This is a genomic window from Shinella sp. (assembly GCF_035998705.1).
Classification (GTDB): Bacteria; Pseudomonadota; Alphaproteobacteria; order Rhizobiales; family Rhizobiaceae; genus Shinella.
In genome coordinates this window covers 167,132-224,269 of record NZ_DASYHH010000021.1, presented here as the reverse complement: position 1 = coordinate 224,269, position 57,138 = coordinate 167,132, and the positions used below count along the sequence as shown (strand labels likewise).

Annotated in this window: 48 protein-coding genes and 1 other RNA gene (2 of these 49 only partly in view); 27 read left to right on the top strand and 22 right to left on the bottom strand. The window is 64.8% G+C overall.

Annotated elements, in window-relative coordinates; genetic code table 11:
- The 5 genes from VGN93_RS16550 to VGN93_RS16530 all read right to left on the bottom strand — a co-directional run.
- A protein-coding gene (locus VGN93_RS16550) for a dipeptidase (protein WP_327508299.1) crosses the window boundary here: on the bottom strand, positions 1–433 show its start. 623 nt of this gene lie to the left of the window's left edge; the window shows 433 of its 1,056 coding nt (coding positions 1–433); it begins with the start codon at positions 431–433; its stop codon lies off the left edge, out of view.
- A gap of 82 nt (positions 434–515) precedes the next feature.
- The gene (nagA, locus tag VGN93_RS16545) at positions 516–1,676 is read right to left on the bottom strand and encodes an N-acetylglucosamine-6-phosphate deacetylase (protein WP_327508298.1); all 1,161 of its coding nucleotides are present in this window, start codon (positions 1,674–1,676) and stop codon (positions 516–518) included.
- Positions 1,673–2,695 carry an SIS domain-containing protein gene (locus tag VGN93_RS16540; RefSeq protein ID WP_327508297.1) on the bottom strand — a complete coding sequence of 341 codons (1,023 nt, stop codon included), beginning with the start codon at positions 2,693–2,695 and terminating at the stop codon, positions 1,673–1,675. The genes nagA and VGN93_RS16540 overlap by 4 nt, the downstream gene beginning before the upstream one ends.
- Before the next feature lie 26 nt (positions 2,696–2,721).
- Positions 2,722–3,486, bottom strand: coding sequence for a GntR family transcriptional regulator (locus VGN93_RS16535; protein WP_256117102.1), 765 nt, complete (start codon positions 3,484–3,486; stop codon positions 2,722–2,724).
- Positions 3,483–4,370 carry an N-acetylglucosamine kinase gene (locus VGN93_RS16530; protein WP_327508296.1) on the bottom strand — a complete coding sequence of 296 codons (888 nt, stop codon included), beginning with the start codon at positions 4,368–4,370 and terminating at the stop codon, positions 3,483–3,485. The genes VGN93_RS16535 and VGN93_RS16530 overlap by 4 nt, the downstream gene beginning before the upstream one ends.
- Before the next feature lie 197 nt (positions 4,371–4,567).
- On the opposite strand from VGN93_RS16530, the gene VGN93_RS16525 reads away from it, so the two are divergent.
- From VGN93_RS16525 to VGN93_RS16485, 9 genes are all read left to right on the top strand, one after another.
- Positions 4,568–5,461, top strand: coding sequence for an N-acetylmuramic acid 6-phosphate etherase (locus VGN93_RS16525; RefSeq protein ID WP_327508295.1), 894 nt, complete (start codon positions 4,568–4,570; stop codon positions 5,459–5,461).
- A gap of 44 nt (positions 5,462–5,505) precedes the next feature.
- On the top strand, positions 5,506–6,765 hold the full coding sequence (locus VGN93_RS16520) for an ABC transporter substrate-binding protein (protein WP_327508294.1): 1,260 nt from the start codon (positions 5,506–5,508) through the stop codon (positions 6,763–6,765).
- Positions 6,766–7,051: 286 nt separating this feature from the next.
- The gene (locus VGN93_RS16515) at positions 7,052–8,002 is read left to right on the top strand and encodes a sugar ABC transporter permease (RefSeq protein ID WP_319317555.1); all 951 of its coding nucleotides are present in this window, start codon (positions 7,052–7,054) and stop codon (positions 8,000–8,002) included.
- Between the two features lie 15 nt (positions 8,003–8,017).
- Entirely contained in the window at positions 8,018–8,857 is an 840-nt protein-coding gene (locus VGN93_RS16510; RefSeq protein WP_327508293.1) for a carbohydrate ABC transporter permease, read from the top strand.
- Positions 8,854–9,909 (top strand): Gfo/Idh/MocA family oxidoreductase, encoded by a 1,056-nt coding sequence (locus tag VGN93_RS16505; protein ID WP_319317561.1) that lies wholly within the window; start codon positions 8,854–8,856, stop codon positions 9,907–9,909. Before VGN93_RS16510 ends, VGN93_RS16505 begins: the two co-directional genes overlap by 4 nt.
- A 104-nt stretch (positions 9,910–10,013) precedes the next feature.
- The gene (locus VGN93_RS16500) at positions 10,014–11,015 is read left to right on the top strand and encodes an ABC transporter ATP-binding protein (RefSeq protein ID WP_327508292.1); all 1,002 of its coding nucleotides are present in this window, start codon (positions 10,014–10,016) and stop codon (positions 11,013–11,015) included.
- Between the two features lie 178 nt (positions 11,016–11,193).
- On the top strand, positions 11,194–12,492 hold the full coding sequence (locus tag VGN93_RS16495; protein ID WP_327508291.1) for an efflux RND transporter periplasmic adaptor subunit: 1,299 nt from the start codon (positions 11,194–11,196) through the stop codon (positions 12,490–12,492).
- A gap of 11 nt (positions 12,493–12,503) precedes the next feature.
- Positions 12,504–15,644: an efflux RND transporter permease subunit gene (locus VGN93_RS16490; protein WP_327508290.1), complete on the top strand. Its 3,141-nt coding sequence runs from the start codon at positions 12,504–12,506 to the stop codon at positions 15,642–15,644.
- Positions 15,645–15,650: 6 nt separating this feature from the next.
- Entirely contained in the window at positions 15,651–16,277 is a 627-nt protein-coding gene (locus VGN93_RS16485) for a TetR family transcriptional regulator (protein ID WP_327508289.1), read from the top strand.
- On the opposite strand, the gene VGN93_RS16480 is transcribed toward VGN93_RS16485, so the two are convergent.
- Genes VGN93_RS16480 through VGN93_RS16465 form a run of 4 tightly spaced genes read right to left on the bottom strand, consistent with a single transcriptional unit; the run spans position 16,247 to position 20,897 of the window.
- Positions 16,247–16,504, bottom strand: coding sequence for a hypothetical protein (locus VGN93_RS16480; RefSeq protein ID WP_327508288.1), 258 nt, complete (start codon positions 16,502–16,504; stop codon positions 16,247–16,249). The two genes, VGN93_RS16485 and VGN93_RS16480, sit on opposite strands and share 31 nt — an antisense overlap.
- A gap of 1 nt (position 16,505) precedes the next feature.
- The gene (locus VGN93_RS16475) at positions 16,506–17,729 is read right to left on the bottom strand and encodes an aminomethyltransferase family protein (RefSeq protein ID WP_327508320.1); all 1,224 of its coding nucleotides are present in this window, start codon (positions 17,727–17,729) and stop codon (positions 16,506–16,508) included.
- A gap of 5 nt (positions 17,730–17,734) precedes the next feature.
- Entirely contained in the window at positions 17,735–19,291 is a 1,557-nt protein-coding gene (locus VGN93_RS16470) for an NAD(P)/FAD-dependent oxidoreductase (RefSeq protein ID WP_327508287.1), read from the bottom strand.
- Complete coding sequence (locus tag VGN93_RS16465; RefSeq protein ID WP_327508286.1) at positions 19,278–20,897, bottom strand: NAD(P)/FAD-dependent oxidoreductase; 1,620 nt, start codon at positions 20,895–20,897, stop codon at positions 19,278–19,280. Before VGN93_RS16465 ends, VGN93_RS16470 begins: the two co-directional genes overlap by 14 nt.
- A 168-nt stretch (positions 20,898–21,065) precedes the next feature.
- On the opposite strand from VGN93_RS16465, the gene VGN93_RS16460 reads away from it, so the two are divergent.
- Genes VGN93_RS16460 through VGN93_RS16450 form a run of 3 tightly spaced genes read left to right on the top strand, consistent with a single transcriptional unit; the run spans position 21,066 to position 23,703 of the window.
- Positions 21,066–21,884: a methyltransferase domain-containing protein gene (locus VGN93_RS16460; protein WP_327508285.1), complete on the top strand. Its 819-nt coding sequence runs from the start codon at positions 21,066–21,068 to the stop codon at positions 21,882–21,884.
- Positions 21,885–21,925: 41 nt separating this feature from the next.
- Positions 21,926–22,591 (top strand): TetR family transcriptional regulator C-terminal domain-containing protein, encoded by a 666-nt coding sequence (locus tag VGN93_RS16455; protein WP_327508319.1) that lies wholly within the window; start codon positions 21,926–21,928, stop codon positions 22,589–22,591.
- A gap of 29 nt (positions 22,592–22,620) precedes the next feature.
- Positions 22,621–23,703, top strand: a complete 1,083-nt coding sequence (locus VGN93_RS16450) for an extracellular solute-binding protein (RefSeq protein WP_327508284.1) — start codon at positions 22,621–22,623, stop codon at positions 23,701–23,703.
- Positions 23,704–23,771: 68 nt separating this feature from the next.
- Here VGN93_RS16450 and VGN93_RS16445 read toward each other — a convergent pair whose 3' ends face one another.
- From VGN93_RS16445 to VGN93_RS16435, 3 genes are read right to left on the bottom strand one after another with little or no spacing between them, the layout of a single operon-like run.
- A complete protein-coding gene (locus VGN93_RS16445; protein ID WP_327508318.1) occupies positions 23,772–24,866 on the bottom strand; it encodes an ABC transporter ATP-binding protein in 1,095 nt (364 codons plus the stop codon).
- A 25-nt stretch (positions 24,867–24,891) separates the two neighbouring features.
- Positions 24,892–25,716 (bottom strand): ABC transporter permease, encoded by an 825-nt coding sequence (locus VGN93_RS16440; RefSeq protein ID WP_327508283.1) that lies wholly within the window; start codon positions 25,714–25,716, stop codon positions 24,892–24,894.
- Complete coding sequence (locus VGN93_RS16435; protein WP_327508282.1) at positions 25,713–26,630, bottom strand: ABC transporter permease; 918 nt, start codon at positions 26,628–26,630, stop codon at positions 25,713–25,715. Before VGN93_RS16435 ends, VGN93_RS16440 begins: the two co-directional genes overlap by 4 nt.
- 258 nt (positions 26,631–26,888) lie before the next feature.
- Here VGN93_RS16435 and VGN93_RS16430 point away from each other — a divergent pair, with 258 nt between their 5' ends.
- Positions 26,889–28,313, top strand: coding sequence for an aminotransferase (locus tag VGN93_RS16430; RefSeq protein ID WP_327508281.1), 1,425 nt, complete (start codon positions 26,889–26,891; stop codon positions 28,311–28,313).
- 91 nt (positions 28,314–28,404) lie between these two features.
- Here the strand turns inward: VGN93_RS16430 and VGN93_RS16425 are convergent, their stop codons facing one another.
- Together VGN93_RS16425 and VGN93_RS16420 are read right to left on the bottom strand one after the other, a co-directional pair.
- Positions 28,405–29,604 (bottom strand): aromatic ring-hydroxylating dioxygenase subunit alpha, encoded by a 1,200-nt coding sequence (locus tag VGN93_RS16425; RefSeq protein ID WP_327508280.1) that lies wholly within the window; start codon positions 29,602–29,604, stop codon positions 28,405–28,407.
- Positions 29,605–29,789: 185 nt separating this feature from the next.
- Entirely contained in the window at positions 29,790–30,581 is a 792-nt protein-coding gene (locus tag VGN93_RS16420; protein ID WP_319317596.1) for a DUF1194 domain-containing protein, read from the bottom strand.
- A 187-nt stretch (positions 30,582–30,768) separates the two neighbouring features.
- On the opposite strand from VGN93_RS16420, the gene VGN93_RS16415 reads away from it, so the two are divergent.
- A complete protein-coding gene (locus VGN93_RS16415; RefSeq protein ID WP_327508279.1) occupies positions 30,769–31,866 on the top strand; it encodes a hypothetical protein in 1,098 nt (365 codons plus the stop codon).
- A 4-nt stretch (positions 31,867–31,870) separates the two neighbouring features.
- Here the strand turns inward: VGN93_RS16415 and VGN93_RS16410 are convergent, their stop codons facing one another.
- Positions 31,871–32,491, bottom strand: coding sequence for a TetR/AcrR family transcriptional regulator (locus tag VGN93_RS16410; RefSeq protein ID WP_414714098.1), 621 nt, complete (start codon positions 32,489–32,491; stop codon positions 31,871–31,873).
- A 98-nt stretch (positions 32,492–32,589) separates the two neighbouring features.
- Between VGN93_RS16410 and VGN93_RS16405 the strand changes: the two genes are divergently transcribed.
- The 5 genes from VGN93_RS16405 to VGN93_RS16385 all read left to right on the top strand — a co-directional run bounded on the left by VGN93_RS16405 (position 32,590) and on the right by VGN93_RS16385 (position 38,778).
- A complete protein-coding gene (locus VGN93_RS16405; RefSeq protein ID WP_327508278.1) occupies positions 32,590–33,414 on the top strand; it encodes an NmrA family transcriptional regulator in 825 nt (274 codons plus the stop codon).
- A gap of 2 nt (positions 33,415–33,416) precedes the next feature.
- Positions 33,417–33,908: a DUF1772 domain-containing protein gene (locus tag VGN93_RS16400; RefSeq protein WP_327508277.1), complete on the top strand. Its 492-nt coding sequence runs from the start codon at positions 33,417–33,419 to the stop codon at positions 33,906–33,908.
- A 64-nt stretch (positions 33,909–33,972) separates the two neighbouring features.
- Positions 33,973–35,391: an amidase gene (locus VGN93_RS16395; RefSeq protein ID WP_327508276.1), complete on the top strand. Its 1,419-nt coding sequence runs from the start codon at positions 33,973–33,975 to the stop codon at positions 35,389–35,391.
- A gap of 253 nt (positions 35,392–35,644) precedes the next feature.
- Positions 35,645–36,853 (top strand): DUF2778 domain-containing protein, encoded by a 1,209-nt coding sequence (locus tag VGN93_RS16390; protein WP_327508275.1) that lies wholly within the window; start codon positions 35,645–35,647, stop codon positions 36,851–36,853.
- Between the two features lie 245 nt (positions 36,854–37,098).
- Positions 37,099–38,778 (top strand): PAS domain-containing methyl-accepting chemotaxis protein, encoded by a 1,680-nt coding sequence (locus VGN93_RS16385; protein WP_327508316.1) that lies wholly within the window; start codon positions 37,099–37,101, stop codon positions 38,776–38,778.
- A 32-nt stretch (positions 38,779–38,810) separates the two neighbouring features.
- Here VGN93_RS16385 and VGN93_RS16380 read toward each other — a convergent pair whose 3' ends face one another.
- The 3 genes from VGN93_RS16380 to VGN93_RS16370 all read right to left on the bottom strand — a co-directional run bounded on the left by VGN93_RS16380 (position 38,811) and on the right by VGN93_RS16370 (position 42,657).
- The gene (locus tag VGN93_RS16380) at positions 38,811–41,270 is read right to left on the bottom strand and encodes an ATP-dependent helicase (RefSeq protein WP_327508315.1); all 2,460 of its coding nucleotides are present in this window, start codon (positions 41,268–41,270) and stop codon (positions 38,811–38,813) included.
- A 102-nt stretch (positions 41,271–41,372) separates the two neighbouring features.
- A complete protein-coding gene (locus tag VGN93_RS16375) occupies positions 41,373–41,786 on the bottom strand; it encodes a carboxymuconolactone decarboxylase family protein (RefSeq protein ID WP_327508274.1) in 414 nt (137 codons plus the stop codon).
- A 49-nt stretch (positions 41,787–41,835) separates the two neighbouring features.
- A complete protein-coding gene (locus tag VGN93_RS16370) occupies positions 41,836–42,657 on the bottom strand; it encodes a cyclase family protein (RefSeq protein ID WP_327508273.1) in 822 nt (273 codons plus the stop codon).
- Positions 42,658–42,955: 298 nt separating this feature from the next.
- On the opposite strand from VGN93_RS16370, the gene VGN93_RS16365 reads away from it, so the two are divergent.
- From VGN93_RS16365 to VGN93_RS16350, 4 genes are all read left to right on the top strand, one after another.
- Entirely contained in the window at positions 42,956–44,113 is a 1,158-nt protein-coding gene (locus tag VGN93_RS16365; RefSeq protein ID WP_327508272.1) for an efflux RND transporter periplasmic adaptor subunit, read from the top strand.
- Entirely contained in the window at positions 44,113–47,268 is a 3,156-nt protein-coding gene (locus tag VGN93_RS16360) for an efflux RND transporter permease subunit (protein WP_327508271.1), read from the top strand. Before VGN93_RS16365 ends, VGN93_RS16360 begins: the two co-directional genes overlap by 1 nt.
- A gap of 87 nt (positions 47,269–47,355) precedes the next feature.
- On the top strand, positions 47,356–48,768 hold the full coding sequence (locus VGN93_RS16355; protein WP_327508270.1) for an FAD-binding oxidoreductase: 1,413 nt from the start codon (positions 47,356–47,358) through the stop codon (positions 48,766–48,768).
- Between the two features lie 65 nt (positions 48,769–48,833).
- Entirely contained in the window at positions 48,834–52,619 is a 3,786-nt protein-coding gene (locus VGN93_RS16350; RefSeq protein ID WP_327508269.1) for an AsmA family protein, read from the top strand.
- Here VGN93_RS16350 and VGN93_RS16345 read toward each other — a convergent pair.
- From VGN93_RS16345 to ssrA, 4 genes are all read right to left on the bottom strand, one after another.
- On the bottom strand, positions 52,612–52,842 hold the full coding sequence (locus VGN93_RS16345; protein ID WP_319317631.1) for a ribbon-helix-helix domain-containing protein: 231 nt from the start codon (positions 52,840–52,842) through the stop codon (positions 52,612–52,614). The genes VGN93_RS16350 and VGN93_RS16345 overlap by 8 nt on opposite strands.
- A 70-nt stretch (positions 52,843–52,912) precedes the next feature.
- Positions 52,913–53,110 (bottom strand): DUF4169 family protein, encoded by a 198-nt coding sequence (locus tag VGN93_RS16340; protein ID WP_327508268.1) that lies wholly within the window; start codon positions 53,108–53,110, stop codon positions 52,913–52,915.
- A gap of 9 nt (positions 53,111–53,119) precedes the next feature.
- Positions 53,120–53,644 carry an SspB family protein gene (locus tag VGN93_RS16335; protein ID WP_319317637.1) on the bottom strand — a complete coding sequence of 175 codons (525 nt, stop codon included), beginning with the start codon at positions 53,642–53,644 and terminating at the stop codon, positions 53,120–53,122.
- 110 nt (positions 53,645–53,754) lie between these two features.
- Positions 53,755–54,115, bottom strand: a transfer-messenger RNA (tmRNA) gene (gene ssrA, locus VGN93_RS16330).
- A 259-nt stretch (positions 54,116–54,374) separates the two neighbouring features.
- On the opposite strand from ssrA, the gene VGN93_RS16325 reads away from it, so the two are divergent.
- The 4 genes from VGN93_RS16325 to hflK all read left to right on the top strand — a co-directional run.
- Positions 54,375–54,686: a DUF2853 family protein gene (locus VGN93_RS16325; protein ID WP_327508267.1), complete on the top strand. Its 312-nt coding sequence runs from the start codon at positions 54,375–54,377 to the stop codon at positions 54,684–54,686.
- A gap of 87 nt (positions 54,687–54,773) precedes the next feature.
- Positions 54,774–55,568 (top strand): thymidylate synthase, encoded by a 795-nt coding sequence (locus VGN93_RS16320; RefSeq protein ID WP_327508266.1) that lies wholly within the window; start codon positions 54,774–54,776, stop codon positions 55,566–55,568.
- 14 nt (positions 55,569–55,582) lie between these two features.
- Positions 55,583–56,104 carry a dihydrofolate reductase gene (locus VGN93_RS16315; RefSeq protein WP_327508265.1) on the top strand — a complete coding sequence of 174 codons (522 nt, stop codon included), beginning with the start codon at positions 55,583–55,585 and terminating at the stop codon, positions 56,102–56,104.
- Between the two features lie 268 nt (positions 56,105–56,372).
- On the top strand, positions 56,373–57,138 hold the 5' portion of the coding sequence (gene hflK / locus VGN93_RS16310) for an FtsH protease activity modulator HflK (protein ID WP_319317650.1). The gene runs 368 nt beyond the window's last position; the window shows 766 of its 1,134 coding nt (coding positions 1–766); it begins with the start codon at positions 56,373–56,375; the stop codon falls past the right edge of the window.

Here is a 57,138-nt window from a genome sequence, read left to right as displayed (position 1 = left end):
CGAGGTTCGAGAGGTCCTCGGCAATCGGCTCGCAGCCCTCGATATGCAGGACGGCGGCGAAGCGGCCGCTGTCCATCGCTGCGCGGATGTCTCCCGTGGAGCGGCAGATCGCGAGGCCGTCGGCCTGCTCCAGCCTTGAGGCGATGTCCGTCATGTCGAGCGCGATCTTCAGCGCCTCGGCCTGCTCGCGCGGGCCGACCATGCGGACAGAGTAATGGCCGTTCTGGTCCACCTCGCGCGGCGGATAATCTTCGATCGGCGGGATGAACATGGCGCAGAAGCCGCCGGCAAGGCCGCCCTTCCTGGCGCGCGGGGCGTCGATATGGCCCTTGTCCGTGCCGCCGACGAATTCGGCGACCGGGTCGGCGCCCTTTTGCGCATTCTCCCACAGGCGCAGGAGAACATCGTTATGGCCGTCGAAGATCAGTTGCATGTGCCGCTCCAAAAAAGAAACGCATCCTGTCGGCTGGATAGAACCGATTCCGCCGATGCCTGCAAGGCGCCGGCGGTCGCGCTCAGGCGGCGAAGACCGGCGTGCCGGCAATCCAGGTGGAGACGACGTTGACGTCACCGTCGATGATGGCGAAGTCCGCGTCGTGGCCGTGGGTGAGGCGGCCCTTGCGGCCGGTCATGCCGATGGCTTCCGCCGGGTAGAGCGAGGCCATGCGCAACGCCTCCTCCAGGTCGATGCCGGCGTGGTCGCGCATGAAGCGGATGCAGGAGGCCATGTCGATATCGGCGCCGGCGAGCGTGCCGTCGGCAAGCGTAAGCCGCCCGCCCTCGCGAAAGATTTCGCGGCCGTTGAGGAAGAAGCTCGTCATGTCGGTGCCGATGGTCGACATGGCGTCGGTGACGAGGAAGATGCGGCCGGGACCGCGTTTCGCCCGCAATGCGACGCCGATCGAGGCGGGATCGACGTGGAAGCCGTCGGCGATCAGGCCGGCATTCAGGTGGCCGAGGTCGAGCGCGGCGCCGACCATGCCGGGCTCGCGGTGGCCGAGCGGGCTCATGGCGTTGAAGAGGTGGGTCATCATGCTGGCACCCGCCTCGACGGCGGCGGCCGCGGTCTTGTAGCCGCAGTCCGAATGGCCGAGGCTGACGGTGACGCCGGCGGTATGTAGCGCCGCGATCTGCTCGTTGCTGGCGTTTTCCGGCGCGAGCGTCATCAAGAGCGCTTCGAGGCTCTGGCGCGCCGCGATGGTGCGGTCGAGATCGGCCTGTTCCATCGGGCGGATCAGTTGCGGATCGTGCGCACCCTTGCGCGCGACGGAGAGATGCGGGCCTTCGAGATGCAGGCCGAGGAAGCCGGGCACGTTCGCCTTGCGGGCCGCGAGGCCGGCCTCGATGGTCCTGGCGGTGACCTCGCGGTTGTCGGTGATCAGCGTCGGCAGCAGCGCGGTCGTGCCGAAGCGGGCGTGCGCTGCGCAGATGGTGCGGATGCCTTCGAGGTCCGGGCGCTCGTTCAGGAGCACGCCGCCGCCGCCATTGACCTGGAGGTCGATGAAGCCGGGGACGAGCGACAGCCCGTCCATCGGCACGATGCGGGCATCGCTCGGCACCTCTCTCAGCGCGACGATGCCTGCGATCTTGCCGCCGTCGATCAACAACGTGCCGTGGTCGTGCCACCGATCGCCGTCGAAAATCCGGGCGCCGGTAATGGCGGTGAGCGCAGTCATCGGGTTTCCGTCACTTTCTTGAGGTTGACCGGCTTGTCGGGATCGAGGCCGCGGCCGCGCGACCAGGCTTCGATGAAGCCGTAGAACGGCACGATGAGGGCCAGCGCATCGGTGATCGGGTGGCCGGTCGCGACGAAGGGCAGTTTTCGCGCGCTCTTTGCAGCGGCGGCCGTCACGCCGGCATAGGCGCCGCGATCGGCGAGGCTGTCGGCCATGCCGGTGACGGAGGCTTCCGCCGCGTCGCGCGCCGCAAGCGCGATGACCGGGAAGGACGGGCCGACGAGGGCGACGGGACCGTGCACCACTTCGGCGGAGGAATAGGCCTCGGCGTGCATGCCGGAGGTCTCCTTGAACTTCAGCGCCGCCTCGCTGGCGATCGCCAGGCCCGGGCCGCGGCCGAGCACGTAGAGCGACTGGGCGTCCTTGAGGTCGCCGGCAAGCTCGCTCCAGTCGAGCGCCACGGCCTTGGCGAACTGTTCCGGCAGGTTCTTGACGGCGCGGTCGAGGTCCGTGTCGCCCGTCCAATCGGCGAGCACGGCAAGGCCTGCGACGATGGAGTTCACATAGGATTTCGTGGCGGCGACGCTGATTTCCGGGCCGGCCGAGAGGTCGAGCGAATGCAGGCAGGCGTCCGCCAGCGGCGAGGGCAGCGTGTTGGTGAGCGCAATGGAGATCGCGCCGCCCTTGGTAGCGCCTTGTGCCATCGCGACGATGTCCGGGCTCTTGCCGGACTGGGAGATGGCGATGGCGGCGCCGCCGCCGAGCTTCAGCTGGGCGCCGTAGATCGAGGCGAGCGACGGGCCGAGGGAGGCGACCGGGCGGCCGGCGGTGAGTTCGATCGCATATTTCAGGAAGAGGGCGGCGTGGTCGGACGAGCCGCGGGCGACGGTGACGAAGAACTGCGGGTCGCGTTCGCGCAACGCCTTGCCGGCGGCCGTGATGGCGTCGGCGGAATTGGCCAGCAGGCGGGCCGCCGCTTCCGGGATCTCGTTGATTTCTTTCCGCATGTTGGTCTGCATGGTATTCCCTTTGTCGGTTTGGACGCTCACGTCTCGGAGAGCGTCAGTTCGGCGACGAAATCGTAGGCGTCGCCGCGATAGATCGACCGGGTGAATTCGACGACCCGGCCGGAACGAAGATAGGAGACCCGCTCGATGGAAAGCCCCGCCGATCCGGCGGGCACGCCGAGCATGGCGGCATCGGGGTCCTTCATATTGTAGGCGGAGATGCGCTGCACCGCGCGCACCGGGCGGCAGCCGCGCTTTTCCAGCGCCGCATAGAGCGAACCCTGCACCTGCAACGGATCCGGCAGGAATTCGGCCGAAATGCAGGCGCGCTCGATGGCGAGCGGCATATCGTCCGCCACACGAAGGCGCCCGAGGCGGGCGACCAGCGCATCGGCGGGCAGGCCGAGCATCATCATCTCGTCGGGCGAGGGGTGGAACAGGCCGCGGTCGAGCCATTCGGCTTTCGTCGTCAGGCCGCGCCGGGCCATGTCCTCGGTAAAGGAGGTGAGGCGGGAGAGCGACTGCTGCACCTTGGCGACGGGTTTGGCGACGAAGGTGCCGGAGCCGTGGCGGCGCACCAGCAGGCCATCCTTGACGAGGTCGTCGACGGCCTTGCGCACCGTAACGCGGCTGACATTGGCGTGGTCGGCGAGGTCGCGTTCGGCCGGCAGCGCATCGCCATGGTTCAGCTTGCCGGAGGTGATGGCGTCTTCCAGCGTCTGGCGCAGTTTCAGGTAGAGCGGACCGGGCACGCCCGATTGCAGGCTTTCCGGGGTGAGGATCGCGGCAAGCGGCGTGCTCATGCGGCGGCTCCCGTTCGCTGTCTGTACCGGTTGGCGGCGAGCGCCACGGCGCCCGTCAGCGCATCCGCTTCGGCTTCCACCAGGATCGACCGGTGCCGCTCGGACAGCCATTCCGGATAGAGCGGTGCGAGGCCGCCGAGCAGGCAGAGGCGCGGCGCGCCGGCAAGCGCCATGATGGCGTCGAGGGAGGCGTTCACCGATGCGGCTCCTGCCTTGACGATGGCGATCGCCTGCGGGTCGCCCTGGCGCGCATGGTCGAAGACCAGAGGCGCGTAGCGGCCGAAATCACCGGGCTTGGAGAGGCGGGCGAATTCGACGATGCCGCGCGGATCGTGTTTGAACTCGTCCAGCACGGCCTCCGTGGCACCCGAGCGGGGAATAACGCCGTCATGGGCGAGCAGCGCTTCCTGCAACAGTGCATGGCCGACGCGCGCGCCGCCGCCGAGATCGCCGACGATAAAGCCCCAGCCGCCGATGTAGCGGACCACATTGTTCTTGCGCCCCATATAGATGGAGCCGGTGCCGAGGATCGCCACCGCGCCGTCCTCGTCGCCGATCGCGCCCTGGAGGGCGATCAGGCCGTCGGAATCGATGTCGGTGTGACGGAAGGGTAAGCGGTCGTGCACATAACGGGTGAGATCGCCGACATTGGTGCCGGCAAGGCCGAGAAAAGCGGAGGCGCCGGTGACGCCGGCTTCATCGAACCCGGCGTCGCGATAGGCGGCCTTGGCGGCTTCGGTGATGGAAATGATCGCATTGTTGGGGTCGGTCAGGATATTGGCCGCGCCGCTCTTGCCGCGGCCGAGAACGACGCCGTCGGGGCTCGCGACCGCCGCACGGCAACTCGTTCCTCCCCCGTCGATACCGAGAATGTAATCCGTCATGGGCACCTCCGAGGACAACGATACCAAAAAAATACCATTAACCAAGGGGTATGGTGGTATCGAAAATAAGCTTTCTTTCAAGTTATTGATTTAAAAATATAAAAATATTGAAGACCAAAAAAGTGGTCTCAAAAATTAATTTCCTATGGACAATTGGTATTTTTTTGGCATTAATTTCGATCAGAGGAGACGTGACGATGGCTGCAGGCAAGACTGAAGGCAGGCATGAGCAGGCGAGCGGATTGGATGAACTCCAGCCCGTCGACGTGCTGAGCGTGCTTGCGGATGGACAGAAGGCCGCGGCTGCCGTGGTCGATGCCGCGCTTGCCGATATCGCGGCTGCGGCGCGCCTTGCCGCCGATGCGATTCTGGCCGGCCGGCGCCTCGTCTATGTGGGCGCCGGCAGCTCCGGCCTGATGGCCATGGCCGATGCGCTCGAACTTCCCGGCACCTACGGCATTGCCCGCGACCGCATCGTCATCCTGCTGGCCGGAGGCGCTGCGAGCCTGGAAGATCTCGCCGGCGGTTATGAAGACGACCGTGATCTTGCCGTCAACGATGCCTCGGCTGCTTCGATTGGCGCTGGCGACTGCGTGGTCGCCGTTTCGGCAAGCGGCAGCACGCCCTATGCGCTGGCCATTGCCGATTATGCGCGGGAGAAGGGCGCGTCCGTCGTGGCGCTTGCCAACAATCCGGGTGCCGCCCTTTTCGAGGGTGCGGACGTTTCGATCCTGTTGCAGACGCCGCCGGAGGTGATTTCCGGCTCGACGCGCATGGGCGCGGGCACGGCCCAGAAGATCGCCTTCAACCTGTTTTCCACGCTGGTCGGCGTGCATCTCGGCCATGTGCATGATGGCCACATGGTCAATCTCAAGGCCGACAATATCAAACTGAAGGGGCGGGCCTGCCGCATCGTGTCCGACATTTCCGGTGTCGGGCTCGACGAGGCCGAACGCCTGCTTGCGCGCTCCGAAGGCTCGGTCAAGACGGCCGTCCTGCTTGCCGCGGGGGTAGAGGACGCCAGCGTCGCCGCGGCGGTGCTGGAGCGGTCGGGGCAAAGCCTCCGGCGCGCCCTCAAGGCTCTCGGATAAAACAGTCTCAAAACGCGCTGCGGCGCATAAAAGGGGAGAATGAAATGACACGCAACGCAATCAAGGGTCTGCTGCTCGCGACCAGCATCCTCGGCACGGCCGGGCTCGCGCAGGCGCAGGACGTGACGCTCACCATCGAAAGCTGGCGCAACGACGACCTGTCGATCTGGCAGGAAAAGATCATCCCGGCCTTCGAAGCGAAGAACCCCGGCATCAAGGTCGTCTTCTCGCCGACCGCGCCGACCGAATACAACGCCGCGCTGAACGCCAAGCTCGATGCCGGTTCGGCAGGCGACCTCATCACCTGCCGTCCGTTCGACGCCTCGCTCGAACTCTTCAACAAGGGCCACCTTGCCAGCCTGAACGACCTGCCGGGCATGGAGAACTTCTCCGACGTCGCCAAGTCCGCCTGGACGACGGACGATGGCGCGACGTCGTTCTGCGTGCCGATGGCCTCGGTCATCCACGGCTTCATCTACAACAAGGATGCCTTCGACCAGCTCGGCATCGCGGTTCCGACGACGGAAGCCGAGTTCTTCGCCGCCCTCGACAAGATCAAGGCCGACGGCAACTTCATTCCGCTCGCCATGGGCACGAAGGACCTCTGGGAAGCCGCGACCATGGGCTACCAGAACATCGGCCCGACCTACTGGAAGGGCGAGGAAGGCCGCAAGGCGCTGATCGCCGGTACGCAGAAGCTGACCGACGAAGGCTGGGTCGAGCCCTACCGCGTGCTGGCCAAGTGGAAGGATTATCTCGGCGACGGCTTCGAAGCCCAGACCTATCCGGACAGCCAGAACCTGTTCACGCTCGGCCGCGCTGCCATCTATCCGGCCGGCTCGTGGGAAATCGGCCTGTTCAACACCCAGGCACAGTTCAAGATGGGCGCCTTCCCGCCGCCGGTGAAAAATGCCGGCGACACCTGCTACATCTCCGACCACAACGACATCGGCGTCGGCCTCAATGTCAAGAGCGCGAATTCCGAAGCCGCCAAGAAGCTCCTGACCTTCATCGCGTCCCCCGAATTCGCCGACATCTATGCCAACTCGCTGCCGGGCTTCTTCAGCCTGAATTCGACAGCGGTGAAGATGGCCGATCCGCTTGCCCAGGAATTCGTCTCCTGGCGTGAAAAGTGCCAGCCGTCGATCCGCTCGACCTACCAGATCCTGTCGCGCGGCACGCCGAACCTCGAAAACGAGACCTGGACGGAATCCGCCAACGTCATCAACGGCACGGATACGCCGGAAGTGGCTGGCGAGAAGCTCCAGAAGGGCCTCGACAGCTGGTACAAGCCGGCCAAGTAAGCCTCAGTTTCGGCTGCTGAATTCTGCTTGAGGCGCAGGCGATGCCTGCGCTGGCCCTCTCCCCATAGATCCTGGGGGGAGGGATTTGAGGCAGTGCTGCTCGAAGCGACCGGCGCATGCCATATCCCTCTTCGTCCCGGTGGACAGAGGGTGCCGACGGGCAAATTCGGGGAGCGACCCCGGCACTATCGTGTATGCTGAAATTGTCATGTGCGGCACAACCGCCGCGCTCGGCGTCCGTGCATGCGGACGTCAACGAAAAAGAACCGGAGGGGCGAGCTGGGCCATGACCGACATACCTTCTTCCCATGATGCAACAGGGCTGATCAAGCGGCCGAAGCGCTGGCATATCGGCGTTTTCCTGCTGCCGGCCTTCATCGTCTATTCGGCGGTGATGATCCTGCCGCTCATCGAGACGCTGCGCCTCTCGCTGTTCAACACGGTGGACGGCCAGTCGACCTTCGTGGGGCTCGGCAACTTCAAGGTGCTGTTCGGCGACGAGCGCTGGTCGGAGAGTTTCTGGAATGCGCTGAAGAACAACGTTGTCTTCTTCATCATCCACATGCTGGTGCAGAACCCGATCGGGGTGGCGCTCGCCGCCATGCTGTCGATCCCGAAACTGCGCTTCGCGGCCTTCTACCGCACGGCGATCTTCCTGCCGACGCTTTTGTCCTTCGTCATCGTCGGCTTCATCTGGAAGCTGATCCTCTCGCCGATCTGGGGCGTGTCGCCCTACCTGATGGACCTCGTCGGGCTCAAGTCGTTCTTCGCGCCGTGGCTCGGAAGGCCGAACTCGGCGCTGGTCGCCGTGTCGCTGATCTCGGTCTGGCAATATGTCGGCATCCCGATGATGCTGATCTATGCGGCGCTGCTCAACATCCCCGAAGAGGTGATCGAGGCGGCTGAATGCGACGGCGTGACGGGCTGGAGCCAGTTCTGGAAGATCAAGCTGCCGCTGATCCTGCCCGCCATCGGCATCATCTCGATCCTCACCTTCGTCGGCAACTTCAACGCCTTCGACCTGGTCTATACCGTGCAGGGCGCGCTTGCCGGGCCTGACGGGGCGACGGACATCCTCGGCACGCTGCTCTACCGCACCTTCTTCGGGTTCCAGCTCCAGCTCGGCGACCGCTCGATGGGGGCGACGATCGCGACCGTCATGTTCCTCATCATCCTCGCCGGCGTCTCGCTGTATCTCTTCGTCATCCAGCGGCGCATCCGCCGCTACCAGTTCTGATCGGGAGGGCCGGACATGTCCAAGGCACGCCATTCGCTGACCCGTACCGGGCTCGTCCATCTGGCGCTGATCGGCTACGCGGTGATCTCCATCTTCCCCGTGTTCCTGACGATCATCAACTCGATGAAGGATCGCAACGCGATCTTCCGCAATCCGATGCAGGTGCCGACGCTGGAGACCTTCGACCTCGTGGGCTACACGACGGTGCTGGGGCAGGGTGATTTCGCGACCTACTTCCAGAACAGCTTCATCGTGACGGTGGCCTCCATCGCGCTCGTGCTGCTGTTCGGCGCCATGGCAGCCTTCGCGCTGTCGGAATACCGCTTCCGCGGCAACATGCTGATGGGGCTCTACCTCGCCATCGGCATCATGATCCCGATCCGCCTCGGCACGGTGGCGATCCTCCAGGGCATGGTGGCGACGGGGCTGGTCAACACGCTGACGGCACTGGTTCTCGTCTATACCGCGCAGGGCATTCCGCTTGCCGTCTTCATCCTGTCGGAGTTCATGCGGACCGTCTCCGACGACCTGAAGAATGCCGGGCGCATCGACGGGCTTTCGGAATATTCGATCTTCTTCCGCCTCGTCCTGCCGCTCGTCAGGCCCGCCATGGCGACGGTCGCGGTCTTCACGATGATCCCGATCTGGAACGACCTGTGGTTCCCGCTGATCCTGGCGCCGAGCGAGGCGACCAAGACGGTGACGCTCGGCTCGCAGATCTTCATCGGCCAGTTCGTCACCAACTGGAATGCGGTGCTCGCGGCGCTGTCGCTCGCGATCCTGCCCGTCCTCGTCCTCTATTTCATCTTCTCGCGGCAGCTGATCCGCGGCATCACCTCGGGAGCAGTCAAGTGAGTTCTGCCATTCGCGTTCTTTCCGCCGGCCTCGGCAATATGGGCCGCAGCCATGCGCTCGCCTATCATGAAAATCCGGGCTTCGAGATCGTCGGGCTGGTCAACCGCTCGAAGGTTCCGGTTCCGGCCGGCCTCGAAGGCTACGAGATCCTGCCGTCCTTCCATGAGGCGCTGACGGAGCTGAAGCCGGAACTCTGCTCGGTCAACACCTATTCGGACAGCCATGCCGAATATGCGATCGCAGCGATGGAAGCCGGCGCCCACGTCTTCGTCGAAAAGCCGCTGGCGACGACGACGGCGGATGCGGAGCGGGTCGTGGCCTGCGCCCGGGCGAACGGCCGCAAGCTGATCGTCGGTTACATCCTGCGCCATCATCCGTCCTGGATGCGGCTCATCGAGGAGGCCCGCAAGCTCGGCGGCCCCTATGTGTTCCGCATGAACCTGAACCAGCAGTCGAGCGGGCCGACCTGGGCGACCCACAAGGCGCTGATGCAGACGACGCCGCCGATCGTCGACTGCGGCGTGCACTATCTCGACGTGATGTGCCAGATCACCGATGCCAAACCCGTCGAGGTGCGCGGCATGGGGCTTCGCCTCTCCAACGAGATCGCGCCGGACATGTACAATTACGGCCATCTCCAGGTGTTTTTCGACGACGGTTCGCTCGGCTGGTACGAGGCGGGCTGGGGGCCGATGATCTCGGAGACGGCGTTCTTCGTGAAGGACGTCATGTCGCCGAACGGTTCTGTCTCGATCGTCATGGACCCGAACGCCAAGTCCGACGACATCGACACGCATACAAAGACGGCGGTCATCCGCCTGCACAATGCGGCCACCGGCCCGGACGGCAAGTTCCTGTCGCCGGACGAGGATCTGCGCATGGCGGGCGAGCCCGGTCACCAGGAACTCTGCGACCGCGAACAGGCCTTCGTGCTGAAGGCGATCCGTGAGGACATCGATCTCTCGCGCCACATGGACGATGCGGTGCAGTCGCTGAAAATCTGCCTTGCGGCCGATGAAAGTGTCAGAACCGGTCAACCGGTCAAGCTCTAGAGCATTTACGCCAAAAGCGAAAACGCTCTAACTCTTTGTTTTCACGCAATTCCGGACGCAAAATCGCTACGCACTTTTGCTGGAATTGCTTTAAGGGGATATCAGTGGGCTCTCTTCAACTTAAATCCGTGCGCAAGTCCTTCGGCAATGTCGATGTCATCAAGGGCATCGATCTCGACGTGCAGGATGGCGAATTCGTCATCTTCGTCGGCCCCTCCGGCTGCGGGAAATCGACGCTTCTGCGCATCATCGCCGGCCTCGAGGATGCCACCTCCGGCTCGATCAGCATCGACGGGACGGAAGTGGCGACCGTGCCGCCGGCCAAGCGCGGCATCGCCATGGTGTTCCAGTCCTACGCGCTCTATCCGCACCTGACGGTGAAGGACAATATGGGCCTCGGCCTCAAGCAGGCGGGCACGCCGAAGGCGGAGATCGAAAGCCGCGTCGACAAGGCGTCGAACATGCTGTCGCTCGAAAAATACCTGGCCCGCCGCCCGGCCGAACTGTCCGGCGGCCAGCGCCAGCGCGTCGCCATCGGCCGCGCCATCGTGCGTGAACCGAAGCTGTTCCTGTTCGACGAGCCGCTCTCCAACCTCGACGCGGCGCTGCGCGTCAACACGCGCCTTGAGATCGCGCGGTTGCACCGCGAACTGAAGGCCACCATGATCTACGTCACGCACGACCAGGTCGAGGCGATGACGCTGGCGGACAAGATCGTGGTGCTGGATGCCGGCGTCATCCAGCAGATCGGCTCGCCGATGGAACTCTACAACCGGCCGGCCAACCTCTTCGTCGCCGGTTTCATCGGGTCGCCGGCGATGAACTTCATCGATGCGGGTCGTCTCGGTATTGCGGATGCGAAGACCATCGGCATCCGGCCGGAGCACCTCGCCCTGTCGCGCGACAGCGGCGAGTGGCAGGCAAAAGCCGTGCATGTCGAACATCTTGGCGCCGATACGATCGTCTATCTCGAATCGGAGAAAGTGGGCTTCTTCACCGTCCGCCTGTTCGGGGAACATCACTATGCCGTTGATGATGTGGTCTTTGCCACGCCGGGCGCCGGCCAGCTGCATCGTTTCGATGCCAATGGCCAGGCGATACGTTGAGGCCCCTCATCACGATCCCGTGATGATGGAGGATTGCGGTCGATCGCGCCGTACTCTACGATTGTCAAACGTCAGAAACTAACATACAGCCTTGTTTGTATGTTGCGGTGCGGTGGTCTTGCGATCACCGCACCTTCACGTTTTCAGCACCCTGCCGCCATTCCGGCCGGCACTGCCTATGGAAGAACCCATGCGTTTCACGAAACCGATTTCGATTGTGACCTTTGGCGCCCTCATGATTCTCGCCGGCTGCCAGGAAGAACAGGCACAGCAGGGAGGCGCTGCATTTCCGCCGCCGCAGGTGGCCGTCGTCACCGTGAAGGCCGAGGACGTGCCGATCACCAACGACCTGCCGGGCCGCATTGCCGCGACCCGCACGGCGGAAGTCCGCCCGCGCGCGACCGGCATCGTCATCGAACGCATCTTCGAGCAGGGCTCGCAGGTCAAGGAAGGCGACGTGCTCTACCGCATCGACCCGGCCCCGTTTCAGGTGCAGGTCACCAGCGCCGAGGCGACGCTGCGCCGCGCCAAGGCCGTGCAGGCCCAGGCGAACAACACCGCCGCGCGCCAGGAGCAGTTGCGCAAGTCGAACGTCGCCTCCGCGCAGACCTATGACGACGCCGTCGCCCAGTTGGCGCAGGCGGATGCCGATGTCGCGATCGCCGAGGCGAGCCTGGCGACCGCAAAACTCAATCTCGAATATACCGACGTCAAGGCGCCGATCAGCGGCCGCATCGGCCGTGCGCTGATCACCGAGGGCGCGCTGGTTTCGGCCAACGGCACGGAAAACCTCGCGACGATCCAGCAGCTCGACCCGGTCTATGCCGACTTCACCCAGTCGGCGACGGACCTCATCCGGCTGCGCAAGGCGCTGCAGGACGGCGCGCTGATGGCCGACAACAATTCCGCCAAGGTCAACCTGGTGCTCGACGACGGCTCGGCCTATGCGCATCCGGGCAAGCTCTTGTTCTCCGAAGCCGCCGTCGACGAGACGACCGGCCAGGTGACGCTGCGCGGCGAATTCCCCAACCCGGACGGCGACCTGCTGCCGGGCATGTATGTGCGCGTGCAGATCGAGCAGGGCATCGAGAAGAACGCCGTCATCGTGCCGCAGCAGGCCGTGCAGCGCGATGCCTCGGGCAGCGCGCTCGTCTACGTCGTTTCCGCCGACAACAAGGCCGGCACCCGCAGCGTGCGCGTCGGCCGCGCCGCCGGCACGAACTGGGTCATCACCGACGGCCTGAAGAACGGCGAGAAGATCATCGTCGAGGGCTTCCAGAAGGTTCAGCCGGGCGGCGAAGTCGTGCCGGCCGAGTGGGACCCGAATGCGGTTGCAAGGGATTCGCAGCCGGCCGCAGAAGGTGAAGCCGCCAAGACCGGTGAAGCCGGCAAGGCGGAAGACGGCGCTGCAAAGACCGACGAGGCTGGCAAGGCGGAAAGTGGCGAGGATGCCGCCAAGACCGAGCCGGCGAAGTGAGGACCTGAACGATGCCCAGTTTTTTCATCGACAGGCCGATTTTCGCCTGGGTCGTCGCGATCTTCATCATGATCGCCGGCGCCATCTCCATCCCGCTTCTACCGATCGCGCAATATCCGGACGTCGCCCCGCCGCAGATCACGGTGTCGACGACCTATTCCGGCGCGTCCTCGCAGGATACCTACCAGAGCGTCACCAAGCTCATCGAGGATGAGCTGAACGGCGTCGAGGGCATGCTCTATTTCGAATCGACCTCGAGTGCCTCGGGTTCGGCCGAAATCAACATCACCTTCGCGCCCGGCACCGATCCGAGCCAGGCCTCGGTCGACGTGCAGAACCGCGTCAGCCGCGTCGAGCCGCGCCTGCCCGATTCCGTGCGCCGCCAGGGCGTGCAGGTCGAAGAAGCCGGTTCCGGCTTCCTGCTCATCGTTGCGCTGACCTCCACCGATGGCTCGATGGACGCCATCAGCCTCGGCGATTACGTCAACCGCAACGTCCTTGCCGAAATCCAGCGCGTGCCCGGCGTCGGCCGTGCGCAGCTTTTCGCCACGCAGCGCTCCATGCGCATCTGGCTCGATCCCGCCAAGATGCTCGGCCTCAACCTGACGGCCGCCGACGTCACCGCCGCCGTCGAGGCGCAGAACGCCCAGATCGCGGCCGGCAGCATCGGCGCGCAGCCGAACCCGATCACCCAGCAGATCGCGGCCCCCGTCAACATCAAGGGCCAGCTGACGACGCCGGAAGAGTTCGGCGCCATCGTGCTTCGCGCCAATGCGGACGGCTCCGCCGTGCGGCTTCGCGACGTCGCGCGCATCGAAATGGGCGGCGAGACCTATTCGTTCTCGACGCGCCTCAACGGCCAGCCGTCGGCCGCCGTCGCCGTGCAGCTTTCGCCGACCGGCAACGCCATGGCGACGTCGGAGGCGATCAAGGCCCGCATGGACGAGCTGGCGGAATTCTTCCCGCCGGGCATCGAATATTCGACGCCCTATGACACCTCGCCCTTCGTCAAGGTGTCGATCGAGAAGGTCCTGCACACGCTGCTCGAAGCCGTCGGCCTCGTCTTCCTCGTGATGTTCCTGTTCCTCCAGAACATCCGCTACACGATCATCCCGACGCTCGTCGTTCCAGTGGCGCTGCTCGGCACCTGTGCCGTCATGCTCGCCATGGGCTTCTCGATCAACGTGCTCACCATGTTCGCCATGGTGCTCGCCATCGGCATTCTCGTCGACGATGCGATCATCGTCGTGGAGAACGTCGAGCGCATCATGTCGGAGGAGGGCCTGCCGCCGAAGGAGGCGACCCGCAAGGCGATGAAGCAGATCACCGGCGCCGTCATCGGCATTACGCTGGTGCTCGCCTCGGTGTTCATCCCGATGGGCTTCTTCCCCGGTGCCGTCGGCGTCATCTACCAGCAGTTCTCGCTGACGATGGTCGTCTCGATCCTGTTCTCCGCCTTCCTCGCGCTCTCGCTGACGCCGGCGCTGGCGGGCAGTTTCCTCAAGCAGGTTCCCAAGGGGCACCATCAGGTCAAGCGTGGCTTCTTCGGCTGGTTCAACCGCGGCTTCGACAAGACGTCGCGCAAATATAGCGGCAGCGTCAGCTGGCTGATCCGCCGCACCGGCCGGTTCATGGTGATCTACCTCGCCATCCTCGCCGGCCTCGGCTACCTGTTCCTCAAGCTGCCGTCGTCGTTCCTGCCGGACGAAGACCAGGGCTTTGCCATCGTCATGATGCAGCTTCCCTCGGAAGCGACGGGCCACCGGACCGACGAAGTGCTGAGCCAGGTCGAGACGATCTTCGGCAAGGAGCCCGCGGTCGAGACGATCGTCGGCATCAACGGCTTCTCCTTCTTCGGTTCGGGGCAGAACGCGGGCCTCGCCTTCGTGACGCTGAAGGACTGGAGCGAGCGCGGGCCGGAGAATTCGGCGCAGGCGATTGCCGGGCGCGCCAGCATGGCGATGAGCCAGATCAAGGATGCGATCAGCTTCGCGCTGTCGCCGCCGCCGATCCAGGGTCTCGGCACGACGGGCGGCTTCTCGTTCCGTCTTCAGGACCGCGGCGGTCTCGGCCAGCAGGCGCTGTCGGCCGCAAGCGGCCAGCTGCTCGGTCTCGCAGCCGAGAGCAACGTGGTTGCGGGCGTGCGTGTCGAGGGCATGCCGGAGGCGGCCCAGGTCAATGTCGTCATCGACCGCGAGAAGGCCAACACCTTCGGCGTGACCTTCGCCGACATCAACTCGACGATCTCGACCAATCTCGGCTCGACCTATGTCAACGACTTCCCGAATGCCGGGCGCATGCAGCGCGTGACGGTCCAGGCGGACCAGAACGAACGCATGCAGGTGGCCGATCTCTTGAAGCTCAACGTGCGCAACTCCTCGGGCGGCATGGTGCCGATCTCGGCCTTTGCGACCGCGGAGTGGACGATGGCGCCGACGCAGACGGTCGGCTACAACGGCTACCCGTCCGTGCGCTTCAGCGGCGATACCAAGCCGGGCTTCTCGTCGGGTGATGCGATTGCCGAAATGCAGCGGCTTGCCGCCCAGTTACCGCCGGGCTTCGGCTACGAGTGGACGGGCCAGTCGTTGCAGGAAATCCAGTCGGGTTCGCAGGCGCCGATCCTCGTCGGCCTGTCGATCCTGCTGGTGTTCCTGTGCCTGGCCGCGCTCTATGAAAGCTGGTCGATCCCGTTTGCGGTCATCCTCGTCGTGCCGCTCGGCGTCATCGGCGCGGTCCTTGCGGTGACGTTGCGCGACATGTCGAACGATGTGTATTTCAAGGTGGGCCTGATCGCGATCATCGGCCTGTCGGCGAAGAACGCGATCCTGATCATCGAGTTCGCCAAGGAACTGATGGAGCAGGAGGGCAAGTCGCTGATCGATGCGACCATCGAGGCCTGCCACCTGCGCTTCCGCCCGATCCTGATGACCTCGCTTGCCTTCACGCTCGGCGTTCTGCCGCTCGCGATCGCCACGGGCGCAAGCTCGGGCAGCCAGCGCGCCATCGGCACCGGTGTGATGGGCGGCATGATCACCGCCACGGTGCTCGCCATCTTCTTCGTGCCGATCTTCTTCGTCTTCGTGATGAAGCTGTTCGGCTACGGCAAGAAGAAAAAAGAGGAGCCGGCTCCGGTCGCAAGCCCGGCGGAGTAGGCCGCCATGCGCCGGACCAAGGCAGAGGCCAAGGAAACCCGCCAGCAGATCCTGCTGGCGGCTGAAAAGGTCTTCTACGAAAAGGGTGTCGCCCACGCCTCCATGGAGGATGTGGCGCGCGCCGCGGGGGTCACCCGCGGCGCCATCTACTGGCACTTCGCCAACCGGGCGGACCTCGTGCTGGAACTCTACAATTCACTGCCCATGCCGCAGGAAGACCTCATCGCCCGCGAGCTGGAGGCGGAGAATGCCGATGTCTTCGGCGTGCTCGAAAGGGTGGGCCGGGAATGGCTCGAACTGCTCGCGACCGACGAGCACCGCCAGCGCATCCTTTCTATCCTGCTGCGATGCGATACCAGCGGCGAATTCGCCGCCATTTCCGAACGCCAGAACGACCTCGACGACGAGCACATGCAGGCGCTGGAAGCGGCCTTCGCCAAGGCGGAGGGCCAGGGGAAGCTCGACCGCGCCTGGACGCCACGCTCTGCTGCCTCCATGCTGCGCTGGGTCATCAAGGGCCTGTGCTCGGAATGGCTGCTGTTCGGCCGCCGGTTCGACATCGCCAGCGAAGGCAAGGACGCGCTTCACCGGCTGTTTGCGACCTATGCCTCGCACGCGCCGTCAGCGCGATAGGCCTCCAGCCGCTCGATCCAGTCGGCGCCGGTCTTCCAGCGCCGGAGCACCGAGACGGGATCCTCCGCATCGAGCCGCGAACAGATGCGGTAGATCTCAAGCACGTCCGGCGCCATGTCGCCGCGCTGGCAGAAATACATCGCCGCCGCATAACGCGCCCGCCCGGACCATTCGGCGCCGGGCGGTGTCGCGATGATCTCCCAGTTGCGGCGGGTTTCCTCGTCCACGTTATTTGAGGCCCGGCGGGGTCACCGTGCGGCGGGCGAGCTTCACGAAGGGCCGCGGTACGATCTTTGCCCGCTTCATCATCTTCTGGTACTTCAGTTCCCGCATCGCATAAATCTCGACCCAGAGGTCGTCCGTGAACTTCGAACCGTACGGCCGTTCGAGGCTGGCGATGGCGATGTTGCGCTTTGCCGTCGGCGACCAGATCGCGGCGGTGACGAGGCCGGCCTCGTGCTTCCGGCGATGATAGACGATGGCGTGCTCGGCGGGAATATTTCCTTCGATTTCAAGGCCGACGAGGATGTGTTTGAGAGTTTGATTCCGCCGCGCATCGAGGATCGCGCGCCGCCCGTTGAAGTTCGGCTTGTCCGGGTCGACCAACCACTCGAGGCCGATTTCGTCCGGCATGCGCACCCGGTGGGCACGCAGCGACCCCTCCGCCGTGACGAAGTCGCCGTTGGCGACGATGAAGCCGGCCTCGATGCGCGTCTGGTTCAGGGCGCCGTAGCCGATGGCGCGGATGGTGTGTTCCCGACCGGCAGTCCACAGGCGATCCCACAGCGAGAGCGCCTTGGCGCGGGGCACGAAGAGTTCGTAGCCGAGATCGCCGGTGAAGCCGGTGCGCGAGATCGTCACCGCGCCGTCCTCATGCGGGAAGGTGGCGATGTCGAAGGGTTTCAGCCTTTCCGTGCCGATGAAGCCGGCGTCGCGCAGCACCGCATGGCTTGTAGGCCCTTGCAGGGCGAGGCCGGCGATCTCCTCCGTCTCCTCGCGGATATCGACCGAAAAACCGATGGTGCTGTCGAGAAGCCAGGGCAGGTGGCGTTCCTGGCAGCAGAGGCGGAATTCCTGGTCGCCGAGGCGGAAGAGCGTGCCGTCGTCCAGCACATGGCCGTGGTCGTCGCACCAGGCGGTGTAATGCACGCGGTTGACGCCGAGTTTTCTGACATCGCGCAGCGTCAGGCGGTTGAGATAGCGTTCGGCATCCGTGCCAGCGATGCGGTATTTCACCATGGGCGAGATGTCGAAGAGGGCGGCGGTGGAGCGGATGGCGAAATATTCGAGTTCGCTGTCGAACAGCGAATGCGGCGCCTTGTAGCCCGCCCAGTTGTACCAGTCGTTGACTTCGCTCAGCGCCATCAGCCGGTCGTGGAACGGTGTTTCGAGGCGCGGGGCGAGGATATGGGCGCGCGCGGCGCGGCGCAGTTCGGCGGCCGATTTCGTCATGGCGTTCATGATGTCGCTCCCGAAAGGATGTGGCGCGCCGCGTTCCAGCCCGGCAGGCCGGAAATGCCGCCGCCCGGATGCGCGCCGGCGCTCGCAAGATAGAGCCCCTCGATCGGCGTCCTGTAGCCGGAGGCAGCGCTGGTCGGCCGGTTGATGAGCAACTGGTCGGCCTGCAACTCGCCGTGATGCCAGTGGCCGCCGGGCAGATTGTACTCCGCCTCGATATCGACCGGCGTCATCAGGCTGGCGGCGACGACGGATTTTTCGATGCCCGGCGCGTGACGCTTCAGCGTCTCCAGCATGATCTTCAGGAAAGCCGGCTTGCCGGTCTCCCAGCCTGCCTTGAGGCGATAGGGGGCGTATTGCACGAGGGCCGAGAGCGTGCAGCCGCCGGCGGGCGCCAGCGACGGATCGGTGAGGCTTGGAAGTGTGATCTCCATCACCGGATCGGGGGAGAACTCGCCGTATTTCGCCGGGTTGAACGCCCTCTCGACCTGCTGCATCGAGTGCACCAGCACGATGCGGCCATTGCGGGCGTCCGTCGGCAGGCCTTGGAAATCCGGGATGCGGTCGAGCGCGAGGTCCAGTTTCGCGACGTTGCCGTAGCTTCGCACATTCTTCACCGAGCGCACGAAGCCGGTGCCGCTTTCGGCGGGATCGACGAGGTTGAGGAAAGTCGTCTGCGGATGGATCGCCGAGACGACGATCGGGGCGGTGATCTCCGTGCCGTCGCGCGTGACGACGCCGTTCGCGCGGCCGCGATCGGCGAGGATGCGGCCGACGGGCGTACCGCAGCGGATGGTGACGCCGGCCTTTTCCGCCGCGCGCACGAAGGCGGGCGCGACGCTCGCCATGCCGCCTGACGGCACATATTGGCCGCCCGTCTTGCCGGCGACGTCGCCGGTCAGGCGATAGTAGAGGCCGAGCAGCGAGGTGGGGGAGCGGGGGCCGAGATGCACGCCGAGTGTGGCATCGAAGGCGACGAGGCCTTTCAGCCGGTCGTCGGTCAGATATTCATCCGCCACGTCGGCGACGTTCATCAGCAGCATGCGCAGGAAATCGCGGCCTTCGCTGCGGCCCTTGCGGATCAGCCCGAGGCCGGCGGCGGCGAAGGTGGCAAAATCGCCGAGCGCAATGGCGCCGATCTGCGGCGGCGGGCGGCGCAGGAAACGCTTCAGCACGCCGGCCTGGAAGGCGAGTTTTGTGCGCATGGCGGCGAAGGCGGCGGCTTCCTCTGAAGAGACGCCATCAATGCTTTCGCCATAGGCGCCCTTGAGCACGACAGCCTTGCCGGAGCCATCGAGCACCGTCGTCGGCAGCAGCGTCTCGCCGCCCGCAAGATCCAGGCCGATGTCGCGGGCGACTTCCGCGTCCAGCCGGTTGACGAGATGGGCGAGGCCGGCGGAGCGGAAGCCGGGGGCGAACGCACGGCCGCGCGTCGCGCCGCCCGGTTCGTTTGCGGCTTCCAGCACCAGCACCTTGCGGCCGCCCTTGGCGAGGCGGGTGGCGGCGGCGAGCCCGTTGTGGCCGGCGCCGATAACGATCGCATCAAATGACGTCATGGGCTTTGCTCATCTGTTCGGGGGTACGCTTCAGGTCGCGCAGGATTTCGGCGGCGGCGTTGCGCCCGGGCGCGCCCATCACCCCGCCGCCCGGATGGGTGGAGGAGCCGCACATGTAGAGGCCGGCGATGGGGCTGCGGTACTGGGCGTAACCCGGCACCGGCCGGTTGAAGAGAAGCTGGTCGAAGGTGAGTTCACCTTGAAAGATGTTGCCTTCCGTGAGGCCCACCTCGTTCTCGATTTCGCGCGGCGTGCGCACCTCCATATGGACGATGCGCTCGCGAAAACCCGGCGAATAGCTGGCGATCTGGCTGATGACGGTTTCGGCGAAAGCGTCGCGGTCGGCATCCGTCCAGTCGCGGCCCTCCACCTTCGGCGGGCAATATTGCACGAAACAGCTCATGAAATGTTTGCCGGGCGAGGCCATGGTCGGGTCGAGCGTCGTCGGGATGACCATGTCGAGGAAGGGATCGGCCGACCAGCGGCCATCCTTCCAGTCGTCATAGGCGCGTTCCATGCGCTCGATGGAATCGGTGAAATGCATGTCGCCGCGCATGCAGGAGGAGCCTTCCGGCAGCGCCGGGAATTCCGGCAGGCTGTCGAGCGCGATGTTCACCTTGCCCGACGAGCCGCGCATCTTGAAGTGTTTTACCCGGTGGACGAAGTCGCCCGGAAGCGATTCCTCGTCGACGAGCTTCAGGAAGGTGCGGTTCACGTCGGCATTGGAGACGACGAGATCGGCGCGCACCTCGTCGCCGTTGGCGAGCACGACGCCGGTCGTGCGCCCGCCACGGGTCAAGATCTTGGAGACCTCGGCATCGGTGCGGATGGTGCCGCCGACCGATTCGAAGGAACGGGCGAGCGCCTGCGTCACCGCGCCCATGCCGCCGCGGGCATAACCCCAGGCGCCGACCGAGCCGTCGACTTCGCCCATATAGTGATGGAGCAGCACATAGGCCGTGCCCGGCGACATGGGGCCGAGCGCGGTGCCGATGATGCCGGACAGCGCCAGATAGGCCTTGATGACGTCGGTTTCGAAATATTCGTCGAGATAGTCGGAGATCGACATGGTCCAGAAGCGCAGCGTCTCGGCCATTTCGTGCGGGCTGAACTCCCCGAATTTTTTGGCGAGATAGAGCAGCTCGGAAATGTCGCGCGGGCGAAAACTGAACGGGTCGGGTGCGGTGCGCATCAGAAGCGGCTGGATGAAGCGGCACTGGCGGGTGACGTCGCGGGCGTAGCGCTCATAGGCCTCGGCGTCGCGCCTGGAGTAGCGGGCGAATTCACGGCGATGGCTGTCGTGGTCGCGGTAGGAGGCGAGGTAGTCGCCGTCGCGCGTGAAGACCGCGCCGCCCTCGTAGGCGATGACCTGGAGGCCGTGTTTCGGCAGTTCGAGGTCGCGCATGATCTCCGGGCGGAAGAGGGAGCAGACGTAGGAGCAGTTGGAATAGAGGAAGCCGGGGGTGAGCTCCCGGCTTGTCGCCGCGCCGCCGACCCACCCATTCTTTTCCACGACGAGAACGTTGAGGCCGGAGCGCTGCAAATAGCAGGCCGTGACCAGCCCATTATGGCCGCCGCCAACGATCAGGGCATCGTACTTTTGCATTTTGATGTCTCCCTTGTTTCTAAAAGCTGCATCAAAAGCAAAACCTTGTCCAGTTATTCTGAATGATCATTCAGCAAGTATCTTGCAATCGCCTGATTATGCGCTAGAATTTCGACCCATGGACGAGCGCCGGTCAGCCGGTATCAGGGACCACGACAAGGGAATGCCATGACGGCAGTGGTTGAAGGCGATGCGGCAGGGGCGCCGGAATATGACGAGGCGGCGATCCGCTTCCTCGGCGTCCTTTGGGGAGAAGGATACCTGTCTCCCGGTGGACCAGAGGAAGTCGATCGCGTGATTGCGGGTGTCGACCTCAAGGGCAAACGCGTTCTCGATTTCGGTTGCGGCGCCGGCGGCATCACCTTGCATCTGGCAAAGACCTACGGGCCGGCGCAGATCGTCGGCTACGACGTGGAGCAGCCGGTCATCAAGCGGGCGAGGGCGGCGGCTGATGCCGCAGCGCTCTCCGCCGTCGCGCGGTTCGTGTCTAGCCCACCCGGCCGCCTGCCGTTCGACGACGGAGAGTTCGACATCGTCTTTTCCAAGGATGCGATGATCCACGTGCCGGACAAGGAGGCCCTCTTCGCCGAGCTTTTCCGCGTGCTGAAACCCGGCGGCAGGTTTGCCGCCTCCGACTGGCTGATCGGCCATGACGGTGAGCCGAGCGTGGACATGACCGACTATATTGCCGCCGAGGGGCTGCATTTCGGCATGGCCTCGCCGCGCCGCTATCTTGCGGCGATGGCGGCGGCGGGCTTCATCGATGCGACGGCCGAAAGCCGCAATGCCTGGTATCGCGAGGTGGCGCGCGGTGAGCTTGAACGCCTGAAGGGGCCGCTCTACGCAGCGGCGGTGGAGGCCGTGGGCGAAGCCCATGTCGCGAAGAATATCCGCACCTGGACGGCCATGCAGAAGGTTCTTGACAGCGGAGAGCATTGTCCCACTCATCTGCGCGGCAGCAAGCCGGCCGCGGGAGTGAACCCGTGACCGTGGTGCTCAGAAATCCCAGAGGCAAGGTGACGGTGAAGATGCGGGCAGGCGGGGCTGAACAGGGCTCGGGCGACGGCGAGAAGCGGGGACGCAAGGCTTCCAAGGAAACGAGGCGGCAGCAGCTCATCGAGGCGACGATCGATTCGCTCGCCAAGCGCGGTTATTCCGACACAACGCTCGCCGACGTGGCTGACGGCGCCGGCCTTTCCCGCGGCATCGTCAACTTCCATTTCGAGAGCAAGGAAAACCTGCTCATCGCGACGCTGCAATATATGTCGGAAGAGTATGGCGACCATTGGAATGCCGCGCTGGAAAAGGCCGGCCCAAGCGTTGCCAGCCGCCTGTGGGCCATCGTGCACGCGGATTTCGACCGCAAGATCTGCACCAAGCGCAAGCTTGCCGCCTGGTGCGCGTTCTGGGGCGAGGCGAAGTCGCGGCCGACCTATCAGGCGCTCTGCGGCGCGCGTGACGTCAAATACCAGGAAACGGTGATCTCGCTTTGCACCGAGCTGAGGGCCGAGGGCGGCTATGGCTATGAGCCGGAGCCGATGGCGCTGGCGCTCTGCGCCATGCTGGAAGGCCTGTGGCTGCGCCTGATGATGGGCGACGGCACGACGCGGGAAAAGGCGCTGGAGGCGGCAATCGCCTTCGTCGTGATCGCCTTCCCGAAACATCTCACGCTTCAAGGACCACAACCACAATAGGGAACCCGAAAACGGGGAAGGAGTACGGCATGAAGACTGCAAACAGGGCCAAGCGCACCACAATGGCGGCATTGGCCGCTCTCCTCGCCCTTACAACTGCGCTTCCCGCCGTCGCCGCCGATACGCTCACTGTTTTCGACTGGTCCGGCTACGAGGACCCGGCCTTCCACCCCGCCTATGTGGAAAAACATGGTGGTTCGCCGGATTTCTCGTTCTTCGGCGATGAGGAAGAGGCCTTCCAGAAGCTGCGTTCCGGCTTCAAGGCCGATATCGCGCATCCTTGCGCGCAGAGTATCGTGAAATGGCGCGAGGCCGGGCTGCTGGAGCCTCTCGACACGTCGAAACTCACGGCATGGAACGACATATTGCCGGCCTTCAAGGGCATGAAAAACCTCATGACGGCCGAGGACGGCACGGCCTGGTTCCTTCCCTTCGAATGGGGCAATACGGTGCTGACCTACCGTACGGATACAGTGAAGCCCGAGGAAGTCGCCTCGCTGAAGGCCTTTGCTGATCCGAAATTCAAGGACCGCGTGTCGATCGGCGACAATGTCGACGACGCCTATGCGCTGGCGGGCCTCGCCATCGGCCTCAAGGACCTGACGGCGATGACGGATGCGCAATTCCAGGAGGCGTCGGCCTTCCTGCGCGCGGTGCACCAGAACGTACGGCTCTATTGGACGGACAATACGGATCTCAGCCAGGCGATGGCCAGCGGCGAGGTCGATCTTGCCTGGGCGTGGAACGAGACGGCGACGACGCTGCAAGCCGAGGGCCAGCCGGTGGTGATCAAGAAGGATACGAAGGAAGGGCTTTCGACCTGGGTCTGCGGCTATTCACGGCTGAAGGACGGCGAAGGCAGCCCCGATCTCGCCTATGACTACCTCAACGCCGTCACCGATCCGGCCGTAGCCGCCTATATGGTGGAGAACTGGGGTTACGGCCATTCCAACGCCAAGGGCATGGCCGCGGTCGATCCGAAGATCCTTGCCGACAAGGGCTATGCGGATGTCGACTCCTTCGTCGCCAACACGCTCTTCCAGGCGCCGATCCCGACGGAGCTGCGCCAGAAGATGATCGCCGAATTCGAGAAGATCAAATCGGGGTATTGAGAAGAGGGGCGAATAGCGAATAGGGAGTAGCGAATAGTTTCTAGGCGCTACCTTCTATTCGCTATCGCTCAAACCCGTCGCACCGCTTCGTCTTCTGCCAAAAGCACGAACGCATCTGGATCATAGGCGAGGCGGATTTCTGCACCGATCGGCAGGTCGTCTGCGCCGTGATCGTTGGTCTCGACCATGGAGAGCGGCTGCTCCAGCCCGTCGACGCCGACGGTGAGATGGGTGACTTCGCCGAAATAGGCGCGGTTCTGAATGCGGCCGGCGAGTTCGTGCTGGGCGCGGTCGTCGTCCCACAGGAGGCGCAGGCGTTCCGGGCGGATGCCGACGGTGACGTGGCCGTTTGTGGCGCTAAAACCGTGCGGCTTGTCGAGGTTGACCGCGCCGAAGCGGGCGGCGTCAACCGAGACGGCATTGCCCTGTTCGCCGAGCACCTTCGCCTTCAAAAAGTTCATGCCGCCGAGGAAATCGGCGACTTTTCGCGTGCGCGGGCGCTGGTAGATTTCCTTCGGTGTCGCGATCTGGGCGATGCGGCCGCCGAACATCACGGCGATGCGGTCGGAGAGCGCCAGCGCCTCGTACTGGTCGTGCGTGACGAGGATGAAGGTGATGCCGACGGCCTTTTGCAGCGTGCGCAGCTCCACCTGCATTTCCTCGCGCAGCTTCTTGTCGAGGGCTGAGAGCGGCTCGTCGAGCAGCAATACTTTCGGACGCATGACGAGGGCGCGGGCGAGCGCCACGCGCTGGCGCTGGCCGCCGGACAATTCGTGCGCCTTGCGTTGGCCGAAGCCCGAGAGGCGGACCTGGTCGAGCGCGTCGCCGACACGTTTTTTCTCGTCTTCCGGCGAGAGTTTCAGCCGCTTCAGGCCGTAGGCGACGTTTTCGGCGACGTCGAGATGCGGGAAGATGGCGTAGTTCTGGAACACCATGTTGGTCGGCCGCTTGTTTGGCGGCAGGGCGAGCGACGGCGCGCCGTCGATGAAGATTTCGCCGGCCGTCGGCGTCTCGAAGCCGGCAATCGAGCGCAGCAGCGTGGTCTTGCCGCAGCCGGAGGGGCCGAGCAGCGAGAAGAACTCACCTTCGCCGATGGTCAGCGAGACGTCGTCGAGCGCCTTGTAGATGCCGTAGAACTTCGAGACGTTCTGGATCTCGATCATGGGACGGTCGGGCATTGCGCGCCTCCTAGGGCAGGATGAGCGCCAATTGCGTGCGGCGTTCGGCACGGCGGCGCAGGACTTCGGCAAGGGTGAGCATGAGGATCGAGGCGACGAGCATGATCGTGCCGAGCGCCAGCACGCCGGGCAGCTTGGCGGCGAAACGCAGCTGGCCCCAGATATAGACCGGCAGCGTCGGCGCGGTGCCGGACAGGAAGAAGGCGAGGATGAACTCGTCGAGCGAGATGGTGAAGGTAACGAGCAGGCTGGAGACGATGGCCGGTGCGACCACCGGCAGCGTGACGCGCCGGAAGGTGCCGATGGCGGTTTCGCCGAGATCGTAGGAGGCTTCTTCCAGGCTGCGGTCGAAGCCCTCGAAGCCGGAGACGAGCACCGACATGGCATAGGGCACGCAGAACACGGTCTGGCCGAGGATGATGGTGACGAGCGAAAGCTCGATGCCCATCGCGAGCACGATCATCAGGAGCGAGACCGCGACGATGATTTCCGGCAGGAAGAGCGGCGCCATGATGAGGCCGGCCGCCGCCCTCTGGCCGCGAAAGCGGTATCGCGTGATGGCGCGGGCCGCGCAGATGCCGAGCACCGTCGAGAGCAGCGCGACCGAGATGCCGACGACCAGACTGTTCCAGGCCGCTTCCATCATCACCGAATTGCCGGCGAGCGAGGCGTACCATTTGGTGGTGAAGCCGGCGAGCGGGAAGGTCGTCGTCGCCGCATTGTTGAAGGAGAAGACCGGCAGCAGCAGGATCGGCAGGTAGAGGAAGAGGAAATAGACCGCGACATAGACCGGCAGCCACGGAATGAAACGCAAGCGTTGCGTGAGGATTGTCATTTGATCCTCCGCACGGTGAATTTCAGCGCCAGCACGACGGCTGCGGCCGTCAGCGACACGAGGATCATGGTCGTTACGGAGAGGGCGGCACCCAGCGGCCAGTTCGCGCCCTTGCCGAACTGCGCCTGGATGGCGGTCGCGATCATCACGCCGTCCTTGCCGCCGACGAGGCGCGGCGTCACGTAGTCGCCGACGGTCGGTATCATCACGATCAGGAAGGCGGAGACGACGCCCGGCAGCGACAGCGGCAGGGTGATGCGGAAGAAGGCGCGGAGCCGACTGTCGCCGAGATCGCGTGCCGCCTCGATATAGGTGCGGTCGATCTTCTGCAGCGAGACGTAGATCGGCAAGATGGCGAAGGCGGCCCAGCTGTGCACCAGCGTGATGACGACGGCGTTGGAATTGTAGAGCAGCGAGGTCACCGGCTTGTCGATGAGGCCCATCGAGATAAGGCCGGTGTTCATGACGCCGCCATAGCCGAGGATGACCTTCCAGGACATGACGCGCAGCAGATAGCTCGTCCAGCAGGGTACGGTGATCAGGAAGAGCCAGAGGTTTTTGTGCACCCCGCCATGGAAGGAGATGAACCAGGCGATGGGGTAAGAGAAGACGACGGTGACGACGCTGACCGTCAGCGAGATCCACAGCGAGCGGATGAAGAGGTCGCGGTAGATCGGTTCGGTCAGCGCCTGGCGGTAGTTTTCCAGCGTGAAGGTGCGGTCGATGTCGAGATAGTTCTGGGTCCAGAAACTGTAGGCGATGACGATGAGGACGGGCAAGAAAAGCAGCGCCAGCGCATAGAGGAAGGTCGGCGAGATCATGGCGAGGCCGCGGGCCTCTTCGCTGCGTGTCCAGGCCCGGCGCCTTGCCGGGGCGGGCGTGTCAGCGATCCTGTCGAACGCCGCCGCCGTCATCGGGCAGGGCTCCGCTCGCGGCAACATTCATAGAGCGTGAGGCTTCCCATTCCCATATGTGCGCCTTTTCGGCTTGAGGAGTTTCCGTATCCGGCACTCTCGTGTTCCCTGAAGACAACATGCGCTCAAATCCCCGTTGAAATCAAGCCCCAGTTCTGCAATATTGATTGAACGAACATTCAATATGATTGGGAAACCTAAACTCTTTCATATTGTTGTATGCGATATCCTCTTGGTAAATAATCGATGGAGCGGGACATGGCGGCAATTCCGAAGACGGCGAACGAGGACCTGCGTGCTGGCGAGGCGGCGGGCGACGAGATCACCCGCCTTGCCGAGCGCCACCTGGTGCAGCCTTGGCCGATGTCGGGCTCGATCGGTGCCGAGGCACGCGGGCGAATCGAGTCGGGCGAGGGCATCTATGTGACGGATGCCAGCGGCAGAAAGCTGATCGACGGGCCTGCCGGCATGTGGTGCGTCAATGCCGGGCACCGCAACAAGGAATTGGCCGACGTCATGGCGTCGCAGGCCATGGAGCTATCCTACAATTCGCCCTGGTACACGACGAACACACCCTCTGCTGTGCTCTCTGCCCGACTCGCCGAGCACGCGCCCGACGGCGTCGACCACGTTTTCTACACGACGGGCGGTTCCTCGGCGGTGGAGACGGCGCTGCGCTTCATGCAGTTCGCCAACAATGTGAAGGGGCGGCCGGAGAAGAAGCTGATCGTCTCCCGGCAGGGCGGCTATCACGGTTCGACCTATCTCTCCGCCTCGCTCAACGGCCGGCCGCGCGACCACGACTGGATGGACAGCGCGTCGGATCTCGTCGTCAAACTCTCCTGCCCGGACCCGTTCCGCCGGCCGGAAGGCATTACGGAAGAGGCGTTCTGCGACTTCCTCGTTGAGGAATTCCGGCAGGTCATAGAAGAGAAGGGGGCCGAAACTATCGGCGCCTTCATTGCCGAGCCCGTCATGGCCTCTGGCGGCGTCATCGTGCCGCCCGCGGGATACCTCAAGCGCATGCACGCGCTTTGCCGGGCCAACGACATCCTCTTCATCGCCGACGAGGTAGTGACGGCCTTCGGGCGCCTCGGCCATGTCTTCGCGTCGAAGGATGTTTTCGATATCGAGCCGGACATGATCACCTTCGCCAAGGGCGTCACCTCCGGTTATTTCCCGCTCGGCGGCGTGATGATCGCAGGCCGGCTGTTCGAGGAGTTGCGCCGTTCGAACCATTCGGAGGCGATGTTTGCGCACGGGCTCACCTATTCCAGCCATCCGGTCGGCTGCGCCGTGGCGCTGAAGAACCTCGACATCCTGGAAGGCGGCCTTTTGGCGCATGCACGGGCGGTGTCGGATCATTTCCAGAAGAGCCTGAAGGCGCTGGAAGACCTGCCGCTGGTCGGCGAAGTGCGCGGTCTCGGCCTCATGGCCTGCGTCGAATGCGTCGCCGACCGGGTCAGCAACAATCCGCTGACGCTCGATCTCGAAGTGGGAAAACGCATCGACCGGCATTGCCAGGAACTCGGCCTTCTGGTGCGCCCGCTCATCAGCATGTGCGTGATGTCGCCGCCGCTCACCATCTCGACAGCGCAGATCGACGACATGGCTTCGATCCTGCGCCGCGGCATCGAACTCACCATGGACGACCTGACCCGCGAAGGGCTCTGGAAGGGCTGAGCCCTTCCGGACAAGACCCTGTTTGGACCGACATTCCCCGGTCCAAACGTTTGAGGCCCGCGAAAGCGGGCCTCTTTTTCATGTCGGTGGTTTAGCGGCTTTCGGCGAGGCCGGCATTGACCTCCGCCATCGCCGTCTCTTCCGGCGCCTCCTTCAGCGTCACCACCGGCAGCACCTTGCGAATGTGGTCGTGGTGGGTGCGCACGCCATATTCGAGGTCGGAGAGGTAGAAGCCGGCAAAGGCGTTCGAGGTCATCGCCTCGTTCGACCAGACGGTGAGCTGCACGTCCTCGGACTGCGTGTCGCGATCGATGCGGTAGGCGAGGTAGCGGGCGAGGCGCTGGGCGCGGTCCTCGTCGCGGTAGCGGTAGATGCCGCCGCGCAGCAACGTCCTGCCGACGCCGATGGGGAATTCCTGGTAGAACTGCATGGTCTCCGGCGTCACCGCGATGACGCAGTTCGGGAACAGGCCGAAATAGATCCAGGCCTTGCGCAGCCGTTCGGGAAGCCGCGGGTTGTCCTGCGATATCCTGACGTAGTTGCGCACGCTCCAGCGCCGGCCGGCATGGGGATTGTAGGTGGCGAAGGACCGGCAGAGGCCGTCGACGAAGGGCTCGTCGTAATAGGTCGAGCCATAGAGGTCCTGAAGGGCCGGGTGGGCCATGGCGACATGGTAGCCCTCGTTGTCGACGTCGCGCACGGACTTCCAGTTGACCGGACTTTCCTGCGTCCAGATACCGCCGGTGGGCACCATCTCCTCGGAACGGTAATGCGAAAGTTCGTCCTCGAAGGGCTTCATCAGCTCGGCGACGGAGGGCTGCGGGCCGGGCGCGAAGCGGATGAAGACGAAACCCATCCAGATCTCGCATTCGAGCGATTTCAGCGCGAACTCGTCCTTGTCGAGCGGCGGGAAACTGCGGGGGCGCGCGGCGCCGCGCAAGGTGCCGTCGAGATTGTAGACCCAGCCGTGGAAGGGACAGACAAGCGCGTTGCGGCACGTGCCCGTCTCGTCGGCGACGAGGCGCGAGCCGCGGTGGCGGCAGATATTGTGGAAGGCGCGCACGGTGCCGTCCTGCCCGCGCAGGATGAGCGCGCGCTCGCCGACGACGTCCATGGCAAGGTAGTTGCCGGGCTCGGGAATGTCGGAGACGTGGCAGGCGATCTGCCAGTGCTCGCGGAAAACATGCTGCTTCTCCAGCTCGAGAAGGGCGGGGCTGTGATAACACCAGCCCGGAAGTCCGCTCCTGTCCCAGTCGTTCGGAACGTTGATATCGCGGATCATCTCGTTCATGTCGCTCCCCTTATTTTGCTGAACGTTCATTCAATATAAGCACGATTTCCGTTTAAAAGGAATAGCTTGCGACGAGCTGTTGTTTTTGAATCAGGAAAAAGCCGGTCGCGGCGCGGCCGAGGAGGGGCGGATTTTCGGCTAAAACCACGTCGGTGCCGCAGCTTAACGGCAGATTTTCACGCGCGTTACCGGTCGAGTTCCGGGTAGTAGCGTTCCATGTAGCTGGGCCTGAGTTTCTCGCCGATCATGCAGTCGGCGCTCTGGCCGGCGGCGCGGATCACGCGGGCGGGCGGCTCGGCGCCGCTGACTTCGAGGATCAGCTTGCGGCGGATGGCGATGGCGAAATCCTCCGGCTCCTGCACCGGCAGCACGAAGGCGCCCGGGCCGCCGATGACGCAGTTCGAATAATAGTCGTCGAGCGAGCCGTAGGCGGCCGAGGGGCGGATCATGATGGCGAGGCCGTTGATGATAATGCCGAGCGCGGTGGCGGCATCGCGGGCCGGCGTCACGGGCGGTCCGAAATTGTTCGGGCCGTCGCCGGAGACATCGATGACGCGGCGCATGCCGGAATAGCCGTTTCCATCGAAGAGTTTCGCGCCGTAGACGATGGCGCCGGAGATCGACGTGCCGCGGCGCGTGGCGATCGGGCGGGCCTCCAGTTGGGCTGCAAAGGCGTTGGCGTCTTCCGGCCCGGAGATGATCTGCCAGGGCAGGTGGGAACTGTCGCGGATCGTGCCGGCCCATTCGAAATAGCTGATGGCGATGCGGCCGGTCAGGCCGTCGCGCACGGCATTGACGAAATCGGGATGTCTGAGCGCATCGACATAGCCGGCGCGCTGCACCTGCGCTTCCTCCAGGTCCATCGAGCCGGAGACGTCGACCGCAAGCACCAGCTCCACGTCGACCTCCTGGTCGGAGGCGGCGGCGATTTCGGCGCCGGCCGTCAGGCTCATCAGCAAGGCAAGCACTGTCAGCATGGCCATCACCTATGTGCATATCCCGGACGGCAAATGTATCACGAACCGCGCAAGGAAAGGACGGGCGCAGTTCAAATATCGGTGATGCCGGCGAATAGCCGCCGGCCCGCGACCGTCAGATTGCTGTTCCGGCGATTTTCGGACGCCGGGAACGGGACTTGCCTTCGGGCGGAGAAAGCAGATCGAGATGGGCTTCAAGGATATTTTCAGCACGCTTCGCAACAGGATGTTCGGCCGGGCGGAGCGCGCGCCGGCGGAGCCGCTTTCGCCGCAGGAGCTGCTGGTCCGCGACTACGATCTCTATCTCGTCGACCTCTATGACGAGCTCCCGGACCTCGTTCCGCAGCGCGACGCCATGCGGATCGCCTGGGGCAACGGCGATTTCGAGGCCTACCAGCGCGCCTTCGAGGCCGCACGGGCCGGCGGCGTGATCGCTCAAAGCGGCCGGCCGCATTATTCCCTGGTGAAGGACTGGTTCTTCGAACCCTTCCTGGAGCTGCCGGACGAGGAGGCGCCGGCGCATGAGGAGATGCTCAAGCCGTTCCGGGCGTTCTTCCAGCGCAGCCCGTCGCCGTTTTCCGCCGCCACCTATGCCGATGCACTGCGCGTAACCGCCTTCGCGCGGCGCGGCACCGCCTATGGACGCTTCGTGCGGCCGGAGCAGTGGAAGAGCTACGAGGAGCTTTTGAAGGAAGCGGACGAGGTGCTCGACAGCCATCCGGACCCGGAGAATTTCAGCTGGCGGATGAGCGACTACCGCCGCGCGGCGAACGAGGGCAGTTTCGACATCTTCAAGGCGCGTTTCGAGCGGGCCTGGCTGCTCGACCGCTACAATGTCGATCTCTGCCGGGCGCATGCCCGCATGATCATGCCGCGCTGGCTCGGCCGCGACGCGCAGGACCTCGAAAACTTCGCCCGGCGGGCGGTGGAGCTGACCCGGGAGTGCTTCGGCCTCGGCTTCTATGCGCTGATCCAGCAGGCGAACACCGATGTCGGCGATCACGAGCTTGCCGATACGCTCTGCGATCCGGCCCTCGTCAAGCAGGGCTTCGAAGACCTGCTTGCCCGCTTCCCGGCACCGAGCGTGATGAACCTTTACGCCGACATGCTCGAATGGATGGGGGATACCGAGGCGCTTGCCGATCTTCTGGAGACCCGCTTTCGGGTGATGGTGCCGCAGATCTGGTATGGCGAGACGCGGGGCGAGAAGATTTCCTACATCTTCGATACGCTGCTGGAAGCCGCGGACGTGCTGGAACAGCGCCGCGCCCGCAAACGCGCTTGAACACTCAAAGCGCCATCAGCTCGTGGATCGCCATGCGCTTGTAGGCCTCGACCAGACGGTCGCCCTCCGCCCGCGCGACCGAGACGGAAAGGCGCATGGTCGCCTCACCGAGATGCATGACGAGAAGAGCGGTCGCCTCGATCTTTTGCGGATCGGCCTGAGGCCGCAGCGCCGTCAGCCGGGCGGCGAGCAGCGCGCCGTTGCGCCGGCTTTCCTCGACCTCCATGGCCCGCAACGCCCCATCCGCCTGCACCGCCGACCAGATGTCGCGGATGACGGGTTCGGCGAGGAAGATCGCGTAGTAGGTATCGATCAGGCTGGCGAAGGCGGTGCCGAGTTCGTCCATGCTTTCGACCGTGGCGAGGCCTTCGGCGATGCAGGCGCGGCTATCCTCGTTGCAGCGTTCGGCGAGCGCATGCACGACGGCGCTCTTGTCGGGAAAATACTGGTAGAGCGAGCCGATCGAGATGCCCGTGCGCTGGGCGAGCTCGCTCATGCGCAGCGCGTCGCTCCCCGTTTCGGCGATCATCTCCGTCGCATTGGCAAGGATGGCGTCCACCCGCTCGCGGCTGCGTTTCTGGGTCGGCGCGCGACGCATCTGCGTTTCGCTCGGCTCTCGTTCCACCGTCTGCTCCAAAGGCTCGCATAATCGCGCTTGACAAATACGAGGATTCCTCACATTTTGCAAACATGAGTGATGCTCACATTTTGGAGGGCGGAGACATGACGAACAAGCGCATTCTGCTTCTGGGTGGCGAAGGCAAGACGGGGCGGCCGATCGCCGAAAGATTGCGGGAGAAGGGTTATGCGGTGCGGGTCGCCTCGCGCTCGGCGGACATCCCGTTCGACTGGCGCGATGCGTCCGGCTGGCCGGCGGTGCTGGCGGATGTGGATGCGCTCTACATCGCCTATCAGCCGGACCTCGCGGTGCCGGGCTCGGACGACGATATCCGCCGGCTTTCCCGCCTTGCCGCCGAGGCCGGCGTCCAGCGCATCGTGCTGCTTTCCGGCCGCGGCGAGGATGCGGCGGAGGCGAGCGAGGCGGCGATGAAGGAAGCGGGCATCCCGTGGACCGTGCTGCGCGGCAGCTGGTTCTTCCAGAATTTCAGCGAAGGCCTGTTTGCCGAACAGATACTGGCGGGCGAGCTGGTGCTGCCCTCCAGCACGGTCCGCGAGCCCTTCGTCGATACGCGCGACATTGCCGACATGGCGGTGGCGGCGCTGACGGAGGAGGGGCATGCCGGCAGGACCTATGAACTGACCGGCTCGCGGCTGATGACCTTTCGTGAGGCACTGGCGGAATTTTCCGCGGCGGGCGGGCGCGCGGTCGCCTATACGCCGGTCACCGTCGCGGCCTATGCCGGCATCCTGCGGGAGGCGGGCGTTGCGGAGGATGTCATCTGGCTCGTCACCTACCTGTTCGGCTCGGTGCTCGACGGGCGGAACGAATCTCTGAGGACCGATGTCGAGCAGGTGCTCGGCCGCCCGCCGCGCGATTTTGCCGATTTCGCCCGCGACGTCGCGGCAACCGGTTTCTGGAGGACCTGATCATGGCAAGCGTTTTCCCTATCCTGACCTTTTTCGCCATCCTTGCGGCAGCGCTCAATGCCGGCCTGTTCTTCATCTTTTCCGTCTGCATCATGGCCGCCTTCGCGCGCCTGACGCCGGCGGAAGGGGCGGCGGCGATGAACGCCATCAATGTCGTTATCCTGAACCCCTGGTTTGCCACGGCCTTCTTCGGCGCGGCGGTTTTGTCGCTCGCACTCGTCATCATCGGCTTCCTGCAGGGCGGGGCCGGCGGGCTCATGGCCTTGGCTGGCGGCGTGGTCTTCCTCGTTGCGGTCATCGGCGTGACGATGGTCTTCAACGTGCCGCTCAACGATGCGCTCGCCGCGGCCCCCGCCGGCAGCCCGGAACAGGCGGCCCTCTGGCAGCGCTATCTCGACGTCTGGACGCCATGGAACCATGTGCGCACGCTCGGCTCGCTCGCCGCCGTCGGGCTTTTCGCGCTCGCCTTCCGGCAGGGTGTGCCGCTCGGCTGAGGCCGGGCTGGCGCTCGCCCCCTCGGCCTGCTAGCTCTTGCATCAGAGACCGCCGGAGCCGACCTTGCAGGACATTACCGACCTTTCCGCCCTTGCCCTTTCCGCCGCCATCGCCGAGCGCAGGCTCGACTGCCGAAGCGTCATGGCGGCCTACCTTTCCCGCATCGCGGCGATCAATCCGCGCATCAACGCCATCGTCAGCCTCCGCCCGACGGAAGAGCTGCTGGCCGAGGCGGACGAGGCCGACCGGGCGCTCGCGGCGGGAGAGTATCGCGGCTGGCTGCATGGCCTGCCCTTCGCGGTGAAGGATCTGTCCGAGGCGAAGGGCATCCTCTGCTCCTTCGGCTCAAAGAACTACGCGGATTTCGTGCCGGACTATGACGACATCCATGTCGAGCGCATCCGGGCGGCCGGGGCCATCGTGATCGGCAAGACCAACGCGCCGGAAATGGGCCTCGGCTCGCACAGCTACAATCCGGTCTTCGGTGTCACGCGCAACCCTTACGATACGGGCAAGAGCGCTGGCGGTTCTTCCGGCGGTGCGGCGGCGGCGCTTGCGGCGCGGATGCTGCCGGTGGCCGACGGCAGCGACATGATGGGCTCGCTGCGCAATCCCGCCGGTTTCAACAATGTCGTCGGCTTCCGCCCGTCCTTCGGCCGCGTGCCCTCGCTCGGCAACGAGCTTTTCCTCGGCCAGCTCGCCGTCAACGGGCCGATGGGGCGCAGCGTCGCCGATGTCGCGGCCCTTCTCGCGACGCAGGCGGGGCACGATCCGCGCGATCCGCTGTCGCTGGTCGACGAGGACCTCTCGCTGGACGGGAGCCGCGATCTCTCCGGCGCCCGGATAGGCTGGCTCGGCGATTTCGGCGGTTACCTGCCGTTCGAGCCGGGCGTGCTGGAGCTTTGCCGCGGGACGCTCGACGTCTTTCGCCGGCTCGGCTGCACGGTGGAAGAGGTCGCGCCGGGCTTCGACATGGCGCGGCTGTGGCAGACCTGGCGCACGCTGCGCCATTTCCTCGTCGCCGGCGGGCAGGCTGCCGACTACGATGATCCGGCGCGGCGCGCGAACATGAAGCCGGAGATGATCTGGGAGATCGAGAACGGCCGCGGGCTTTCGGCGACCGAGGTCTATGCGGCGTCGCTCGGCCGCAGCGACTGGCATCGCTACGTCTCGGGCCTCTTCGAAACCTACGATTTCCTCGTCCTGCCCTCGGCCCAGGTTTTTCCGTTCGATGCCGAGCTGGACTGGCCGAAAGCGATCGACGGGCGGGCGATGGACACCTATCACCGCTGGATGGAGGTGGTCATCGGCCCGACGCTCGCCGGCCTTCCCGTCGCCGCCATGCCGGCCGGTTTCGGGGCAAACGGCCTGCCTGCGGGCATCCAGATCATCGGCCGCGCGCGGGCCGATCGCGACGTGCTGGCGGCCGCCGCGGCCTATGAAAAGGCCACCGACTGGCTCGCCCGGCCTCCCCGGTTCTAGCGATACGGACGGTAAGGACACGCCATCGCCGCATTCTCGTGAGAGGCAGCCTTGCCGGGCGGTGAGGACACCCCGGCGGATTCCTTCAAAAACGTGAGGCGCCGTAAAGGAATTGCTTACCATATTTCGTCATTCTTTGCTCGTTCGGCAGAGTTCCGGGACGCGTGGTCCCGATGCCCGCCGCCAGCGTAAAGGCCCTCGGACTGTCTGTTCCGCGGCCGCGTCGAGTAACGAGTATCGGGTAACGAGTATCATGGCGTCTGTGTACAGTTCCGCGCGTTCCGCGTCGAAATCCCGTCGGGGCCGTTCCGCGGGCATCCTTCTCAGCACATTGCTTGCCTGCGGCGTCATCGCCGGGTCCGCCTGGGCCGTCGTCTCGACGCTCGGCGCCATGCACGAGGCGGCAACGTCGCTTTCCGACGGCAAGAAGGCCATTGCCGGCACGCTCCACATCAAGACCGCGGCAAAAGAAAAGGCCGCCGACCGGGTGGTGAAGATCGCGAAATTCTCGCGGCTCTCGCAGCCCTCGGAAAGCGAGCTTCGCCAGAAGCAGCTGACCGCCGAGGCGATCCAGGTGGCGCACCAGCGCAAGATCTCGGTCCAGCTCGCCTCCGCCGTGAAGCGTGAAAAGGCGAAGGCGGCGTTGATCGAGGCGGCCTATGCCCGCGCCGAGCGCTCCGTCGAACAGGAAAAGGCGATCACCGGCCAGCCGGCCATGGTGACCGCGCTCGTCGAAGACACGTCTGCGCGCAAGGACATCCAGCCCTTCGGCCTCGTCATGCAGAAGCCGCAGACGGAAGAGGACAACATCCTCAGCCAGATCCCGCTGCCGGAAGCCAAGCCCGCGCTCGAGACGGTCGCCATCGAAAAGCCGGTGGTGGAAGAAAAGCCGGTCGCGCGCAACAAGCGCGAAACGGCGAAGGACAAGGACAAGGACAAGGAAGAGATCGCCTACGCCAAGCCCGAGCGCTCGCTGTTCGGCGACCTGTTCAAGGGCAAGGGCGGCAGCAGCAATGGCACGGGCTGGCTCGGCAAGGGCACGCGGGTCGCGATCTACGACGTCTCCAACGCAACGGTCTACATGCCCGACGGCACGAAGCTTCGCGCCCATTCCGGCATCGGCAAGATGCGCGACAATCCGCGCTACGAGCATGTCAAGATGAACGGGCCGACGCCGGCCGGCATCTACCGCCTGAAGATGCGCGAGCGGCGCTTCCACGGCGTAGAGGCGATCCGCATGACCTCGATCGACGGGCGTGACCCGAAGAACCGCACGGGCCTCTTGACGCATACCAACCTCCTGCGCAACCAGAAGGGCTCGCACGGCTGCGTCGCCTTCCAGAACTACGAGCCGTTCCTCAACGCCTTCAAGCGCGGGCATATCACCATGATGGTCGTGGTGCCGGAATTGCCCTCGTCGCGCACCCAGCTTGCCGCGCTCTACCGTAAGGCCGGCGCCTGACATCTTTCGCGTGAACCCTGAAACCGGCGCCCTTGGTGCCGGTTTTTTGCATTTTTCGGCCGGGCGCGGAGATTTCCTCCAAATGTTGTGAGCAATAACCATTTGGTTTAGCAAATGCTAAGAATTTCGGGTCAAATTTAACCAACTTCTTTTGATGGCTAGGTTTGCCTAGGCCACATCGACGTGGGGACCCAGACGTGACTGCCTTCGATTTCGGATTGAATTCCCGCTCCGTGCTTGCCGCGATGAACCGCTCCCAGGCGATCATCGAATTCGACATGACCGGCAGGATTCTGCACGCCAACGAGAATTTCCTGCAGGCCGTCGGCTATGAGCTTTCGGAGGTCGTCGGCCAGCATCACCGCATCTTCGTCGATCCGGCGGAGGCGGCATCCCCCGAATACGCGGCGTTCTGGGCGCGGCTTGCCGAGGGGCATTTCGACCAGCGCCAGTACAAGCGCGTCGCCAAGGGCGGCCGCGAGATCTGGATCGAGGCGTCCTACAATCCCGTCTTCCGCGGCAGGAAGCCCTATAAGGTGGTGAAGTTCGCCACCGACATCACGGCCATGAAGCGCAAAGCCATGGAGGACGAGGGCAAGCTCTCCGCGCTGAGCCGGGCGCAGGCGATCATCGAATTCACGCCGAAGGGCGACATCCTCGGCGCCAACGAGAATTTTCTCGCCACGCTCGGCTACGACCTCTCCGAGATCGTCGGGCGCCATCACGCGATGTTCTGCGCGCCCGAATATGTGGCAAGTGCCGCCTACAAGGAGTTTTGGGCGCGGCTTGCCGAAGGCAAGTTCGTCTCCGACCAGTTCACCCGCATCGCCAAGGGCGGCGGCAAGATCCACATCCAGGCGTCCTACAACCCCATCCTCGATGCCAGTGGCAAGGTGTTCAAGGTGGTGAAATTCGCGACGGACGTGACGGAGCGCGTGCGGGCGATCGAGGAGATCGGCGCGGGTCTCGGCCGGCTTGCCGAATGCAACATCCGCGTCACGATCGACCGCCAGTTCATCGGCGAGTTCGAATCGCTGCGCCGCGATTTCAACGGCTCGATCGGCGCCTTCCAGGAAACCCTGTCGAAGGTGCTGGACCAGACGCAGATCCTCAACCGCAGCGGCCAGGAGATGCGCATGGGGGCGGAGGAGCTTTCGGAGCGCACCCGCCAGCAGGCGGTGGCGCTCGAGGAGACCGCGGCTGCGCTGACGCAGATGACCGTCGCCGTGCGCTCCTCCACTGATCGCACGCGGGAGACCCGCAAGCTCGTCCAGGATGCGCGCGCCTCCGCCAACACGTCCGCCAATGTCGTGCAGGACACGGTCAGCGCCATGCAGCGCATCGAATCCGCGTCGAGCGAAATCGGCCAGATCATCGGCGTGATCGACGAGATCGCCTTCCAGACCAACCTGCTCGCGCTCAACGCCGGGGTCGAAGCGGCGCGCGCGGGCGACGCGGGCAGGGGCTTTGCGGTCGTTGCGCAGGAAGTGCGCGAGCTTGCCCAGCGCTCGGCCAAGGCCGCCCGCGAGATCAAGACGCTGATCACCAATTCCAGCAGCGAGGTGCGCGAAGGCGTGCGGCTTGTCGGCGAGACCGGCCGGGCGCTCAAGGAGATCGGCAATTTCGTCGAAGAGATCGACCACAATGTCGATGCGATCGCGACCTCCGCCGCCGAACAGGCAAATGGTCTCGAAGAGATCAGCGCGGCGGTGACCGATGTCGACCGCATCACGCAGGACAATGCGGCGATGGTGGAGCGCACGACCTCGACCAGCCAGACGCTTGCCGAGGGCGCGACGACGCTGACGGAACTGGTGAACCGCTTCCAGCTCAACCGCCGCGACCATCAGCGCGACCAGGACCGCGAAATCTGGACGCCGGCGCAACGCGCGGCACGCCTCGGCCATATGCGGAAGGCATCCTGATTTTTGGAAAGCGGGGCCGTTCGGCGGCCCCGTCAGATCTGTTCGACGAAACCGTCCAGCACGCGTTTCTGTCCGGCACGGTCGAAATCGATCGTCAGCTTGTTGCCCTCGATCGCCGCGACATTGCCGTTGCCGAATTTCAGGTGGAAGACCCGGTCGCCGACGGAGAATTTCGACGGTTCGCTCGTGGTCGATTTCGCCACCAGTTCGCCATCGATCATACGCGAGCGCGGGCCGCTCTCGCCATAACCGATGCGCTCGACCGCGTGGCCGGAGCGTGAGCCCCAGTTGTCGCGCGTGGCTTCCGTGCGGTTCGCCTGGGCGCGGCGCCAGCCGGGCGTCGAATAGGCATTCTGGAACGGCTCCTGCTTGTCGAAGCGCGACTGGCCGTAGCCGCCGCGGCCGTAACCGCCATAGGACTGTTCCACCTCGGCCACTTCCACATGCGCTTCCGGCAGTTCGTCGAGGAAGCGGGAGGGGAGCGTCGATTGCCAGAGGCCGTGGATGCGGCGGTTCGAGACGAACCAGATGTGGCAACGGCGCTTGGCGCGCGTGATGCCGACATAGGCGAGGCGGCGTTCTTCCTCGAGACCCGAGCGGCCACCCTCGTCGAGCGCGCGCTGGTGCGGGAACAGGCCTTCCTCCCAGCCGGGCAGGAAGACGGTCTCGAATTCGAGGCCCTTGGCCGAGTGCAGCGTCATGATCGAGACGGCGTCGAGCTCCGCGTTCTGCTCGGCATCCATGACGAGCGAGACGTGGTCGAGGAAGCCGCGCATGGACTCGAACGCTTCCATCGAGCGGATCAGTTCCTTGAGGTTGTCGAGGCGCCCCGGGCCTTCCGCCGATTTGTCCGCCTGCCACATGGCTGTATAGCCGCTCTCGTCGAGGATCTGCTCGGCAAGCTCGGTGTGCGGCATGGTCTCCAAGAGCGTCTGCCAGCGGCGGAAATCGGTGACGACGTCGAACAGCGCCTTGCGCGCCTTCGGCTTCAATTCGTCGGTCTCGATGATGTCGGATGCGGCGGCGAGCATCGGGATGTCGCGGGCGCGCGCATAATCATGCAGGTTGCGGATCGTCGTGTCGCCGAGGCCGCGCTTCGGCGTGTTGACGATGCGCTCGAAGGCGAGGTCGTCGGCGGGCTGGCTGACCAGGCGGAAATAGGCCATGGCATCGCGGATTTCGAGCCGCTCGTAGAACCGCGGGCCGCCGATGACGCGGTAGTTGATGCCGAGCGTGACGAAACGATCTTCGAATTCACGCATCTGGAAGGAGGCGCGCACCAGGATCGCCATGTCGTTGAGCTTGTGTTTCTGGCGCTGGAGCTGCTCGATCTCCTCGCCGACGGCGCGCGCCTCTTCTTCCGAATCCCAGGCCGCATGCACGACGACCTTGTCGTCCTCGGGATCGTGCCGGTCGGTGAAGAGCGTCTTGCCGAGCCGGTCCTCGTTATGCGCAATGAGGTGGCCGGCAGCGCCGAGGATATGGGCGGTCGAGCGGTAGTTGCGCTCCAGCTTGACGACGCGGGCGCCCGGAAAATCCTTCTCAAAGCGGAGAATGTTGTCCACCTCCGCGCCGCGCCAGCCGTAGATCGACTGGTCGTCGTCGCCGACGCAGCAGACATTCTGCGGCGTGCCCTTCGGGCGCTGGGCGAGCAGGCGCAGCCACATATACTGGGCGGTGTTGGTGTCCTGATACTCGTCGACGAGGATGTAGCGGAATTTCTGGTGGTATTCGGCCAGCACGTCCGGATTGGCGCGGAACATCCGGATCGGGTGCAGCAGCAGGTCGCCGAAATCGCAGGCGTTCAGCGTCTTCAGGCGGTTCTGGTAGGCGATGTAGAGTTCGCGGCCCTTGCCATTGGCGAAAGCGCGGGCGTCGCCCTCCGGGATCTGTGCCGGGTCGAGGCCCTTGTTCTTCCAGCCGTCGATCATGCCGGCGAACTGCTTTGCCGGCCAGCGCTTGTCGTCGATGCCCTCGGCCTGGATGATCTGCTTGATCAGCCGCACGACGTCGTCGGTGTCGAGGATGGAGAAATCGGAGCGCAGGCCGACCAGTTCGGCATGGCGGCGCAGCAGCTTCACGCCGATCGAGTGGAAGGTGCCGAGCCAGGGCATGCCTTCGACGGCGCCGCCGACGAGGAGGCCGATGCGTTCCTTCATCTCGCGCGCGGCCTTGTTGGTGAAGGTCACGGCCAGCATCTGGCTGGGGAAGGCGCGGCCGGTCGCGAGGATATGGGCGATGCGGGTGGTCAAGACGCGCGTCTTGCCGGTGCCGGCGCCGGCGAGCACCAGCAGGGGGCCGTCGAGCGTTTCCACCGCCTCGCGCTGTTCCGGATTGAGGCCGGAGAGGTAGTCCGGCGCGCGACCGAGGTCTCTCGCGGCCATCGCACGCGCGGCGATGCCACCAGCCGGCTTTTCCTTTGGCGCGGCGGGCTTTTCGGAAAGCTGCGGGTCCTCATCGAAGAAGGGAATGTCGTCGTAACCGCTGATCATGCGGTTCAATGTAGTGATTCGGGCTCGAAAGACCAGATTTCCGTTCTGCTTTTATTCCACGGGGAAAAACATTGACCAGAAGATTGTGGAAAGCCGCGCCGTTCAGGGCGTCGCGCGGTCCGCATCGAAGACGGCGTCCACGGGCAGCTGGAGGGCGGTGGCGAGCTGGTTGGTCTTGCCGGCGAGCGAGACGATGGCGAGCAGCTCGGCATATTGCGCGTCCGTCATGCCCTTGGCCTTGGCGGCGGCGGTGTGGGAGTGGACGCAATAGCTGCATCCGTTCGTCACCGAGACGGCGATGTAGAGCATTTCCTTGACCAGCGGATCGAGCGTCGAGGGTGTCGCCATCACCGCCTTCACCTCCGCCCAGGTGCGCTCCAGCAGCGCCGGGTCGAAGGCGAGGTAGCGCCACATATTGTTGACGAAGTCGGATTTGCGGGTGGCGCGGATGTCGTCGAACACCGCTTTGACGCGCGGATCGGCTTCGATGTCTTCGGCTGGCTTGACGGTGCTCATGGGTTCCTCCGGAAGAAAGGGCCGGCGGGCAGGCCGCCGGCCGATGGGGTCAGGCCAGCGCGAACACGCGGGCAGGGCCGCCCGTTCCGCCGCGCACTTTTGGCGCGCCGACGATGAGGGTCGCGCCCTTGGCCGGAAGCTGGTCCAGATTGGCTGCCGCTTCAAGCCCCCAATGGCCGGAGGCAAGCCAGGCATAGTGCGTCGCGAAATCGGGCGAGATGCCGTAGTCGAGCGACAGCGTATCGACGGCGATGCCGGCGGCGCTGGAGTTTTCGGCGAGATACTGCACGGCTTCGACGTGGAAGCCCGGGAAATGCATCTTGCCCTCGGCGTCGGCATTGCGGAACTTGTCGGTGCCGAGATGTTTGTCCCAGCCGGACAGCAGCGCCACGCAGGCCTTTTCCGGCAGGTCGCCATTGGCGGCGATCCAGGCCTTGATGTCGTCCGGCGTCAGCTGCGCATCGGCATTCGCCGCCGCCTTCTCGCGGATATCGATGATGGCGAGCGGCACGACGAGGTCCGAGACCGGGATTTCGGCGACCGATTTGCCGTCCTCGGAAAAGTGCAGCGGCGCATCGACATGGGTGCCGGTGTGCTCGTTCACTCGCAGCTCGAAGAGATTGAACTTGTGTTCCTTGTAGTTGAATTTCTGCTCACGCCAGAACTGCTGCTGCCCGAAGAAAGTCGGAAACTCCTCGTAGAGTTCGTGGGTGAGGTCCGTTGCCTTGCTCGGCGCCTGGGCAAGTGCGAGGCTCAGCGCGCCGGAACTGGCTGCCGCAACCGTTGCGGCGCCCGCAGCGGCGGCACGGAAAAAGCTTCTCCTCGAAAGCATGCGGTTCTTGACGGTATCGATGACGCAGGCGTCGCACATGGTTCTTCCCCCTGTCGGTTAATGCGTTGATGAAACAATGCTGAAATAAGGCTCGGCCATACTGGCGCAAGAAAGCTATCACACGCGCCGGATCGGTCCAGCCACGCGCATGCTCGGATAGGGCTGGCAGAGGAAGATTTCTCCACGTTTTCTTACATTTCGGTAACAGTACGGACCGCCAATCTTACATTTCGGTAATGATCGTATTCTTTCATTGCCCGTTCATTTCCAAAGCGGGATACTTGCCTTATGTCGCAATGCAGCAGGTGACGGTTCGCTTCCATCGGAGAAAGATTGCATGCGGGTTTGGAAACAGCTCCTCTTGAGCCTCGGGATCATTTCGGCCGGGGTCTTGCTCTGGGGTCGCTTCGTGCCCGGGGCGAACGGCATGCTGGCGGCCGCGGGCCTGCCCGGCACGCTCGTCGCCGCAATCGCGCCGGCCGGCGAAGGCGAGGCTGAGGGCGGCCGCCGCGGCGGTTTCGGCGGCGGCCCGGTGCTCGTCGCCACCAAGCCCGTGGCCATGTCCGTCGTCAACGACCGGCTGAACGCCATCGGCGACGGCGAGGCGATCCGCACCGTCACGGTAACGCCCTATGCGACCGGCAACCTCACCGAAGTGCTCGTCGAATCCGGCGACCGGGTCGAGCAGGGCCAGGTGATCGCCCGTCTCGACAGTGACGAGCAGCGCATCGCCGCCGACCAGGCGCGCGTGGCGCGCGAAAGCGCGGAGCAGAAGCTGAAGCGCGTCCAGAGCATCAAGTCCTCCATGAGCATCGCCGAGTTGCAGGATGCGGAGACCGCGCTGAAGGCGGCGGAACTGGTGCTGCAGAATGCCGAGCTGACGCTGCGCCGCCGTGACATCACCGCGCCCTATGGCGGCGTGGTCGGCATCATTTCCGTCAATGCCGGCGACTACGTCACCACCTCCTCGGCGATCGCCCGCATCGACGACCGCTCGGAAATCCTCGTCGACTTCTGGGTGCCGGAGCGGTTCGCGACCAGCATACGCGTCGGCGGCGACGTCTCGGCGACCGCGGTGGCGCGGGCGGGCGAAACCTTCGAGGGCAAGGTGCAGGCGATCGACAACCGCATCGACCAGGAGAGCCGGACGCTGCGCGTGCGCGCCCGCATCGAAAATCCCGAGGACCTGTTGCGCGCCGGCATGTCCTTCCAGGTGACCATGCACTTTGCCGGCGATCTCTATCCGAGCGTCGATCCGCTTTCCGTGCAGTGGAGCGCCGACGGCTCCTTCGTCTGGCGCGTCAAGGGCGAGAAGGTCGAGCGCGTTCCGATCCGCATCGTCCAGCGCAATCCGGACAAGGTTCTCATCAAGGCCGAGATCGCCGAGGGCGACCAGATCGTCACCGAAGGCGTGCAGACGCTGCGGCCGGGCGGCGCGGTGCGCACGGCCGAGCGGGACGGCCAGGTGACGTCCTCCGTGACGGAGGGCTCGTAATGTCGGGAGAGGGGAACGGCCTCAACGACTCCGGCAAGGCGGGTTTTACCGCCCTTTTCATTCGCCGGCCGATCTTCGCTCTCGTCCTCAATACCTTGATCATCCTCGCCGGCCTTGCCGCCTTCAATGGCGTGGAAATCCGCGAACTGCCGTCGGTCGACCAGCCGGTCATCAGCGTGTCGACGGAATTCGAGGGTGCTTCGCCCGAGACGGTCGACCGGGAAGTCACCGATGTCATCGAGGGCGGCGTCTCGCGCGTCCAGGGCATCAAGGACATTTCCTCGCAGTCGTCCTTCGGCCGCAGCCGCGTCACGCTGCAATTTTCCGATACGACGGACGTCAACCAGGCGGCGAACGACGTGCGCGACGCGCTCGGCCGCGTGACGAACCAGTTGCCGGACGGCGCCGACGAACCGCGCGTCGTCAAGGCGGATGCCGACAGCCAGCCGATCATGCGGCTTGCGCTGACCTCCGATACGCTGTCGCTCGAAGACCTGACGCTGCTGGCCGAAAACGAGATCACCGACCGGCTGGCCTCCGTCGAGGGGGTCGCCGACGTGGTGGTCTACGGCGACCAGGAAAAGATCTTTCGCGTCGATGTCGACCAGTCGAAGCTTGCGGCGCGCGGCCTGACGGTCGCGGACCTGCGCAATGCGCTGGCGACGGCCGCCTTCGACGTGCCGGCCGGCTCGCTGAAGAGCCGGAGCCAGGACATCACGGTGCGTGCCACCGCGGACCTGACGACGCCGGCCGATTTCGAAAACCTGATGCTGAAGAACCGCGTGCGCCTCGGCGACGTCTCCATGGTGACGATGGGGCCGGACGAGGGGCAGACGGCGCTACGCTCCAACGGCCGGCAGGGCATCGGTCTCGGCATCGTGCGCCAGGCGCAATCCAACACGCTCGATATTTCCGAGGGCGTGAAGCAGATGGTGGCGCAGTTCGGCAACATCCTGCCGGAAGGCACCGAGATCAAGATCACCAGCGACGACGCCGTCTTCATCGATGGCGCGATCCACGAGGTGGAGATCGCGCTCGTCGTCGCCGTCGTCATCGTGACGCTCGTCATCTACCTTTTCCTGCTCGACTGGCGCGCGACGCTCATCCCGACGATCAGCATGCCGATCGCACTGATCGGCACGATCGCCGCCATCTACATGGCCGGCTTCTCCGTCAACATCCTGACGCTGCTCGCGATCGTTCTGGCGACGGGCCTCGTGGTGGACGACGCGATCGTGGTGCTGGAGAACATCGTGCGTCGCCGCGCGGAAGGCCTGAAACCGCGCGCCGCCGCCATCATCGGCACGCTGGAAGTGTTCTTCGCCGTCATCGCCACGACCGCGACGCTCGCCGCCGTCTTCATCCCGCTCTCCTTCCTGCCCGGCCAGGCGGGGCGGCTGTTCCGCGAATTCGGCTTCGTGCTGGCCTTCGCGGTGCTGCTGTCCTCCTTCGTCGCGCTGACGCTCTGCCCGATGCTCGCCTCGCGCCTGCTGACCAAGGAGATGAAGCACGAGCATACCGGCGTTCTCGCCCGCATCGGCAGCGCCTGCGCGCGCTTCTACCGCTCGACGCTGAGCGCCTGCCTCGGCGCGCCGTTCATCGTCTTCGTCGTGGCGCTGCTCTTTACCGCCGCGGGCGCCACCTCGTTCTTCACCATCAAATCCGAACTGACGCCGAGCGAAGACCGGTCGATGGTCATGCTGCGCGTGAACGCGCCGCAGGGCGTGTCGCTGGAATATGCGCAGGACCAGATGAAGCTGATCGAGAACAAGCTTCGGCCGCTCTACGACAAGGGTGAGATCGTCAACATCTTCTCCATTTCGGGGCAGGGCGGTTCCACCAACAGCGGCTTCATGGTGCTCACGCTCGCCCCCTGGGACGAGCGCGACCGCACGCAGCAGCAAATCGTGCAGGACATCAACGGCGCGGTCGGTTCCGTGCCCTCGGTGCGCGCTTTCGCCATGCAGCCGAACAGCCTTGGCATCCGCGGCGCCGGCAACGGCCTGCAGGTGGCGCTCGTCGGCAACGACTATACCAAGCTCGGCAATGCGGCGGCGGAACTCGTGCGCAAGATCGAGGATAGCGGCCGCTTCCAGAACGTGCGGCTGAACTACGAGGCCAACCAGGCCCAGCTTTCGGTGACCGTCGACCGGGAGCGCGCCGCCGACCTCGGCATCGACATTACCGGGCTTTCGGCCGCCTTGCAGGCCATGCTGGAGGGCACGAGCGTCGTCGATATCTATGTGGAAGGCCAAGCCTATCCCGTAAAGCTCTCCTCGACGACGCAGCCGATCAACGATCCGACGGATCTGGAGAACATCTTCCTCAAGACCGGCGACGGCAAGATCGTGCCGATGTCCTCCATCGCCTCGCTGGAGGAACGCGCGGTCGCGCCCCAGCTGTCGCGCGAGCAGCAGTTGCGCGCCGTCTCGCTTTCGGCCGGTCTCAAGGATGGCCTCGCACTCGGTGACGCGCTGTCGATGGTGCAGGACATGGCCGAGCCGCTGCTGCCGGAGGGCTCGCGCCTGATGCCGATGGCGGAAGCCGCTACGCTCCAGGAAAATTCGAGCGGCCTGTTCGTCACCTTCGGTTTTGCCATCGCCATCATCTTCCTGGTGCTTGCCGCGCAGTTCGAGAGTTTCGTCAGCGCCGTGATCATCATGGTGACGGTGCCGCTGGGCCTTGCCTGCGCCGTCTTCGCGATGATCCTGACGGGCACGACGCTCAACATCTACAGCCAGATCGGGCTCGTGCTGCTCGTGGGCATCATGGCGAAGAACGGCATCCTGATCGTCGAATTCGCCAACCAGCTGCGCGACCGTGGCCAGGATGTGCGCAGCGCCATCGAGGACGCCGCCAATATCCGCCTGCGCCCGGTGCTGATGACGATGATCGCCACCGTCGTCGGCGCGGTGCCGCTGGTGCTGGCAAGCGGGGCGGGTGCGGAAGCGCGCATCTCGCTCGGCTGGGTGCTGGTCGGCGGTCTCGGCCTTGCGACGGTCGTCACCCTCTACCTGACGCCCGTCGCCTATCTGGCGATCGCCCGCTATACGAGCCCGCATGCGGACGAGGAAAAGCGCCTTGCCGCGGAACTTGCCCATGCCGATGCGCTCGCCAAGGCCGGCGACGGTGCGCTGCCGCAGGCGGCGGAGTGAGCCTCTGCGGCCATGACCTGATATTGCGGCTGGACAGCCGCGCGCCAATTTGCTGAGTAAACCCGCACAGGCAGTGAGGGGGAAACGATGGCATTGACGGATATCAGGAGCGGCACGCGCAACGAGGCGGGCATCACCGAGGCGCTGGCACGGCTCGCCGATCGCTTCGGCGCGCGGTTCCATAACGGACAGGCGATCCGCGCCCAGCATGCGCACACCACCACCTATATTCCCGCCCAGCTTCCCGACGGTGTCGTCTTCGTCGAGACCGCCGAGGAGGTGAAGGCGGTCGTCGCCATCTGCGCCGAATTGAAAGTGCCGGTCATCCCCTTCGGCACGGGCTCCTCGCTGGAAGGGCAGGTCAATGCGCCGAACGGCGGCATTTCCATCGATTTCAACAATATGAAGCGCGTGCTCGAAGTGAATGCCGAGGATCTCGACTGCACCGTCGAGCCCGGTATCACCCGCGAGGAGCTGAACACCTATCTGCGCGATACCGGCCTGTTCTTCCCGATCGATCCCGGCGCGAACGCCTCGATCGGCGGCATGGCCTCGACGCGCGCTTCCGGCACGAATGCCGTGCGCTACGGCACGATGAAGGACAATGTGCTGGCCGTCACCGTCGTCACCGCGACCGGCGAGGAAATCCGCACCGCGCGTCGTGCGCGAAAATCCTCGGCCGGCTACGATCTCACGCGCCTCTTCGTCGGCGCCGAGGGCACGCTCGGCGTGCTGACCTCGATCACGCTGCGCCTCCAGGGCATTCCCGCGGTCATTGCCGGCGGCATCTGCGGTTTTCCGACGCTGAAGGACGCCTGCGACGCCGTGATCATGACGATCCAGCTCGGTATTCCGGTCGCGCGCATCGAACTCGTCAACACGCTCCAGATCAAGGCCTGCAACGCCTATTCGGGCCTGACGCTGCCGGAGCAGCCGACGCTCTTCGTCGAGTTCCACGGCAATGCGGAAAGCGTGCGCCTGCAATCGGAAGAATTCGGCGCGATCGCGGCGGATTGCGGTGGGGGTGAATTCCAGTGGACGGCCGATGCCGGTGAACGCGCGAAATTGTGGAAGGCCCGGCACGACGTCTATTGGGCGGCCAAGGGGCTTCGGCCCGGCTATGCCGTCATCGCGACGGATGTCTGCGTGCCGATCTCGCGGCTGGCCGATTGCGTGGCGGACACCGAGGCCGACATCGAGGAACACGGCCTGCTGGCGCCGATCGTCGGCCATGCGGGCGACGGCAATTTCCACGTCAGCATCGTCTTCGACGACAAGGACCCGGCGCATGTCGAGCAGGTGGAGGCCTTCGTCGGCCGGCTCAATGCGCGCGCACTCGCCATGGACGGCACCTGCACGGGCGAACACGGCATCGGGCAGGGCAAGCAGGCCTTCCTGCCGGGCGAACTCGGAGGGTCGGTGCTACTGATGCAGCAGATCAAGCGGGCGCTCGATCCGGACAACATTCTGAACCCGGGCAAGATTTTTTCGACCCTCTAGCGGAAGTTCGCGTTATCCTGTGCGAATGAAGGAATTTCGAGGCATGCGGCGTGCTTTCTAGGATCATGCTCTTCGTTGGCGGCCTGGTGGTCGTGGCGCTCTTTGCAGCGCTGCTGGCGCCAGTCTTCGTCGACTGGACGAGTTTCCGCCAGGATTTCGAGCGCGAGGCGAGCCGCATCATGGGCCGTACCGTGGTCGTGCATGGCAGCGTCGATGCACGGCTGATCCCGTTTCCCTCCGTGACGCTCAACGACGTGCGCGTCGGCTCGCCTGAGGACGGACGGCCGCTGGTCGAGGTCGCGCGATTCTCCATGGATGCGGAGTTGGCACCGTTTCTCTCCGGCGAGGCGCTGATCTTCGACATGCGCATCGAGGAGCCGAAGGCCCGCATCAAGCTCTTCCAGGACGGCACCCTGGATTGGGCGCGCGGCCGCAAGTCCGATATCCCCGCCCGCACCGTCATCCTGGAAAACGTCGCGATCACCGGCGGCGAGATCGAGTTCGTCGACGAGCAGACCGGCCGCACGCGCCATGTCACCGGCCTCGACGCGCAGGTCACCGCGAAGTCGCTCGGCGGCCCGTGGCGCATCGACGGGCGTGCGGCGCTCGACGGGGAAAGCGGCGCCTTCCAGCTGGCGAGCGGGCAGGTGGAGAACGGCGCGCTGTCGTTGCGCGCCCGCATCGTGCCCGACAGGCTCACTTTTACCGCCGATCTCGACGGCGCCTTGAAGGTCGTCGATTTCCGCCCGCTCTACGACGGCAATTTCACCGTTTCGGAAAAGCCGCGCGCGAAGGGCGAGGGGCCGGCCGATCCGATCCGCATCGCCGGCAAGTTCGAGCTTTCCAACGAGCGCATCCGTGTTCCGGAATACCGCCTGGAGGCCGGGCCGGCCGCCGATCCCTACGTGGTGACCGGCGAGGCGACGCTCGATACGGGCCGAAAGCCCGAATTCCTCCTGATCGCCGATGGCCAGCAGATCGACGTCAACCGCATCGGCAACAGCGGCGAGACCGGCAAGACCGGCCGAAACCCGCAGATGTCGGCCCGCCAGCGGCTTCAGGCGCTGCTGGCGATTGCCGCAGATATCCCCGTTCCGCAGGTGCCGGGCCGGGCGAGCCTGTTCCTGCCGGCCGTTGTGGTCGGCGACACGACGGTGCGCGAAATTCGCCTCGACGTGAAGCCGGATGGCGATGGCTGGCGGATCGACCGGGCGGATGCGATCCTGCCCGGCCGCACCGCGCTCGAAGCCAAGGGGCGGTTATTGCTGCGGGAAAACCGCGGCTTCGTCGGCGACCTGCTGATCGCCTCCAACCAGCCCTCGGGGCTTGCGACCTGGCTTGCCGGCTCGGTGGATCCGGAAATCCGCAAGCTGCGGACCGCCGGTTTTTCGGCGCAAGTGAACCTGGCCGACGAGTTGCAGCGCTTCGAAAATCTCGAAATCGCCATCGGCGGCGCCTCGCTGACGGGGCGGCTGGAGCGGGAATCCCGCTCGAACGAGGCGCCCGCGCTGTCGCTGGAGCTGCGCGGCAACGAGGTGCAGCTGGATTCGCTTCGCGCGCTGGTCGGCCTCGTCGCCGGAGATGCGTCGCTCACCACCGTGCTGGATCATTCCATCGCGCTCGACCTCAAGGCGGATCGGTTCCTGGCCTTCGGCGAGACTGCCGCGGATGTGAATGCCACGCTTTCCGTGAAGGATGGTCTCCTGACGCTGAGCCGCTTCAACGTTGCGTCCCTCGAGGGGGCGACCCTTTCGGCAAGCGGCACGCTCGGCGGTTCGCTTCTGGCGCCGAGCGCGGGGCTCGACATCCGGCTCAAGGCGGGGGCGATGGAACCGGTCGCGGCCCTTCTCGCGCGGCATCTGCCGGCCCATCCGTTGCTGACGCGCTTCGTCGCCAATGCCGGCTACTATGACAATGCCGATCTCGCGCTTCGCGCCGCGGTCTCCGGCGAGGGCGGTGGCCCTGCGACGATCACGCTGTCCGGGCCCGTCAACGAGGGCCGGGTCGAGTTCAAGCTTTCCACCAACACGCCAGCCGATCTGCTGCGCGGCCGCAATTTCGAGCTCGACGGCAGCATCTTCAACCCGCAATCCGTCGTGCTCGCCGGACAGGTCGGCCTTGACCCGCTGCCCTTCGACGCGGACCCGGACGGCAGCGTCACCTTCCGCGTGAACCAGCCCGAAGAGGGCGCGGCGACCGTGTCGGCGGCGTTCAATGCCGGCAGCACGTCGGTCTCCGCCAAGGGCAGCGCCGCGCTTTCCGCCGAGGATTTTCTTGCCGGCACGCTCGCGATTTCGGCCAAGAGCGACGATATCGAGCCCTATCTGATGATGAACGGCATCGCCGTTCCGCAGGCGGGCGCCGGCCTGCCGCTGACGGCTCAGGCATCGGTTGCGACCGATGCGCAGGCGATCGCGATCACCGAGATAGACGGCGAGGCCGACCGCAACGCCTTTTCCGGCAACCTGACGCTCGATCGCACGGCCGCCACGCTGAAGGGCGCCGGCGCGCTGCGCTTCGATACGGTGGATTTCGCTTTCCTGGCGGAAGCCATTGCCGGCTCGGTGAGCGATGTCCTCGAAGGCGGGCTCAACGCCGCGCCGCTGGTGCAGCCGCTCCAGGATGCCGCCGATGTTTCCGTGGCGCTCGAGGCCGGAACGTTCTGGCCGGGACTTTATGGCGCGGTCGAGGGGTTCAAGGCGAACCTCGTCTGGAAGGGCGGCGAACTGACCTTGACCGACATGGCCGGCGACTGGCTCGGCGGCAAGCTCTCCGGCCGCGTCAAGGTCGCCAACGCCGAGGAGAACGGCCTGTTCGAGGCGCGCACGGAACTTGCCGGCGTCGATCTGTCGAAGATCGTCTGGGCCGGGCCGCAAGGGGCGGCGGCCACCGGCAAGGCGGATGTGACGCTCGCCGTCGATGCTTCCGGCAAGAGCGTGCGCGCCATGGTCGAGGGCGCCAGCGGCTCGGGCGAGGTGCGGGTGTCCGATCTTGTCCTGCGCGGGCTCGATACCGGTGCGCTGCCGTCGCTTCTTGCCGAGGCGGATCGCATCGAGGGTGACATCACGCCGGCGCGCGTGGCCGGTTTTGCGTCGGGCGCCATCCTGAAGGGCGAGGCGGCGCTGGGGGCGGTGCGCATTCCCTTCGCGCTCGCCGGTGGCAAGCTGCGTGTCCAGAGCGTTGCGGCCGAGGATGGTAAGGCGCGGCTTTCGGGCGACGCGGATATCGATCTCGCCGGCGACATGATGACGGGGCGCCTTTCCGTCACCTACGAGGCGGGTGAGGATGCATTGGCCGGCGCCGAGCCGGAGGTGGCGCTCGCCTATCGCGGCCTCGTCGAGGCGCCGGGCTTCGAACTCGACGTGCAGCCGCTTGCCAACTACCTGTCGCTGCGCCGCTTCGAGACCGAGCGCCGGCGGGTGGAGACCTTGCAGGCCAACGTGCTCGAAAAGCAGCGCCTGCGGCGCGAGGCGGCGCTCTATCGTTCGCGGGCGGATGCGCGGGCAGCGCTTGCGGAAGCGATGCGCCTTCAGATCGAGGAAGAAACGCGGCGGCGTACCGAGGCGCGCGAACGCGCCGAGAAGGAGCGCTCCGCCAGGGAGGCCGCCGAAGAGGCCGAGCGCACGCGCCGCAAGGCCGCGAACGACGCCCGCCTGCTGCTGGAGGCGCAGGAGGAGGCCCGTCGCCTGGCCGAGCAGCGGGCAGCCGCCGAGGCGCGCAAGGCGGAAGACGAGGCGGCGCGCCGGCGCCTGCCGGTCAATCCGGAAGAGGGCGTCGAGCGCGGTGGCGAACTGCCGCCGCTCGACGGCGGGCAGAGCCTGAACTTCGACACGCTGCCGGGCGTCAACTGAGACCGGCGTCGCCGGCCTTTTCCTTCAGCCATTGCAGCACATGAAGGCGCAGCGCCGAGGAGAGATTGCCGTCGACGCCACGGGCGTCGTCGATCTCGCGGATCAGCGCCGCGACGGCCATGCCGCGCGCGTCGGCAATACCGCGCAACTCGTCGTGAAAGGCCGGCTCGAGCGAGAAGCTCGTGCGGTGGCCGTGCAGGGTGGTGGAATATTTGCGGATCATGCCCATCCTTACGCAGTGAATCAGGCGATTGGCAGATCGAATCCGGTTTTCCCGGCAAGCGTTTGAAATCTTAGTCCTTATCGCCGTCGGGCCGCTCGAGGCGGCCCTGATCCAGCGACTTTTCCGCCTTGTCGTTCAATGCGCGTGTCAGCGTCTTCTCCGCCTTCGTGCGACCGAAGGTGGCGCGGTTCTGCTCGGCCTGCTTCTCCTTGTCGGAGCGGGCCTTCTGCTTGCGGAACTGGCGGAGATTGACGACGTCGCCGCTCATCGCGACAACTCAGTTCTTCTTGCGGAAGGAATCGAGCGAGACGACGGAACCGCCGCCCTTGTTGTCGTCCCCGCCGGTCGGCGGTGTCGGCTCTTCCGTGGTGGTTTCCACGGCCTTTTCCGCGGTGGCCGGATAGGCGGTGATCTCGGCGGAGTGCTCTTCCTCCTCCTCGACGGCCGGCACGTCGAATTCCAGCTCGAAGCTGACGGACGGGTCATAGAAGCCGCGGATGGCGTTGAACGGAATGACGAGCTTTTCCGGCGTATCGGAGAAGGAGAGGCCGATCTCGAACAGGCTCTCGGTGACCTTCAGGTCCCAGAACTGGTGCTGGACGACGATGGTCATCTGCTCGGCATATTTCGCCTTGAGGTGCTGCGAGATGCGCACGCCGGGGGCGTTGGTCAGGAAGGTGATGAAAAAATGGTGCTCGCCGGGCAAATGGCCTGTGACCGCAACTTCGGACAGGACCTTGCGAATGACGCTGCGCAGCGCGTCCTGGGCGAGAATGTCGTAACGAATGTGGTCTTGCGCCATCAGTTCCTGTCTTTCTTCCAGCCTTTGTCATCAGGCATTGCAACGCGTTCTCATATCTTGCGATACGAGTCATCTGGCACAGCTATAGACCATTTCAAGGGATTGGAGAAGGTGAAGGCTTCTGTTGCCAGGTGCCTTCGGACCCCGCCTAAGAGTGCGACCCCTTAGGACTTTGAGTGAAGTGTCACACCGCGATTAAGCAGCGAGACGAGCTTCCGCATAGTTGTCGTTTGCAACTACAAGTTTAGCCCGATAACGGTGGTACAATGCCGAGCAAAAAGTCGATCTTTACGCCCTTGTCGATCCTATTTCGCCCCCATCAAAAGCCGGTCGGTCGCGCATGACCGGTTTTTGGTGGAGGCGCCGGGTACCGCCCCCGGGTCCAATGGGTTTATTACACCGCTCGTTTATTGCCGTAGCTGCCGAAGCAGCACCCCGTATATAGGCGCTCTCATCTCCCAAGAAAAGGGTTTTGTGACAGGATATTTGGAAGGTTGGCCGGGCGGCGACCGTTCGTTGTGGCTCGCCCGCCGGGCCGGCCTATCCGGATCTCACTACCGGAAATTTCTTCAGAAAGGACGACGATGCCACCCTGGGGCGAGGGCGGGCAATACGTAGCGTTGCAGAGCGGGCGCTCGATAGCGCTTGACTTGTCATTCCGGCGTGAAAAACATGGGGTCTGGCAGGATCGCCATGATGGCGGCGGCCACGTGACCGGAGAGGAGACCCCATGACCGACTATCTCGCAGACGTCCGTAAGTATGACAGTGGTGCGGACGAGGCCATCGTCAAGAAGATCGTAAGCCATCTCGGCATCGCGCTTCGCAACCGCGATTCCTCGCTGGTCTCCTGCTCCGACCCCGAAGAGCTGAACCGCGTCAAGGAAAAGTGGTGCGCCAAGAAGTTCGGCATTACCGGGGACGCCGCCGACAAGGCCGTGGAGGCCGTCTGCAAGGCCATGGCCGACGACCGTACGAAATCGCGCGTCACCTTCTACTATCTCACCGCCAAGGAACTCGGAACGCTCGGCGCGCTGGCTTAAGGAAAACCGGGAAAATCCGTTTTCGCCCTATGGCCGCCGCCGCTCTCGCTTTAGTATCTCACGCTGGACAACGAATCGGCGGCGCCCATGCAGCAATATCTCGATCTTCTCGCCCATGTGATGGAAAACGGCAGCGACCGGCCGGACCGGACGGGCACCGGCACGCGCGGCGTCTTCGGCCACCAGATGCGCTTCGACCTTTCCGAAGGCTTTCCGGTGCTGACCACCAAGAAGCTGCACCTGCGTTCCATCATCCATGAACTGCTGTGGTTCCTGAAGGGCGACACCAACATCGCCTACCTGCACGAAAACGGCGTCACCATCTGGGACGAATGGGCCGACGAGAACGGCGAACTCGGCCCGGTCTACGGTTACCAGTGGCGCTCCTGGCCGACCTATGACGGCAGGCATCTCGACCAGATCGTCGCCGTGCTCGACGGCATCAAGCGCAACCCGACTTCGCGCCGCCACATCGTCTCGGCCTGGAACCCGGCGCTCGTCGACGAAATGGCGCTGCCGCCCTGCCATTGCCTGTTCCAGTTCTATGTGGCGGACGGCAAGCTCTCCTGCCAGCTCTACCAGCGCTCCGCGGATATCTTCCTCGGCGTGCCCTTCAACATCGCCTCCTATGCGCTGCTGACCATGATGGTGGCGCAGGTGAGCGGATTGCAACCGGGCGATTTCGTGCACACGCTGGGCGACGCGCATATCTATGCCAACCATTTCGAACAGGCCCGCACGCAATTGACGCGCCGGCCGAAACCCTTGCCATTCATGAAGCTCAATCCGGACGTGAAGGACCTTTTCTCCTTCAAATTCGAGGACTTCACCCTGATCGGCTACGAAGCCGATTCAACCATCAAGGCGCCCATCGCCGTCTGATTTCAGGAAGCCGCATGACCGAAGCCAAGATCGTTCTCGTCGTGGCCGTCGCGAAAAACGGCGTCATCGGCCGTGACGGCGACCTGCCGTGGCGCCTGCCGTCGGACCTGAAACGCTTCAAGCAGCTGACGCTCGGCAAGCCGGTGCTGATGGGCCGCAAGACCTGGGATTCGATCGGCAGGCCGCTGCCGGGCCGACCGAATATCGTCGTCACCCGCGATGCCACGTTCTCCGCTCCCGGAGCGCAGGTCGTCGCCTCGCTCGACGAAGGACTGGCGGCAGCGCGGCGCGCGGCAAAAGACCTGGGCGTCGACGAAATCTGCGTCATCGGTGGCGGGCAGATCTATGCGCAGGTTTTCGACCGGGCGGATGTGCTGCATGTCACCCATGTCGAGGCGGATGTGGAGGGTGATACGCGCTTTCCCGAGATCGATCCGGCAGCGTTCGAGAAGGTCGTCGAAGAGCCTATCCCGCAGGGCGAGAAGGACAGCCACGCCATGCGCTTCGTCACCTGGCGCCGCAAGACGGCTGCGTAAACCATAAATCGTGCCGATCACGAACTATTTTGCCGCACAAACCCGCAAGGTCACGCGGATTTGTTGAAAGGTGCCGGAGGGATACCTATAACGGGTTCACCTTGCGTAGCGCGGCGAAACATTCCGCGAGATGCGGCCTGGAGCAGTTCCGGCAAAAGCGCCAAGCGGTTTTGCGTCCGGAACTGCGCATAAACAAGAAATGGAGTGTTTTCGTGTTTCGGAGAAATGCGGAGATGCTTCCATGGGGATTTGAGAGAAAGAGGTATTGATGCCCTGGAGTAATCAGAACGGCGGCGGCGGCCCTTGGGGCGGCGGCGGCGGCGGTGGCGGAAACAATCAAGGGCCATGGGGGCAGGGACCAAACCGTCCCCGCGGCGGCGGAGGCGGCAATGGCGGCCCGCCGGACCTTGAGGACATCATCCGGCGCGGCCAGGACCGGTTGAAGAACGTCATGCCGGGCGGCATCAATGGCGGCGCGGTCGTCATCGCGCTGCTGCTCGTCGGCGTCTTCTGGCTGATGAACTCCATCTATACCGTCCAGCCGGACGAGCGCGGCGTGGAACTGCGCTTCGGCAAGCCGAAGCAGGAAATCTCCATGCCCGGCCTGCACTTCCATCTCTGGCCGCTCGAAACCGTCGAACTCGTCAAGATCACCGAGCAGCAGCAGAATATCGGCCGCCGCACGGCAGCCACGGGCTCGGATGCGTCCGGCCTGATGCTGACCGGCGACCAGAACATCGTCAACGTCCAGTTCTCGGTGCTCTATTCGGTCACGGATCCGGAAGCCTACCTCTTCAACCTCGAATATCCGGCAGAGACGCTGCAGCAGGTTTCCGAAAGCGCCATGCGCGAAGTTGTCGGCCGCCGTCCCGCCCAGGACATTTTCCGCGACAACCGCCAGGCGATTGCGGAAGGCGTGAAGACGACGATCCAGGCGACCATGGATGCCTATGGCGCCGGCCTCTCGATCAACACCGTCGCGATCGAAGATGCGGCCCCGCCGCGCGAAGTGGCCGACGCCTTCGACGAAGTGC

Excerpts from the sequence above, each read along its gene's own strand:
- nagA (WP_327508298.1), bottom strand. The coding sequence starts at position 1,676 with ATGACTGCGCTCACCGCCATTACCGGCGCCCGGATTTTCGACGGCGAT.
- VGN93_RS16540 (WP_327508297.1), bottom strand. The coding sequence starts at position 2,695 with ATGCAGACCAACATGCGGAAAGAAATCAACGAGATCCCGGAAGCGGCG.
- VGN93_RS16535 (WP_256117102.1), bottom strand. The coding sequence starts at position 3,486 with ATGAGCACGCCGCTTGCCGCGATCCTCACCCCGGAAAGCCTGCAATCG.
- VGN93_RS16530 (WP_327508296.1), bottom strand. The coding sequence starts at position 4,370 with ATGACGGATTACATTCTCGGTATCGACGGGGGAGGAACGAGTTGCCGT.
- VGN93_RS16525 (WP_327508295.1), top strand. The coding sequence starts at position 4,568 with ATGGCTGCAGGCAAGACTGAAGGCAGGCATGAGCAGGCGAGCGGATTG.
- VGN93_RS16520 (WP_327508294.1), top strand. The coding sequence starts at position 5,506 with ATGACACGCAACGCAATCAAGGGTCTGCTGCTCGCGACCAGCATCCTC.
- VGN93_RS16515 (WP_319317555.1), top strand. The coding sequence starts at position 7,052 with ATGACCGACATACCTTCTTCCCATGATGCAACAGGGCTGATCAAGCGG.
- VGN93_RS16510 (WP_327508293.1), top strand. The coding sequence starts at position 8,018 with ATGTCCAAGGCACGCCATTCGCTGACCCGTACCGGGCTCGTCCATCTG.
- VGN93_RS16495 (WP_327508291.1), top strand. The coding sequence starts at position 11,194 with ATGGAAGAACCCATGCGTTTCACGAAACCGATTTCGATTGTGACCTTT.
- VGN93_RS16490 (WP_327508290.1), top strand. The coding sequence starts at position 12,504 with ATGCCCAGTTTTTTCATCGACAGGCCGATTTTCGCCTGGGTCGTCGCG.
- VGN93_RS16485 (WP_327508289.1), top strand. The coding sequence starts at position 15,651 with ATGCGCCGGACCAAGGCAGAGGCCAAGGAAACCCGCCAGCAGATCCTG.
- VGN93_RS16475 (WP_327508320.1), bottom strand. The coding sequence starts at position 17,729 with ATGACGAAATCGGCCGCCGAACTGCGCCGCGCCGCGCGCGCCCATATC.
- VGN93_RS16470 (WP_327508287.1), bottom strand. The coding sequence starts at position 19,291 with ATGACGTCATTTGATGCGATCGTTATCGGCGCCGGCCACAACGGGCTC.
- VGN93_RS16465 (WP_327508286.1), bottom strand. The coding sequence starts at position 20,897 with ATGCAAAAGTACGATGCCCTGATCGTTGGCGGCGGCCATAATGGGCTG.
- VGN93_RS16460 (WP_327508285.1), top strand. The coding sequence starts at position 21,066 with ATGACGGCAGTGGTTGAAGGCGATGCGGCAGGGGCGCCGGAATATGAC.
- VGN93_RS16455 (WP_327508319.1), top strand. The coding sequence starts at position 21,926 with ATGCGGGCAGGCGGGGCTGAACAGGGCTCGGGCGACGGCGAGAAGCGG.
- VGN93_RS16450 (WP_327508284.1), top strand. The coding sequence starts at position 22,621 with ATGAAGACTGCAAACAGGGCCAAGCGCACCACAATGGCGGCATTGGCC.
- VGN93_RS16445 (WP_327508318.1), bottom strand. The coding sequence starts at position 24,866 with ATGATCGAGATCCAGAACGTCTCGAAGTTCTACGGCATCTACAAGGCG.
- VGN93_RS16440 (WP_327508283.1), bottom strand. The coding sequence starts at position 25,716 with ATGACAATCCTCACGCAACGCTTGCGTTTCATTCCGTGGCTGCCGGTC.
- VGN93_RS16435 (WP_327508282.1), bottom strand. The coding sequence starts at position 26,630 with ATGACGGCGGCGGCGTTCGACAGGATCGCTGACACGCCCGCCCCGGCA.
- VGN93_RS16430 (WP_327508281.1), top strand. The coding sequence starts at position 26,889 with ATGGCGGCAATTCCGAAGACGGCGAACGAGGACCTGCGTGCTGGCGAG.
- VGN93_RS16425 (WP_327508280.1), bottom strand. The coding sequence starts at position 29,604 with ATGAACGAGATGATCCGCGATATCAACGTTCCGAACGACTGGGACAGG.
- VGN93_RS16420 (WP_319317596.1), bottom strand. The coding sequence starts at position 30,581 with ATGCTGACAGTGCTTGCCTTGCTGATGAGCCTGACGGCCGGCGCCGAA.
- VGN93_RS16415 (WP_327508279.1), top strand. The coding sequence starts at position 30,769 with ATGGGCTTCAAGGATATTTTCAGCACGCTTCGCAACAGGATGTTCGGC.
- VGN93_RS16405 (WP_327508278.1), top strand. The coding sequence starts at position 32,590 with ATGACGAACAAGCGCATTCTGCTTCTGGGTGGCGAAGGCAAGACGGGG.
- VGN93_RS16400 (WP_327508277.1), top strand. The coding sequence starts at position 33,417 with ATGGCAAGCGTTTTCCCTATCCTGACCTTTTTCGCCATCCTTGCGGCA.
- VGN93_RS16390 (WP_327508275.1), top strand. The coding sequence starts at position 35,645 with ATGGCGTCTGTGTACAGTTCCGCGCGTTCCGCGTCGAAATCCCGTCGG.
- VGN93_RS16385 (WP_327508316.1), top strand. The coding sequence starts at position 37,099 with ATGAACCGCTCCCAGGCGATCATCGAATTCGACATGACCGGCAGGATT.
- VGN93_RS16380 (WP_327508315.1), bottom strand. The coding sequence starts at position 41,270 with ATGATCAGCGGTTACGACGACATTCCCTTCTTCGATGAGGACCCGCAG.
- VGN93_RS16375 (WP_327508274.1), bottom strand. The coding sequence starts at position 41,786 with ATGAGCACCGTCAAGCCAGCCGAAGACATCGAAGCCGATCCGCGCGTC.
- VGN93_RS16370 (WP_327508273.1), bottom strand. The coding sequence starts at position 42,657 with ATGTGCGACGCCTGCGTCATCGATACCGTCAAGAACCGCATGCTTTCG.
- VGN93_RS16365 (WP_327508272.1), top strand. The coding sequence starts at position 42,956 with ATGCGGGTTTGGAAACAGCTCCTCTTGAGCCTCGGGATCATTTCGGCC.
- VGN93_RS16360 (WP_327508271.1), top strand. The coding sequence starts at position 44,113 with ATGTCGGGAGAGGGGAACGGCCTCAACGACTCCGGCAAGGCGGGTTTT.
- VGN93_RS16355 (WP_327508270.1), top strand. The coding sequence starts at position 47,356 with ATGGCATTGACGGATATCAGGAGCGGCACGCGCAACGAGGCGGGCATC.
- VGN93_RS16350 (WP_327508269.1), top strand. The coding sequence starts at position 48,834 with ATGCTCTTCGTTGGCGGCCTGGTGGTCGTGGCGCTCTTTGCAGCGCTG.
- VGN93_RS16345 (WP_319317631.1), bottom strand. The coding sequence starts at position 52,842 with ATGATCCGCAAATATTCCACCACCCTGCACGGCCACCGCACGAGCTTC.
- VGN93_RS16340 (WP_327508268.1), bottom strand. The coding sequence starts at position 53,110 with ATGAGCGGCGACGTCGTCAATCTCCGCCAGTTCCGCAAGCAGAAGGCC.
- VGN93_RS16335 (WP_319317637.1), bottom strand. The coding sequence starts at position 53,644 with ATGGCGCAAGACCACATTCGTTACGACATTCTCGCCCAGGACGCGCTG.
- VGN93_RS16325 (WP_327508267.1), top strand. The coding sequence starts at position 54,375 with ATGACCGACTATCTCGCAGACGTCCGTAAGTATGACAGTGGTGCGGAC.
- VGN93_RS16320 (WP_327508266.1), top strand. The coding sequence starts at position 54,774 with ATGCAGCAATATCTCGATCTTCTCGCCCATGTGATGGAAAACGGCAGC.
- VGN93_RS16315 (WP_327508265.1), top strand. The coding sequence starts at position 55,583 with ATGACCGAAGCCAAGATCGTTCTCGTCGTGGCCGTCGCGAAAAACGGC.